Raw genomic sequence first — 57,671 nt, 5'->3', positions numbered from 1 at the left:
CGGCGCGGACCTCGGCGGCCGGACGCTGACGACGAAGCACGGCGTCCGGATCGAGGGGAAGCTGAACGCGCCGAAGAGCATCGCGTATCTCAAGGCCGGCGCCGAACGCGAGTCGTTCAGCCACCGCGAGGTGGCCTCGACGACCGAGCACGCCACCAGCACCAAGAAGGACACCAAGGGCCAGGTCTCGGTCTCCGGCGTCACCCCGACCGGCGTGACCGTCGGCGGCCGGTTCGGCGTCGGCCACGCCGGCGAGCAGCGGGAGAAGACCACCCACACGCAGAGCGCCGAGACCCGGCCGCGCTGGGACCGCCAGCCCGGGGCGCTGTACGCGGTGCACGTGCCGGTGGAGCTGACGCTGGACTTCGGCCGCGGGGCGCCGAAGCACACGACGGTCGACGTGCTGGTGCACGTGGACGAGGCCGGCGCCCGGGAGCTGGGGATCTCGGACGGGGCGCTGCGGACGGCACGCGGCGAGGCGCCCGAGCCGCAGCCACAGCCACAGCCACATGAGCAGCAGCATGAGCAGCAACAGAACGAGCGACCGCAAAATGGGCACGACCAGCACGACCAGCACGACCAGCACGAGCGGCCCGTCGACCAGCCCGAACCGCCTGTCGACCAACACCAACCGCCTGTCGACCAGCCCGAACCGCCTGTCGACCAACACGAGCAGCCTGTCGACCAGCCCGAACCACCACCGCTCGACGACGCGACCCGGCAGGCGCTGTCGTCGCTGACCCCTGACCAGCTCACCGAGCTCGAAAACCTGGCCCGCGCCCGCACGGCCGAAGAGTTCCAAGAGCTGTCCCTCCGCGCCGCCCTCTCGCCGGGCCACGCCGACACGGCGTTGCTCGAGCGTGTCCCCGGTCTGCTGTCGCGCGATCACGCGTTGCAGGCTGTCCACGCGTTCCGGACCGAGCATCCGCCGGTGCCGACCCACGACTCCGTCGCTTCGCTCATCGCGCCGTTCGCCGAGCACGGTGTCAGCGTCCGTGTCATCCCGGCCGGCACCACGATCTACCGCGCGGTCGACATCCGCACCGCGCTCGCGCACCTGAACGGTGCCGTCGAGGCGCGGAACCGGCCCGGCTGGATGCAGCTCGGCCGCGGCCTCTACACCAGCCCGACGCACGACAGCGCGGCGATCTACCGGGACCGCCCCGACAAGGTCATGCTCCGCATGACCCTCACGCGCGACATGGTCGGCATGGACGTCGCGCACGACGGCGGCAACGTCGACCAGATCGGCCGCCGGCTCGGAGAGCGGCACGAGGGCGTCGCCCAGGTCTCCGAGGCCGGAGCGCGGCTGATGGCCGGATCCGACTTCGTCTCAGTGCACCATCCGGACGCCGATCCTTACGAGATCAAGTTCCACGAGGGCGCCTTCGGCGACTTCGCCATCGAGCCCGAGCACGGCTTCCCAGGCTTCGGCGACGGTGTGCACGCCCTCTACGGCGACTGGTCCGCCAACCCGACGGACCTCCCTCTGCGCGCCACCGAGGTCCTGGCCCGCCTCGGCACCGAACTGGACCCGCAGCTGTTGTGGCATCAGGTGACCGCCGAGCACGTCCGCGCCGCTGCCGCCGCACGCGGTCTGCCGCCGGACCAGATCCGCCAGCTGCACGACCGCGTACTCGCCGAACCCGGCAGCCTCGTCCAGCCACATCTGGTGGAGTGGGGCGCGACCATCAAGCACGGCGCCGAGGGAAGCATCGTCACCGACGTCGACAACCGCTTCGTGGTGAAAGTGCCGACCCCGGCCGGCGTCCCCGCGCTGCGGAACGAGGCGCACGCCCTGCGCGAGCTGCACAACCCACCGCTACCGGGCGCGAAGATCGTGGAGCTGCTGCATACCGGACCGGCGGAGATCCCGGTCGAGCGCGGCGAGGCCGGCCGGTCCACGGTCGTCGGGCCCGTCGTCGTGCTGCGCAAGGCCGACGGCGCCCTCAACGACCCCGGCTTCCTCACCGGTCTCACCCCGCGGGAACGCACGAAACTCGCGGTGGACCTGATCGACACGGTCCACGCCCTGCACCAGGCGAACTGGACGCACGGCGACATCGGACTCAAGAACACGCTCCACGACCGGCGGCCCGGCACCGGCGTGCGCTCCGTCCTGGCCGACTTCGGCGCCGCGAGCCACGAACCCGACGCCGCGATGATCGGCCAGGACCGCCGGGATCTGTTCAAGACCGTCTACAACATCCTGACCGGCGACCACCGGGACAACTGGCTCACCGCGGCGGATCATCGGCATCTCGACGGCCCCGCCGAGGACTTCTTCCAAGGCCACGCCACGCCGGAGCACCTGACGCCGGCCGAGCTGAAGACCCACCTGCGGCGCCTGTTCCCGGACCACTTCCAGGACGAAGACGCCCGCGCCCGCGAAACCTCCGCCACGCCGTCCGGCGTGGTCAGCCGCGGCGAGTTCCCACCCCCGCATCGGCTGACCCCCGAGAGCATCGGCGACCTGCCGGTCAGCCAACGGTTCGCACGCGGCGCCATGGGCGAGGTGTTCCGCACCGAGCACGAGGGCCGTGGCTACGCCGTCAAGCAGCCCACCGCCGAGGGCCTCGCCGACTTCCGCAACGAGATCAGCAACCTGATCAAGATCGACGATCGCCACCCGGACGGCAACTTCGCCAAGTACCGTGGCCACGTCGACGACGACGCCACCGGTCGGCACCGCCTGGTCCTCGACCTCGCCGACACCTCGCTGGAGCGCCTGATGGCCGACGGCGGGCTCACCGCGCTCCCCCTGGCCGAACGTGCCCGGATGGCCCGCGACCTCATCAGCGCGGTCCGCGCCATGCACGCGATGGACCTCAGCCACAACGACATCAACCCGAAGAACGTCCTGGTGTCCGAGGTCGGCGGCCACCAGCGAGCCGTGCTGACGGACTTCGGCAGCACCGGGCCATCGCGGTTGTCCGCGGCGGACATCGACAAGGCGCTGGAGGACAAGGCGGCGGAGATCGGGATCCCCGTCGAATACCTCGGCGACATGAGGGACGACATCATCAGGGGTCTCGGTCAGGATCGGGCCGAGATCGACCGCGCCGCCGTGGCCGCGACCGTCGGCCAGATCCTCGGCCTGGACCACCTCGATCCCGCGCTCTCGCTGGACGAGCTGGAACAGCACCTGCGCGACCAGCTGCCCGGCGATTACCCGGACCCGGTCACGACCCCGTTCGCCCGGGGCGGCGGCGCCCACGGCGACCGCGAGCCGTTCCACGACGACGAGCTCACCGCACTCGCCGAGCACGTCGTCAAGACCTTCCCCAACAAGCCGAACCACCTCCTGCTCCGCGACCCGGAGCACCCGCGCGCCGGTGAGCTGGAATCCACCAGCCGCGCCCTGCCGGAGGAGCACGGATACTTCACCGTGGACGCGCACGGCGGCCCGGACGGCGTCCACCTCGGCGACCGCCGCCTGACCGTGGAACAGCTCGCCCGCATCATCGAGGCGGACCCGCACTGGCAGCGCACGCGCTCGCCGATCCGGCTGGCCTCCTGCGACACCGGACGCGACCCCCGGGGCTTCGCCCAGCAGCTGGCCCACCGCCTCGGCGTCGAGGTCAAGGCGCCGACCGACAAGCTGTGGGTCTCGCATCGCGGCGACACGTTCGTCACCGGCCACCACTACGCCGAGGACGGCACCGTCCGCCCGGTGAAGGCGATCACCGGCAGCTGGCACGTCTTCTCCCCGCACGAGGGCACCGGACCCCGCGTCGACACGGCCGACCTGCACGCCGGTGACGGCATCGACGAAGCGGCGCTGGACACCTTGCGGTCCTTCAGCGAAGACGACCTGGCCCGCCTCCAGCACCTCGCCGAGACCATGACGCCCGAGGAGATCCAGCGCCTCGGACGGCAGGCGGTCCTGTCCGGCGTCGACCATCCGGACGTCGAGCTGCTCAGCCGGATCCCGCCGGGCCTGAGCCCGGAGAAGGCGGTCCGGGCGGCGCGCGCGGCCCACGCGGCGTTCGACTCCGTCGCTCGAACAGCCGCCGAGATCGCCAAGGCGGAACAGGAGTACGCAGACAAGGTCGGCAAGAAGCTGGAGGAACTCGGCTGGAAGCTGAAGGGCGGCGGCCGCACCGACGTCTACTACCTGCCGAAGGGCGCCGACTACCGCGGAGACAACCTGCTCAGCGGGCAGATCGCGGCCTCCCAGGTCCACCCGGCCAGGAGCTACGCGACCCAGCGCGACCGCCAGGCCCTGCGGTGGCTCGCCTCAGCCGCCATGAACCGGCTGGAGCGCGAGGGCCTGGAGCCGCACGAGGTCCAGGCCGGGCTGACCGAGGACGGCCACCTCTATATCAGCGCCAACGTCGACAAGGCAGGGATCCGCTTGGAATCCCTGCTCAACGGCGACCCGACCGACCGCACGGTCGAACAGACCCGGAGGGCACTGCAGGATCTGTTCCCCGACTCGCTGAAGGAGTGGAACACCACCCGCAAGCAGATCGTGGAACTGCGGCGCCGGCACCGCGAGGCGACGACGTCCAAGCAGCGGACCGCGATCGAGAAGGACATCCGCGGCCTGGTGCGGAAGATCGGCGGCAAGAACCTCGGCGACCTGCAGTATCGCGAGCGCATGGTCCGCCACTCGGTCAAGCTGACGGAGACGGTCGCCGATCCGCACTCCGCGCGTGCACAGACCCAGAAGCGCTTCGTCGAGGCTTTGAAGAACGGCATCACCGTGGTACTCCACGACAAGAACGGAACCCACGCCGAGATCCGTATCGCGGGCCACGTCAAGGCCAAGGGCACGGACCCCGCCACGCTCCAGGTGGCCGGCGTCAAGCGCCCCTGCGCGGTCTGCGCCACGCGACTGGTGGACCTGAAGGTCCTGAACGCCGACGGTGAGTTCTCCATCGGTCCGGCCTGGGCCTCCGGCGGCGCCTTCCGGGGCTTGACCGACAGCGTCAAGGCGGAGGACTTCGCCGCGCTGGTCCACCAGCTCGCCACCAAGCACGACGGAACCACGTTCACCGACGGACTCCTGGAAACGGCGCCCAGCAAGGACGCCGACAGCGACTCGGACACCGATACGGAATACTCCGTCCAAAGCTCGGATGACGAGGACATGCTCAGCGACGACGAGCGATCGGCGATCGAGGACCTCGTCGAGGACATCGAGGACATCGAGGACGAGGACATGCCCATCGAGGACTGGTACGAGGCCCTCAACATGTACGGCGTCCCGGTCCCCGGCATCTTCAGTGGCGACTTCGAGGAAGACTCCGATGTCGAAATGGAAGGAGCCCCATGGTGATCCGCATCGCCAAGGTCTTTGACGGCGCCGTCGACGGCACGCCGTTCTACACCCCCGACCACCCGCGCCTGGAACCCACGGCGCGCACAGAAGTGCTGTCCTACCTGACAGCCGGTGCCCCCTTGCTCGCGACCACCGCCACGGAACCCGACTTCGTCGATCCGGCCCGCGGGGAAGTCGTGCCGATGAACTTCCGGACCGATGGCACGTGGGTTTGGAACGATGCCCTGACCTACTACGTGTCCGAGTACGGGTACGCCCCGGAACCCGACTTCCTCGCCGTGATGCGGGCTACTGATTTCCAATGCCCGGTGCCGACGACGGCAGCCGTGGAGCGGGCTTTGGACGAATTGTTCGCCTGAGCGCAGACGGGTCACTCCCCGTCGCGCCGCAGCGCCCTTCTCCGTCCCACGTTGCGCACCCAAGTCGGTATCAGCCAGGCCGATCCGCCGCCCAGCACCGCGACGCCCGCCAAGGCCCGGCTCTTGCGGACGGGGATCGGGACCGTCGACTGCGGCACGATGATCTTCGTCGTCACCCGGTCCGCCGGGTTCACGCCGGCCCGGTCCTGGAGGCTGACCAAGCTGTCCTGCATGGCCGCCGTCAGGATCTTCAGGGAGTTCATCGCGGCGGGTACGGTCGGGCCGTCCGCCGTGATGTCGAGGCGAGGAAGCCAGTAATACGGTTCCTGCACCGTTCCGCTGTTCCGGGGCGTCAGCTGGTATCCCGCCGCCATCCCGCGCGCGTGCAGCTCGGCGGCGCTCGAATCGCTGGACAGCCCCTGGGCCACCAGCGCCGCGGTCGCGGCCAACGAGCCCTTCACGTCGGCGTAGGGGTTCGGATTGTCCGCTTTGGCGAGCTCGGATTCAGGAGCCTGCACCGAGAGCACGATCTCGGACCGGTACCGGGGCGCGGGGTGGGAAGCCAGGTAGCCCGCCACCATCGTCACCGCGAGGATCGGCACCGCGAGGTGCCACGGCCGGAAGTGCCGTCGCACGGTCCGCCACAGTGATCGCATTCGCTCCCCCACCCGGTTTCACAACGGGCCGTCGGCTCCAACGACTCATCCTGCTCGCCCCCACGCCTCTTCGCCCCTTCCATCGGGAGATCCCTGAGTGCGCGGCTTTACTTTTTCTTTCCACAGCCCTGATGGGGTCATATCATGGACCTTCGTCGGACCTCTGTCTGGGGCCCGCCGCGGATAGCCGACGTGAAACGTGGGGGGACCATGGATCTCGGCACGATGCTCCGCGTCATGATCAAGCGCTGGTACGTGAGTGTGCCCGCGTTGCTCATGGCGATCGCATTGCCGGTGGTGGCGTGGTTCGCCGTGCCCGCGAAGTACTCGTCGACGTCGACGATCAGCCTGCTGAACTCGCAGGCGGCGTCCAGCGGGACCGGACGGACGGGCAACCCGTTCACCGCGTTCGACAACTCGCTGACGGGGCTCGCCGACTATCTGGCGCGGACCCTCAACTCCGACCAGTCGATGGCCGATCTGGCCACCAAGCACGGCGTCACCGATCTCGCCGCGGCCGAGCTCGCGCCGAACGCGTCAGGACCCTTCATCACGCTGACGATCACCGGCAAGGACCCGGTCAAGATCCTCGCGGAGATGCAGACCTTCGACCAGTTCGCGATCGACCAGCTGAGCGCGATCCAGACCACCACCACGGACGCGCTGAAGGCGCCGCTGCCGGCCAACGTCCTGGTCCGGGCGATCGTCATGGTGGCGCCGCAGAAGCCGATCACCTCGATGAAGTCCAAGCTCGAGGACGTCGCCGGGGCCGGGGTCGGCGGCATGGTCGTGCTGTTCGTGGCGGTGTTCGGGTCCGAGGCCCTGGCGATCCGGCGCGGCAAGCCCGCGACGGCGCCGTCCCGGAAGGGCGAGCCCGCGTCCAAGAGCTCTGCCACCTCGTCGACCACCCTCCGGCGGCGGAGCTCGAGCAGCGCCGAGGCGACGGCCGGTGGTAAGGCTGAAGCCGCCCCTGCGGAGGACTCCTCGTTCTTCGCCGAGTCGAGCGCGGCGAGCGCCTCCGGTGCTTCCGGCTCGTCCACGGCGAGCGCCGCCGGCCGTTCCGAGTCCAAAGGCTCGCTCGCCCGTCGCGCCTCCACGGCTCCCACCCCGACTCCGCTGGAAACCACCATCGCGCTCCCCCGCTATCGGGAACCCGACCTCGAAGCCGAGGACGAGCCCGAGGCCGAGCCCTGGATCGACATCGAGCCCGTTCCGCTCGGCTCCTTCGAGGACTTCGCGGTCGGCGACCGTGAGCCCGGCCCGCGCTGAGGGGCGCCGCACCGTGAGCGCTTCGGCGCCGTCGCGCGTCACCCCACGGCCGGTCCTCCGCGAGCAGATCCCTCCCGAGCGTCCGTCCGGACCGGCGCCGGATCCCGGCCCGCGGCTCCGTCGCCGGGAAAGGAACAAGACAGCACGCTGGGACGCCACGGCGGTCCTCAGCGTGTACGCCTTGCTGATCATGCTGATGCCGGCCACGGAGACGGTGGCCAACCTGGGTGCGCTGGGGTCGCCGGCCACCATCTACTCGGTGATGGCGCTGCTGTGGTTCCTCGCCGGACGGATGACCGGCCACCTTCGCCTGGACCCGGCGTCCAGCTCGGTCCGCAAGGCCATGTGCGTCCTGCTGACCGCCGTCACCCTCTCCTACATCGGCGTCTCGGGCCGTGTGGCCAGTGGAGCGGAGATCCAGGCCGCCGACCGCGCGCTGATCCTGTGCCTGGTCTCGTGCGGCCTGGTCGCGGTGGCGTCCGGGGGGATCACGGACCGGAACCGTCTCGACACCCTGCTGCGCCGGCTTGTGGTGTTCGGCACGATCGTGGCGCTGATGGGGATCACGGAGTTCTTCACCGGGTTCCGGGTCACCGAGCACATCGTGCTGCCGGGCCTGCAGACCAACATCATGCCCGGGGCGGGCGACCGCGGCGGTCACCTGCGGGCGCAGGGCACGACCACGCAGCCGCTGGAGTTCGGCGCGGTGATCGCCGTGCACCTGCCGTTCGCGTTGCAGCAGGCCGGCGATCCGGCGCGGCGGGGTCCCGGCTGGCGGAACACGGTCCGTCGGCTCGCCCCGGTGACGATCATGATCATCAGCCTGCCGATGACCGTGTCCCGGACCGCCATCATCGGCCTGGTGGTCACCATGGCCATCCTGATGCCCTCGTGGCCGAAGGAGCGGCGGCGCCCGGCGTACGTGATGGCGCTGTTCGGTGCGGTAGGAATCAGGGTTCTGGTTCCCGGCCTGATGGGCACCATCCTGGTGCTCTTCTCCTCGGCCTCCGGCAACAACGACAACAGCACCCAGGCCCGCACCAAGGACTACGCGGGCGTGGCCCCCTACATCAAGGAGCGCCCCTGGTTCGGCCGGGGTCCCGCGACGTTCATCCCGAGCCTGTACCGGTACACCGACAACTACTACCTCCTGGCCCTCGTCGAGATAGGAGTCGTCGGAGTGGCGGCGGTACTGATCGTCTACTTCACCGGCATCCGGGCCGGCCGCCTCGGCCGGCGCCTGAGCGTCGACCCGGCGCAGCGCGACCTCGGCCAGTGCTTCGCGGCGGCGTTCGCGGTGATGCTGGTCATCAGCGCCACGTTCGACACGCTGAGCTTCCCCATGCTCAGCGGCCTGTTCTTCCTGCTCCTGGGATGTTCGGGGGCGTATCTGGGCATCGCCCGGAACGAGGCCGCCCGCCGCCTGAGCGGTGGCTGATGAAGCACCGCCGCACCGCCTCCGAGTCGCTCGGCGACCGGGTCCGCTCCGCCACGAAGTGGAGCCTGGTCAACACGCTCGTCATCCGGATCGGGACGTTCGCCACCGGCGTCATCCTGGCCCGCGGCGCGCTGACGCCCCGGGACTGGGGCCTGTACGCGCTCGGCGGCGTCGTGCAGGCCGTGCTGCTCTCCTTCAACGAGCTGGGCGTCAGCCTGGCCGTGGTGCGCTGGACCCGCGACCCCCGCGAGTTCGCACCGACCGTGGTGACCCTGGCGACCGGCTCCAGCCTGCTGCTGTACGCGGTGCTGTGGTTCGCCGCGCCCGCCACGGCCCGCGCCCTCGGTTCCCCGGACGCGGTCGGGATCCTGCGCATCCTGTGCTTCGGCGTGGTCGTCGACGGCCTGGCCTGCGTCCCGAACGCGGTCCTGACCCGCGAGTTCCGGCAGCGGGCCCGCCTCACCATCGACCTGGTGACGTTCGTCGTCAGCTCGGGCCTGACGCTGGCCCTGGCCTTCGCCGGCTGGGGCGCCTCCAGCTTCGCCTGGGGCGGCGTGGCCGGCGTCGTCTGCGCTCTGATCGGGTGCGCCGTCGCCGCGCCCGGCTACCTGCGCCCGGGCTGGGACCCGACGACGGCCCGCGAGCTCGTCCACTTCGGCCTGCCGCTGGCCGGCGCCAGCCTGTTCGTGCTGGCGACGATGAACGCCGACTCCGTGGTGGTCGGCGCCACCCTCGGCCCGATCGCGCTGGGCCTGTACCGGGTGGCGTTCACGATGTCGAGCTGGCCGGTCCGGGCCATCTCCGAGACCGCGCGCCGGGTTTCCTTCGCCGGGTTCTCCCGCGCCGCGGAGTCCGAGGAGACGCTCACCGAGAGCTTCACCGGCGGCCTGTCCCCCCTGCTGCTGGCCTCGGTCCCGGCCTGCGCGCTGCTGTTCGCCCTGCCCGGCCCGATCGTCCGCGCGGTCTACGGGAACCAGTGGTCCGGCTCCGCCGGGGCGCTGCGCTTCCTCGCCCTGCTCGGCCTGCTCCGCATCATCTTCGAGCTCTGTTATGACTTCCTGGTCGCCGCCGGCCGCTCCCGGGCGCTGCTCGCCGTCCAGGCGCTGTGGCTCCTCGCTCTGGTCCCGGCACTGATCTACGGCGGCCATCGCAACGGCCTGATGGGTGTCGGCGTGGCGCACGTCGCGGTGGCATCGGTCCTGATCGCGCCGGCGTACCTGACCGTCCTGGGCGCCGTGGGCGTCGACCCGCACCGCATCGCCGCCGTGTGCTGGCGGCCGGTGCTCGGCGGCGCCACGGTCGCGGTGGCCGCCCTGGGGCTGGAGCAGATCCTGGGCGACTCCTTCGCGGCGCTGGCCGTCACCTGCCTGCTGGCGACGGCGGCGTATGTCCCGGTCGCCGTCCCGGCGCCGCTGCTGCTGAAGGTCCGGGGCAAGGTCCGGGGCCGCTTCGGCACCGCTGCCGAACCGGAGACACGACCGGGCCGGATCAAGCTCACGCCGCTGCCGCGCCGGGCCGACGCCCCGAGCGGGCGCCGTACTACGGGCCCCGGTCCCGAAGCCGAAAGCACTCCGGAGCGCGATCCGGCCCCGGTCCTCGACCACAATCTGAACCTCGGCCCGGTGCTCGGGCCGTTTCTCGACTACGACTTCGGCCAGGACTTGGTCGGCTCCAGCCCCGGCGCCGCCAAATCCGCCGCCCCGTCCACCCCCGACCCCGGTCCAACGCTGCGCCCAGCGCCCGAGGTCTGAGCCGTCACCAGCCCCGGCGTCGCCAGGACTGCCACCACATCCACTCCCGGCCCCGGTTCACCGCGGCGCTCAGCACCAGAGGTCGGAGATACGGCATCGTCCGGACGCCCACCGCCCGGCGCACCCGCAGCCCGGCGTACTCCGGCAGCCGCCGGTACTCCGGCCAGCAGTCGGCCGCGAAGGCGGTCAGCTCGTCCACCGGGACGGTGCCGGTCAGGCCCTTGTCGTAGGCCCGGACGGCGCGCCGCAGCGCCTGCCGCGCGATCTTCCGCCGCATCTCGGCCGCCCACGCCTCCCGGTCCGGCAGGTCGTCGCCGCACTTCACCAGCACCGACTCGAACGCCGCCCGGCGCTGCCGCAGGTCGTCCAGCTGCCCGCCGAAGTCGACGGCCGACATGTTCGCGCCGTGCCGCCGGTAGTACGCCTGGTCGGCGCCCCGGATGTGCCCGACGTCGGACACCGCCGCCGCCCGCATCCACATCTCGATGTCGCCGGAGTGCGGCAGCGCGGGATCGTAGCCGCCGATCCGCTTCTGCACCGAGGTCCGCATCACCACTTCCGGCGACGTGATGCAGCCCTGCGCGGCCCGGAACCGCCGCCGCAGCCACCACATCCCCGGCCGCACGGCCCACTGCCCGGTCCGCCAGTCGGCGCCGCGCGCCTCCGGCAGGTCCTCGCCGTCCTGGAACGTCAGCGGATGCCCGTAGACGAAGCCCACGTCGGGGTGCGCGTCCAGCAGCGCGACCGCCCGCACCAGCGCCCCCGGCGTGAGCCGGTCGTCGGCCGACAGGAGGACGCAGTAGTCACCGTCGGCCCACTCCAGCAGGCCCTCGTTGTAGGTCGCGATGTGCCGCATGTTCGTCGCGTGCACCCGCACCTCGATCCGCGGATCCGCGGCCGCGAGCGCGTGCGCCTTCTCCGCGGAGTCGTCGGGCGAGGCGTCGTCGATGATCAGGACCCGGACGTCGACCCCCGGCTGCTCGTCGAGCACGCTGCGCACGCAGTCGGCCAGGAAGTGGCCGTACCGGTAGCAGGGGATCACGACACTGACGCTGCCCATGACACTCCTCACCCATTCCCGCCATCGCCCGATCGGCCGGGCTCCGCCGTGTGAACCGCGGGGCCCGGCCGATCGATCTTTCTGTTCTACTCGCCGTACTGCTTTCGCTTACCGCTTACCGCTTGCCGCTCACCGGGTGCCCGGCTTGTTGTTCTTGCCACTGGAAGCCGGCCCGGGCACGTACCCCGGAGCCACGCCGACCGGCGTCCCGGGACCCGGGACGTTCGGCCCGTCGCCGCCCACCGGCGTCGGGGAGATGACCCACGTCAGCGGCGCGGTCGGATCGTCGTTGTCGACGTCCGCCTCCACCGTCACCCGGTATGACGCGTTGCGCGGCAGCAGCCCGTTCGGGTGGAACGCCACGGTGTGCGACTTGGGCTCGTAGGTCACGTACCCCGGCATCGACGTCCCCGGCTGCCATTCCTGGCCCGGGACCGCCCCGACGGTGACCACCGTCATCTTCACCGACGAGGGGTCGGTGGTGGCCGGCAGCACCGTGGTGATCGGGTGCGTCGGGTCCATCACCGGGTCCAGGCGCCGGGCGGTGCCGGCCTTCCCGGCCGTCGGCTTGGCGGTGGTGGCCCGCAGCTGCGGACCGTTGACGATCGCGGCCGTCATCGTCGTGGCGCCGGCGGCCGCCTCGGAGGTGGTCTGGAACACCGGGTCGACCCAGTAGTTCGACGCGTTGTACGTGTCCTGCGGGAACGTCGTCCCCGACCCGTACGAGTAGACGCCGTCGACGCTGGTGCTGTTGGCCGGAGCGCTCAGCGGGTAGTAGTTGTGCCCGTTGGTGAAGTACCCGGCGTCGACCGAGTAGTGGCCGGACGGCGCGTGGTACGAGACCACGTACTGCGTGCCGGCCGTGATCGCGACCGGAGTGGCGAACGTCAGAGTCTGCCAGCCGGAGGCGCTCTCACCGGTGAACGTGCCGGTGGCCAACTGCTGGCCGGTGGTGCTCCACAGCGTCCCGGTGTGCGTGCCGGTGTTCGCCGCGCTCTTGTAGAAGCGCACTCCGGTCACGTTCCCCGACAACGTCGAGGAGAACTTCACCCCGAGCTCCACCCCGTTGCCGTCCCCGGAGTCCACCGTCCCGGGCACCGTGGTGCTGGGCCACAGCGTGCACGGGCACGCCGGCGGCGGCATCGTCGCCGCGGTGGTGAAGTTCCAGGTGACCGGAGTGGTCATGGCGTTGCCGTTGATGTCCGACGCCTGGATCGACGCGGTGAAGGTGGTGCTCAGCGCGAGCGGGCTGTCCGGGGTGAACACCACGGTGTTGGTCGCCGAGGTGTAGCTCAGCGAGCCCGGCACCGTGGTCGTGCCGTTCTTCACGGTGAACGTCACGGCGGACATGTCGATCGCGTAGCTGAACGACGCCGAGACGGTCGTCGTCGGGTTCACCGACGTCGCCCCGGAGCCCGGGGTGGTGCCGGTCACCGTGGGCGGCGTGGTCGGCACCCCGGTGTTGTCGAACACCGGGTCCACCCAGTAGTTGGTGTCGTTGTAGGAGTTGTTCGGGAACGAGGTCGAGGACCCGTACGCGAACACGCCGTTCCCGCCGTCGGTGCCGGACTTCAGCGCCTGGATCGGCGGCTGCCCCGCGCCGTCGCCGGTGAAGTACCCGGCGTCGGCCGCGTAGTGCCCGACCGGCGCGTGGTACGACACGACGTACGTGGTGTTCGCCTTGATCATGACCGGGTTGGTGAAGGTCAGCGTCTGCCAGCCCGGCGAGGTCACCGTGGCGGTCGACGCCGGGGTGGTGCCCAGCAGCTGCCCGGTGGAGGTCCACAGGCTGGCCGTGTGCGAGCCGGTGTTGGCCACGCTCTGGAAGAAGCGGACGCCGGTGACCTTTCCGGCGGTCGACGTCCGGAACTTGGTGCCGAGCTCCACCGAGGCGCCGTCGCCGCTGTCGGCGTGGGACGGCGTGGCGGTGGACGGGAAGATGACGCACGGGCAGACCTGCGGCCCGACCGTCAGGTTCAGCGTCTGCGCGGTGCCGATGTCCGCGTTGTCGTCCTCGGACCGGACCTGGACCTGCACGGTGCCGGTCGAGGCCGGCGTCCAGGGGTAGCTCCAGGACACCGCGCCGCCGGCGGTCGGCGTGGTGCTCGCGGCGTTCCAGGTGGTGCCGCCGTCGGTCGAGACCTCCACGCGGGCCGTGACGGTCCCGGCGGCGGGCGTCGCGGTGCCGGTCATGGTGATCGGCTTGAGCACCTGGACCGTGGTGCCGTCGGCCGGGGCGGTGACCGTGGTGGCCGGGCCCGGGGTGCCGGCCGGCAGCGCCGTGCCGCGGACCAGGCCGGTGGTCGGCGTGGTGGGCTGCACGCCCATGTCCGCCAGCACGTTCATCGTGGCCTGCTTGACGTCCCGGTCCTCGGTGCTGCTCTGGCTCGGCGGGTTCGGCGGGTTGGCCACGCCGGTGTTGTCGGTGTGCAGGTTCGTCAGGCCCCAGGACCACTGCACGGTGGCGGTGCCGAAGACCAGCGAGTGCGAGGTCTGGTCGCGGAACTCCACCAGGCTGTGCGTGGCCTGCCCGTTGCCGTAGCTGTTGCCGTAGTCCAGCCGGAGCTGGTCCACGTTCAGCGTCGTCGAGGACATGTCGATCATGCCCGGCGGCCGGGTCGAGTCGGCGTAGTCGGAGTCCCACTCGTAGCCCAGCAGGCCGTACGGAGTGCTGGTGGACCCGGAGAGCAGGCTCGCCACCGAGGTGTTCCGCCACAGCCGCATCTTGGAATAGGCCGCCGAGAAGGTCATCGGCGAGTACTGGTTCGCGTTGACCGAGAACAGCGTCCCGGTCATCTGGTCCTCGGGCGCCGCACCGCTGCCCAGGCCGTGCGCGTCCATCCAGGTGCCGGTCCACTGACCCGAGGGGTCCGGGACGCCGTTCACCGGGTTGGAGTCGTACAGCTTGCTCATCTTGTACGTGGTCAGCGTCCGGTTCGGGGTGTTGGCCCCGTCGATGCTGTTCTCGAACCGGGTCCGCCAGAAGACCTCGTTGCCGGACATGAAGAACTGGTTCTGGCCGGCGTGCCGCGCGGCCATCACGTTGTTCCACTGTGCCTGGTTCCAGTACTCGTCGTGGCCCGACGAGATGAAGACCTTGTGGTTGCTGACCGAAGCCGGATCGGAACTGGCGTCGACACCGGAGATGTAGGAGACGTCGTAGCCGTTCTCCTCCAGCCAGTACAGCAGCGCGAACTCCGAGCCGAACACGCCGTTCTGGCCGATGTCCGGCAGCGGCCGGTTGTAGCTGACGCGGTAGGCGCGGCCGTCGGGGGCCGGGCCGTTGCCGACGTACAGGTCCTGGCCGCCGAAGGTGTTGTAGGCCTGCCAGGTCTGGTCCGAGGTCTGCACGACGATGTCGCTGTGGTGCGCGGCGTTGTCCGGCTCACGGACGATCAGCGGCACCGGCATGTAGCCGATCAGCGCGTCGGTGCTGTCCCACTGTTCCAGGGACACGATGTAGAGCCCGGACACCGCGGTCGAGGGCACCTGGATCTGCACGGTGGTCGCCCAGTTGCCGCAGTCCACCAGCCCGGTCGGCTTGTCGCTGACGCAGGCCGGCAGCGTGTTGCCGCCGTAGGTCGCCGGGTAGGTGCCGGTCGAGGTGTTCATCGACCACGACATCAGGCGCGAGCCCTTGCCGCCGTAATAGCCCAGGCGCGTCACCTCGACGGCGTACTTCGTCGGCGACTGCACCTTCATCGAGACCGTGCTGCCGGGGACGACGCTCTCCGAGGTGGCGAAGCCCTGGATGTCGCCGTAGGCGCTGGTGTACGTCGCGAGGTGGTTGGCCCCGTCGGTGAGGTCCTGGACGCCCGACGTCTGCTGGTTCTCGCACGCCACCGCGTTGCCGCAGGAGGCGAACGCCTCCTGCGCGTTGCCCCAGACGGTCACCGTCGCCGCGAGCACCATGGTCATGGTCGCGTAGAACGCCGTCCGGAGCGCTGTGTATCTCCTGCTCTGTCTCATCGGTTTCCGTTTTCTCGGTCAGGTTGCTCAGTGGTGCTTCACAGGGGGCGCCGGTGCGCGGACAGCGCCCGGGCCAGTGCGGCGGCGACCCGCTCCTGCTGGTCCCGCGTCAGATGCGGGTGCAGCGGAAGGGACAAGGTGTGCGCCGCGATGTGTTCGGCGACGGGGAACGACGCGGCGGTGGCGAACGCGCCGGTCCGGTGCAGCGGCACCGGGTAGTGGATCCCCGCGCCGACTCCCTCGGCTTCCAGATCCGCGAGGACGGCGTCACGCGCCGGGACCTGGACCGTGTACAGATGCCACACGTGCTCGTTGCCGGGGAGCACGGTCGGCGTGGTGACGTCCTCGACATCGGCCAGCAGCTTGTCGTAGTACGCCGCGGCGGCCCGGCGGGCCGCGTTCCACTCCGGCAGCCGGCGCAGCTTGGCGCGCAGGACCACGGCCTGCAGCGTGTCCAGCCGGCTGTTGACGCCCACGATGTCGTGCGCGTACTTGACCAGCCCGCCATGGCTGGCCAAGGTCCTGACGGTGCGGGCCAGTTCCTCGTCGTCGGTCAGCACCGCTCCGGCGTCCCCGTAGGCGCCGAGGTTCTTGCCGGGGTAGAAGCTGGTCGCGGCGATCGCGCCCGGCCCCGAGCCCGGGGTGCGGTCCTTGCGGGTCGCGCCCTGGCACTGTGCGGCGTCCTCGACGATCCGCACGGCGCTGCCGGCCAGTCCGGCCTGCAGCTCCTCGACCGGGGCCAGCTGCCCGTACAGGTGCACCGGGATGACCGCCTTGGTGGCGGGCCGGATCGCGGCCAGCGCGGCGGGCACGTCGATCAGGCAGGTGTCCCGATCGCAGTCCACGAAGACCGGCGCGGCACCGGTGCGCGCCACCGCCTCGGCGGTGGCGGCGAAGGTGTTCACCGGCACGATCACCTCGTCGCCCGGGCCGACGCCGACGGCGCGCAGCGCGAGCTCGACGGCGTCGGTGCCGTTGGCGACGCCGACGCAGTGCGCGACGCCACCGAACGCGGCGAACTCGCGCTCGAAGGCGCCGACCGCCGGGCCGCCGACGAAGGCGGTCGCGGCCAGCACCTCGGCGAAGCCGGCGGCCACCTCCTCGGCGATCTCGGCGTGCGCGGCGGCCAGGTCGACCAGGGGTATACGGGGGTTCATGTCCTCTTCCTCAGTTCTTCGACCCGGCCCGTGACTACTGTCAGTAGCCGCTCAGTAACAATGACGGCGAGGGCGCGCTGTGCCACCCTCGCCGCATCCTCACCCGAGAGCGCCCTCATCGGAGCGCCGCTTCGGGGACGATGACGTCCCGGAGTTTGCGGGCGGGGTTGCCGACCCACACCTCGCCGTCGGGCACGTCGCGCAGGATCACGGACCCCATGCCGATCTGGGACCAGGCGCCGATCCGGACGCCTTCGCGCACGAGCGCGCCGGAGCCGAGATAGGCGCCCTCGCCGATCTCCGTGCCGCCGCCGAGCCGCACGCCGGAGGCCAGGGTCGCGAAGTCCGCGACGACGGTGTCGTGGGTGACCACGACGTGCGGCATCACGGCGACATGCCGGCCCACGACGGCGTCGGCGGTCAGCACCGCCCCGGCCAGCAGCACGGAGCCGGCGCCGACCGTCGAGGTCCGCGACACGTGCGCACCGGGGTGCACGACGGTGGCGTACCGGTGCTCGGGCAGCGCCAGCCGCTCCACGATCCGGGCCCGGGCGAAGTAGTCGCGCGGGTTGCCCACGCAGACCACCAGGCGGAGCGCGTCCAGGTCGTGGATCGCCGCGATCGGGCCGAGGACCTGGCCGGCGAGCCGCGCGGCCGGGGTGCCGTCGTCGAGGTAGCCGGCGAACACGGCGGAGTCCGGATCCAGCGCGCGGACGGCGTCAGCCGTCTCGCGGCCGAACCCGCCGGCGCCGGCGACCGCGATCCGCACCGCCGTGCCGTCAGCCACCGGCCGCCGCCCGGAGGACGGCGAGGACGCGGTCCTGCTGCGCGCCGGTCATGCCGTGGAACACCGGCAAGATCAGGGAGTTCAGGCTCAGCGCCTCGGTCGCGGGCAGCGGCGGCACCAGGGCGTCGGCGTAGGCCGGCTCCAGGTGCGCGGCCATGATGCCGCGGCGCGCGGACACCCCGGCCTTCGCCAGGCGGGCCAGCAGCTCGTCCCGGGTCAGCGGGAAGGAGTCCACCAGGCGCACCCAGAACGACTGGTAGTTCGTCTCGCCGTACTCCGGGTCGGCGACCGGTGTGAGCCCGGGGACGTCGGCCAGCTCGCGCTGGTAGCGCGCGGCCAGCTGCCGGCGCTCGGCGATGGTGGCGGCGAGCTTCTTCAGCTGCACCAGTCCGACGGCGGCCTGGATGTCCGTCATCCGATAGTTGAAGCCGGTCTCCAGGTACGCCTCCAGCACCGGCTTGTCACTGGCGTGGCGGTCGGCGGCCGAGACGTTCATGCCGTGCTCGCGCAGCCGCCGCATCCGGGCCGCCCACTCGGCGTCGTCGGTGGTGACCATGCCGCCCTCACCGGTGGTGAGCAGTTTGCGCGGGTGGAAGGACCACGCGGCCACCTGGGCCCCGGCGCCGACCGACCGGCCCCGGTACAGGGTGCCGGCCGCGCACGCGGAGTCCTCCAGCAGCGCGACGTTCCGCCGCCGGCACAGCGCCCGGATCGGCTCCAGGTCGGCCGGCACGCCGCCCTGGTGGACCAGGATGACGGCGCGGGTGCGCGGAGTGAGCGCGGCCTCGATGGTGTCCGGCGTCAGGTTCCCGGTGGCCGGGTCGATGTCGGCGAACACCGGGGTCGCGCCGACGTAGCGGGCGACGTTCGCGGTGGCGATGAAGGACAGCGAGGGCACGACGACCTCGTCGCCCGGACCCACGCCCAGGACCACGAGGCCGAGGTGCAGGGCGGTGGTACCGGAGCTGACGGCGACGCCGTACGCGGCGCCGACCTCGGCGGCGAAGGCGCGCTCGAACTCCGCGACCCGCGGCCCCTGGGCGACCCAGCCGGACCGCACGGCCGCGGCCGCGGCCTCGGCCTCCTCCTCGCCGAGCCACGGCACCATCACCGGGATCCGGGGCAGGTCCGCGATCTCGGTGGCCACGGCGCTGTTGGCGACGACGCTCATGATCCGGCCCCGGCGGTCTGTCCGGCCCGCTGTTCCGCCTGCCACCAGGCGACCAGGTCGGCCAGGCCCTCGCGCAGGGTGATCTCGGCCCGGAAGCCGAGCCGCCGCTCGGCGGTGGAGGTGTCGGCCAGGCGCCGGGTGACGCCGTTCACCGCGCGCGGCGGGCCGTACTCCACCGGCAGGTCCGAGCCCATCACCTCGAGCAGCGTCTTGGCCAGGTCGTTGAGACTGGTCTCGACGCCGCAGGCGACGTTGAACACCTCGTCGGTGACGTCGGCCGCGGCGGCCAGCACGTTGGCCCGCGCGATGTCGGCGACGTGCACGAAGTCCATGGTCTGGGTGCCGTCGCCGAGGATCAGCGGCGGCGTGCCGGACGCGATGCGCTCCATCCAGCGGATCAGGACCTCGGTGTAGAGACCGTGGATGTCCATCCGCGGCCCGTAGACGTTGAAGTAGCGCAGGGCGACGTAGTCGAGCCCGTACATGGCCCGGAAGCTGCGCAGCATGGCCTCGTTGAAGGCCTTGGCCGCGCCGTAGAAGGTGTCGTTGTTGTACGGGTGGTGCCGCTCGCCGGTCGGGAACTGCTCGGCCAGCCCGTAGACCGAGGCCGACGACGAGGCCACCACCTTGCGCACGCCGGCCGCGGCCGCCGCCTCCAGGACGTTGAAGGTGCCGTCCACCAGCACCTCGTTGGCCAGCCGGGGCTCCTCGGCGCACTGCGTGATCCGGATCGCCGCGAGGTGGAACACCAGGTCCCGGTCCGCGGTCAGCTCGGCGAGCAGCCCGCGGTCGCGGATGTCGCCCTCGACGATCCGCAGGCGGCCGGGACCCGGGCCCCCGGCTCCGGACAGCGCGGCGGCCAGGTTCTCCTTCCGGCCGCGCACGAAGTTGTCCAGCACCACGACCGACTCCGCGCCGGCCGCCAGCAGCTGGTCGACCACGTGCGAGCCGATGGTCCCGGCGCCGCCGGTGACCAGCGCGCGGGTGCCCGCCAGCGGGACACCCGCGTTCTGTGCGTTGTTCACTCGCCCTCCCAGGCGTCGTTCCCTGCCCTGGTCACGAAATCCTCCACAGCCACCAGGGCTCCGTTCTCGGCGAGGCTGCGCGAGGCCGCCTCCAGAATCCGCAGGACCCGCAGTCCCGCACGGCCGTCGGTGGCGGCCGGCGTTCCGGTGCGGACGGCGCGGGCGAACTCCTCGACCGCCGCCGCCAGCGCCTCGCGCTCGCCCAGCGCGGGGGCCACCATGTCGCCCAGGCGGTAGGAGACCAGGGCGGCGCGCCGCTGGTCGTCGCCGAGCTCCTCGGGCCGGGCCAGGTCCACGCCGCGGTCGAAGACGCTGATCCGCTGCGCGGGGTTCAGGTCGTCCCAGACCAGCGTCCGCTTCGATCCGCCGACGATGGTGGTGCGCACCTTCGTCGGGGACAGCCAGTTCACGTGGCCGTGCGCGATCGCTCCGGAGGACAGGCGGAGCGTCAGGTAGGCCACGCAGCACCGGCCGGCGCCGATCGGGTCGGCGCCGGTCGCGGCCACCGCCTCGATGCGGACCCCGTCCGGCAGGATGAAGTCCAGGATCGAGAGGTCGTGCGGCGCGAGGTCCCAGAGCACGTCGACGTCCGGCTGGATCAGCCCCAGGTTGATCCGCACCGAGTCGACGAAGTGCACCTCGCCGAGCGACCCGGAGTGGATCAGGTCCCGGATGGCGGTCACGGCCGGCGTGTAACAGTAGGTGTGGTCGCACATCAGCGTCAGCCCGCGGGCCTCGGCCTCGCGGACCAGTTCCTCGCCCTCGGCCTCGGTGGCCGCCAACGGCTTCTCGACCAGCACGTGCCGGCCCGCGCGCAGGGCGCTCATGGCGACGTCCCGATGGGTGCGCGCGGGCGTGGCGACGGCCACCGCGGTCACCTTCGGATCGGACAGCACGTCGTCCAGGACGCCGGTGACCCGGACGCTGGGGTACGGCGCGGCCACTTTGGCGGCGCGCTCGACGTCCAGGTCGCACAGCCAGCGCAGGTCCCAGTCCGGTGACGCGAACAGGTTCCGCACGAGATTCGGCCCCCAGTACCCGGCGCCGACCACCGCGATACCCGGCCGCTGGTCGGCGGCCGGCATCCCCCCCGACATATCAGTAAGCTCCTTTACCCTTGACCACCGCGGAGCCGGTGCGGAGCAGGATCTCCGCGTCCAGGCCCAGCGACCAGTTCTCGACATAGCCCACGTCCAGCCGCACCGCGTCCGCCCAAGCCAGGTCGGACCGGCCGCTGACCTGCCACAGTCCGGTCAGGCCGGGCTTCACCAACAGCCGGCGCCGGACCTCCTCGCTGTACTGCGCGGCCTCCTCCGGCAGCGGCGGCCGGGGACCGACCAGCGCCATCTCGCCGCGCACCACGTTGAGCAGCTGCGGCAGCTCGTCCAGCGAGTAGCGCCGCAGCACCGCGCCGACCCGGGTGATCCGGGGGTCGCGGCGGGCCTTGAACAGCGGCCCGTCGGTGTTCACGTTCAGGTGCGCCAGTTCCGCCTTGGCCGCCGCGGCCCCGGAGGCCATGGTGCGGAACTTGAACAGGATGAACGGCTCGCCCCGCAGGCCGACCCGCTGCTGCCGGAAGTACACCGGCCGGCCGTCGCCGATCAGGATGGCCAGCGACACCGCGAGGAAGACCGGCGCCAGCAGGATGATCCCGACCGCCGCCATCGCCCGCTCGCCGAGCTCCTTGGGCACCCGGGCGCCGCGGGACAGGCGCGGGGCGCGGACGTGGAGCAGCGGCACGCCGCCGTCGCGGCGGACCGCGAGGCGGGCCGGGGCGATCTCGTTGAGGAACGGGGCGACGAGGATGTCCGTGCCCTGGTTCGCCAGCCGCCAGCCCAGCCGGCTCAGCGCCGCCGCGCCCAGGTGCGGGCCCGGCATCAGGATGACGGCCTCACAGCCGGTGGCCTCCAGCGCCAGCGCCACCTGTTCGGCGTCACCGGGTCCGCCGTCGGCGGTCAGGTCGCCGACGATCGGCAGCCCGTGCGGCAGCGACGACTCGGCGTCGAAGTCCGCGAAGTAGCCGCCGGACGGGCCGGCCACGTCCAGCGCGGCCACCGCCCGCAGCGCGGAACGTTCGCGGCGCAGGATCTCGGCCATCGCCGAGCACTGCGCCGCGGTGCCGACCAGGAGCGCCGGCCGGGCCGCCAGGCCCGCGCGGCGCGCGATCCAGGCTCTGATGATCTTGCGGGCCAGCAGCGAGCCCACCGCCGCGGTCGGGACCGCCAGCAGGACGCCGCGGACCAGACGGTCGTTGCGGGCCAGCAGCGCGCAGGCCGCCGCCAGCGCGGCCATCGCCGCCAGGCAGGAGCGCAGCAGCCGGTGGTACTCCTCCGTGCCCGGTCCCACGTGCCGGCGTTCGTAAAGCCGGTGCCAGCAGGTCACGGCGACCCACGCCGCCGGCACCACGACCAGGGCCGGCCAGTCGTCCTCGCCCGGCACGGCGGCCCACGTCGCCAGCATCGCGCAGGCCCAGTCCACAACGACCAGGACCGCCGTCCCGGTTCCGCGCCCATACCTCGCCATGGATCGTCGCGCGACCGGCGCGCGCACAACCCTTTTACCCACGTCCGAACCGACCGCCATGCCGAAATCCCCCCACGGAATCCCCACCGCACCGTCCGACGCAAAGCGCCCCGCACTCTAAGCATGACCGCGCGTGATTGCCCGAACACAGCCGAACGAAAAGCCATGGTAGTGGGCTGGCATACTTCGCGCGAGATGTGGTGACGAGATATCATGGCTAACACTTAGTGTCGGTCTGCCTATATTCGTACCGTGTCTACACTCGATCTGTTCTTGGACAACCACCGAAGGTCCCCCGACCCGGTGGAGTGGGGGGATGGGGATGGCGCGCAGTGTTTCGCGCATGGCCAAAGACGCTCTGAACCGCGGCATCGGCTGGCAGGTGATCTTCGAGTGGCGTAACAAAGTCCTGAAATGGCCCGGAACACTCCGGATGCGCCGTTTCGAGCACCGGGAAGTCCGGCGGCTACTTTCCGTAGGCGGTCCGCCGTCCTCGGCGACGGTCGCGGTGGTGATCCCGACCTACCGCCGGCCGGACGGATTGGCGGCCGCGATCCGCTCGGTCCTCGACCAGACCTGGACCGACCTGGTCGTCGTCGTCGTGGACGACGGCGGCGGACTGGACACCGCGGCCCTGCCGGAGGATCCGCGACTCCGCACGGCCTCGCTGTCGGAGAACTCGCACGTGCTGGGTTTGGTACGCAACGTCGGCATGCGACTGTCGGCGTCCCGTTATGTGGCGTTTCTGGACGACGACAACGTCTGGGAACCGAAGCACCTGGAACTGTCAATAGGTGCTCTTTCCGGAGACCGAAAGCTCTCCGGGGTTTATACCGCGCTGCGCCGGGTGCTGCCGGACGGGAGCGAGCTGGACGTGCTCTCGGTGCCGTTCGACCGCAAGCGGGCGTCCTGGGACTCGTTCCTGGACTGCAACGCCTTCGTCGCCCATCGTAGCAGGGCCCTGATGTTCAGCCGGATGCCGAGGCCGATCGGCCTGCTCCCGCGCGAGGACTGGGAGATGCTCTACCGCTACACCCGCCGGCACCGCGTCCGGCACATCCCCACTCCGACGGTCCGCTACCTGGTCAACCCGTCGAGCTTCTACACGCAGTGGGACAAGGACAAGGACAAGGACCAGGACAAGCAACTCGCCGGGGAGGGCACATGAGCGGGACCGAGCTGCGCAACATCTCGTTCCACGGGATCGGCACACCGGAGGGGTCCGAGCGCGAGCCCGGCGAGCACCGCTACTGGGTGACCGAGGCCGCGTTCCTGGACGTTCTGGACGAATGCGCGAAGCATCCCCACGTCCGCCTGAGCTTCGACGACGGCAACGCCTCCGACGTCGCCATCGGCCTCCCGGCCCTGGTCGAACGGGGCCTGAAGGCCGACTTCTTCCCCATCGCGGACCGCATCGGCACACCCGGCAACGTCGACGAGGCGGGCCTGCGGGCCCTGATCGACGCGGGCATGACGGTCGGCACCCACGGCGCCGGCCACCGGCCCTGGACCTCCGCGCTGGCCACCCACCACGAAGCCGAGCTGCGCGCCGCCCGCGAACGCATCGCCGCGGCGACCGGCAGGCCGGTGGACACGGCCGCCTGCCCGTTCGGCGCCTACGACCGCGGGGTGCTGAAAGCCCTGCGTGCGGCGGGCTATCGCACGGTCTTCACCAGCGACGCCCGCCCGGCCCGCGAGGGCAGCTGGCTCCAGCCGCGCTACAGCGTGGAGACGGACGACACCGCCGCGTCGGTGCGGACCCGGATGCTGGCGCCGCGGTCGGCGGCGGAGCGGGTGGTCGACCGCGGAGTGCTGATGGTGAAGGCGTGGAGATGAACAGCGGGTCGCTGATGGAACGGCGGCGACGGGGTGACCGGTTCAAAGGGATCGGCTCTGTTCTCGACTCCTATCGGGCAGGCGGCATCGGGAGACGCAGTGCCGACGACCGTGGGGGTTCCGTCGGCACTGCCGGTGTCGGTCCCAGCGCCTGCGGTGGGGATCGCATGAGCGCTGGCGATGAGGGGATGACGCTGTGCTCTGTCTTCTATAACCACTCCTCGACATCTCATTCACGCCCCTTTCGACTTTCTTTCGTGGGCGGCCGTTCATGACCGAGACCATCCTCATCGGCTTCGCCGAAGCCTTCGCCGCCATCGAGTCCGCGTGGTCCCTCGCCGACGCCGGCTACGACGTCGTCGCCTTCACCCGGCGCGGGACCAAGCCGGCGCTGGCCTCGTCGCGCCGCGTCCGCGTCCTCCCGGTCACGCCGCCCGAGGAGGACGCCGCGGCCTGCGTCGCAGAGGTCGCCGATGCGGCCGAGCGTCTCGGCGCCGCGGCCGTCCTCCCGCTCGACGACCTCGCCGTCTGGGTCTGTGACCGGACCGGCCGCCGCGTCGCCGGCGCCACCGGGGACGCCGCCGCTTTCGCGCTCGACAAGAGCCTCCAGGTCGCGGCCGCCACGAACGCGGGCCTCGCGGTCCCCGAGAGGTCGGCCGACGGGCCGTGGATCGTCAAGGCCGCGCTGGCCGTGGTCGAGCAGGAAAACAGGCTGATCCGCCCCGGCGGCCGGGTCGCCGCGACCCCGGCCGACGTCGAGCGGGCCACCGCCGACCTCGCCGGACCGGTCCTCGTGCAGCGCCTGCTCACCGGGGTCGGCGAGGGCGTCTTCGGCTTCGCGACCGAGGACGGCGTCCGCGCCTGGAGCGGCCACCGCCGCGTCCGGATGGCCGACCCGCGCGGTTCGGCCTCCAGCGCCTGCCGCTCGATCACGGTCGACGAGGACCTGCGCGCCCGGACCGAGAAGCTCCTGGCGGCGGTGGGATGGCGCGGCATGTTCATGCTCGAACTCCTCCGCGACGCCGACGGCACCCCCTGGTTCATGGAGGTCAACGGCCGCCCCTGGGGCAGCATGGCCCTGGCCCTGCGCCGCGGCCTCCCCTATCCGGTGTGGGCCGTCCGCCAGGCACTCGATCCGGCCTTCGTCCCGGAGCCGCCGGACCCCGAGCCGCCGCATGTCGTGTGCCGCCACCTCGGCCGCGAACTGGTCCACCTCGCCGCCGTCCTGCGCGGCCCGATCGCCGGCCACCCCGGCCCCTGGCCCCGGCGCGGCGCCACCCTCGCCGCACTCCGCCCCCGCCGCTCCGACCGCTGGTACAACCTGCGGGCCGGCGAACGTCGCGTCTTCTGGAAAGACACCTGGTCCACCCTCGCCGCCCAGGCGGCCCGTATGCGAAAGAAGACGCCGTGACCAAGGTCCGCGCGGTCGCCCACATCCACTCCGAGTGGTCCGACGACGCGTCCTGGCCGCTGGAACGCCTGGCCGCGGCGTTCCAGCGGCGTGGCCGCAGCGTCCTGCTGATGTGCGAGCACAGCCGCACCTTCACCGAGGCCAAGCTGGCCGAGTACGTCGAGGCCTGCGCCAGGGCCTCCACCGACGACGTCCTGGTGGTCCCCGGCCTGGAGTACAACGACGCCGACAACGTCGTCCACATCCCGGTCTGGGGCGAGGTGCCGTTCCTGGGCCGGACTCCGGACATCCCCGACGTCCTCGCCCACGCCCGCGAGGCGGACGGCATCGCGGTCTTCGCCCACCCGTGGCGGCGCCAGGCCTGGCGCCGCTTCGACACGACCTGGGCCAAGGACCTGACCGCGGTCGAGATCTGGAACCGCAAATACGACGGCTGGTCCCCGAACCGCGAAGCCGTCGCCTACGCCAGGCGCTTGGGCCTGCCCCCCTTCGTGGCCCTCGACTTCCACGGCCCCCGCCAGTTCTTCCCCCTGGCGATGGAGCTGACCCTCAGCGGGCCCCCGAGCCGGGCCACGGTCGAGGACGCGCTGCGCACCGGCCGGTTCGAGGCCCTGGCGTTCAGCCGCTCGGCGCTGCGCCTGGCCTCCGGGGTCGGCGGGGTGGCGCTGGCGGCGGCCGAGTCGGCGCGGGCGGTGGCGGCGCGGGCGGTGCGGGCGGCCATGCGCCGCTGACGGCGCGCCATGGGCGGTGAGACAGCCAGGAATCAGGGTCCTGGCTTCTCCCGCATCTTCGCGGGGCTCACCAGGGCCCGCACGGCCGCGCGGCTGGCGGACCGCCCGAGCAGCGCCCGCGACGACTCCCGCAGCAGCAGGGCGGCCCAGAACGCGGCCACCGCCGGCGGACGATGCGTGCGCCGGTACAGCCGCACGCGGTTCAGCGTCAGCAGCGTCCACAACTTCGGCGAGACCGTGGCCTCGCCCTCCAGGTGCACCGCGACGGCGTCGGGCGCGAGCCGTGTCGCGAAGCCGTGCGCACCGGCCCGGAGCGCGAACTCGGTCTCCTCCGAGTAGAGGAAGAACGACTCGTCCCACGGCCCGCAGGCCTCCAGGCACTCCCGTGAGATCGCCATCAGGGACCCGGCGGCCCAGTCGGCCCGCGTCGCCTTCCGGTACGCCTCCGGATCCGTCACCTGCTCGCCGAGCGCCGCGAACCGTCCCGACCGGCCCGCCCCGAGCACCATCTCCCCCAGCAGCCGCAGGGGATTCGGCTCACGTCGCAGGGTTCTGATCATGCGCCCCGTGCCGTCGTAGAGCACCGGTGCGGTGATCCCGGTCGCGTGCGCCTTCAGCCCCGCCACCAGCGCCGCGCCGCACCCCGGCCGCAACCGGATGTCGGGATTGCAGACGAAGACCGCGTCCGTCCGCTCGTCCAGCTTCCCGACCGCGTCCAGCGCCGCGTTGAACGCCGCCGCGTACCCGGCGTTCCGCCCGGTCTCCACCAGCAGCGCGTCCGGCATCTCCGCCCGGACCACGTCCGGCGTCCCGTCGGCCGAGGCGTTGTCGGCCACGACGAGGCGCCACCGCAGCCCGGCCATCCCGAGCTCCAGCGATGCGAACAGGCCCGGCAGGACCTCGGCGCTGTTCCACGTCACCACGACGAGAACCACACCGGGCCGACCGTCGTCTTCCGGATCCACCCCCACGGACGCCATGCTATGAGCCGCTGACGAATGGTGTCAGTACGCGAAGTGAAGTCCCCTAACCCACACCGCCGCCACCGCGAGCATGTCTCCCCGGCACAGCCGCGTCGATCACCTCGGTCAAAGCCGCGACCCACCGCGTCATCCCGAACTCGGTCTCGGCCAGCCGCCGCGCCTCGCGTCCCATCTTCTCGGCACGCTCCGGATCAGCGATCAAGTCCAGGATCTCGGTGCGCAACGCCGCGGCATCGTGCGCGGGCACGAACACGCCGTTGACGCCGGCCACCAGCGCGTCCCGCTGCCCTTCGACCCGCGTGCAGATCACGGTGCGGCCCATCGCGAACGCCTCGATCATGCAGCTGATGCCGTTGTCCGTGTCGCTGGGGTGCAGCGGCAGCACGACGAAGCGCGACCGCGCATAGAGGTCGCGCATCTCGACGGGTGTCAGCGGCCCGAAGGTGACCCCGTCGGGCAGGCCCACCCGCTCACCCCGGTCGCCCAGTTCGGCCCGCCACTTGTCGTCCATACCGGCCACCAGCGAGCCGGCGATGTGGCAGCGCAGGCCGGTCCCGTCGAGGGCGGCGATGAGCGTGGCGAAGTCACGCATCTCACGTCCGGCCGAGCAGATCATGGCGACGTCCTGGTCGCCGGTTCCATCCTCCGGCGGCGTCGCCGGCTCCGCGTTGAAGAAGTCGGTGTCCACGACCCACTTCGGCGAGACGATCCGCTCCGCCGGGACCTTCAGGCGCTTGGTCGCGAACTCGGCCTGCGCGGTCGGCGGCAGTATCAGGGTCTTGAATCCAGGCCAGGCCAGGCGCAGCAGTCTGGCCTTGTTGCCGGACGAGATCCAGCTGTAGAGGCCGACCAGCGGAGTCCGCTTGCTCCGCCTGGTGAACCGCAGGGCCAGGCCCAGCGGCAGGCTCGAAGCCTCGGCACCCCAGGCGAAGATCGCGTCATAGCGCCGCCGCACGCGGAACGCCTCGGCGGCGAAGGCCAAGGGGAGCGGAAGCCTGCCGTACACGGCACGCCGGAGCCGCGACGGCCCGGTCACGAAGCGCTGGTCCAGCACCGTCATGTCGTAGGGCAGGTCGTACAGCCACACCTTCGGCCGCTCTCCCGCCTTCGCCTGCTCGGCGACCTCTTCAAGGTAGGGCGGGAACCACCCCGCCGAGACCATGACCAGGATCCGCGGCCGCTTCGGGCTTTCCGTCACCCGGCCATGCTCCCAAGGCGGGCCGAGGGCCGACAAGAGGTGCAGAACCCTGAGGGCGCGCCACCCTCCACCGATGCGATACTCGCGATCGTGGTGTCCGTGGTCATTCCCGCGCACAATGAGGCCGGCGTCGTGGGACGCCTGCTCAGGGGCCTGTTGGCCGGCGCCCGGCCGGGCGAGTTCGAGATCTGGGTGGTGGCGAACGGCTGCACCGACGATACGGCGGGCGTCGCCGGCGGGTTCGGTCCGGACGTGAACGTCCTGGTCAGCCCACGCCCTGACAAGCACGCCGCGATGCGGCTCGCCGACGAGCACGCTAAGGGTTTCCCCCGACTCTATGTCGACGCGGACGTCGAGCTCGGCTCAGCCGACGTACGCGCACTCGCCGAAGCCCTCGACGCGCCGGGGGTGATGGCCGCGGGACCCGAGCGGGCCTGGCCGGCCGACGGCCGCCCGTGGACCGTGCGCTGGTTCTACGACGTCTGGCACGAGTTCCCCACGGTCCGCACCGGCTTGTGGGGCCGCGGCGTGGTCGGCGTGTCGCGGCAGGGATACGAGCGGCTGCGGGAGTTGCCCCCGCTGCTCGGCGACGACCTCGCGGCCTCGCTGGCGTTCTCCGCCGACCAGCGCCGGGTGGTGCCGGGAGCGGTCGCGGTGGTCCACCCGCCGCGCGGTCTGGCCGCGCTCCTGAAGATCCGCACGCGGGCCCTGGTCTCCACCGCGCAGGCGGCCGGCGATCCGCATCTCGCGGACGTGGCCGGCGACGATCGCACGTCCTGGTCGGATCTGCGCGACGTGGCGCTCGCCGCGCCGCTGCGCAACGGCCCGAAGGTCGCCTGGTTCCTCGCGATCACGGTCGTGACCAGGCTGCGCGCCCGCCGCGCGGTCCGGGCCGGGGACTTCACGACGTGGCAGCGAGACGACACCAGCCGGCGACCATGATCCACGTGTCAGCCGCCTGATACCGGCTGGGCTCGAACTTCACAGGGGGTGGGGAAGTCATGACGGATCACGCACGGCCGCATGCCGTGTTGGTGATACTCAATCTGCCGGTGCCGGACGACCAGCGGGCCTGGTCGCAGGCGCTCGCACTGCGCGACGACGGCGCGCGGGTGACGGTGGTGTGCCCGGCGATCCGCGGCAGGCGGCCCGGCGGTGAGCGGGTGGACGGGATCGAGATCGTCCGCTTCGCGTCGTTCGAGGGCCAGGGTGCGCTCGCGACCGCGGCCGAGGGCGTGTGGACGGCCACCGCGGCCGCGCGCGCCGTCCGCGCCGCCCTGCGCACGTCGCGCGGCGTCCCGTGCATGCTGCAGATCGGCAACCCGCCCGATCTGCTGTTCCCCTTGGCGCGCTGGGCCCGCCGGCGCGGCGTACGGACCGTGTACGACCAGCGGGACGTGGTGCCGGTGCTCGCGGCGTCGCGGGCCGGATTCAACAAGCTGACACCGGTCTTCAAGGGCGCCGAGCGGCAACTGGTCGCGGCCTCGGACGTGGTGATCACGCCGAGCGAGGAACAGCGCGCTCGCATCGCGCGGTTGTATCGGCGGAACGCTGTGATCATCCGCACCGCGGAGGTTTCGGCAGCGACCGAGTCCGTGGCGACTGAGTCCGCCGCGCCCCGGAACGACCGCGACACGGTCCTCGGCTATCTGGGCGTCATCGGCGAACAGGACGGCCTCACGGATCTGCTCGACGCCGTGGCCCTGCTCCGCGCCGACGGCGCCGGCGGATTCCGCCTCGAAGTCGCCGGCGACGGCCCCGCCCTCCCCGCGGCCCGCGACCACGCCACCCGGCTCGGCTTGGACGGCCTGGTGACCTTCCACGGCTGGCTCGGCCCCGGCGAGGTCGACACCTTCCTGAGCCGCATCGACGCCATGACGGTGCCCGATCCGGACAACCCGTTCAACCACTTCTGCGCGATGAACAAGGTCACGCACGCGATGGCCCGCGCCATCCCCATCGCGCTGCGCCCCCTGCGCGAGAACAGCCGCCTCGTTGGCCCGCACGCCTACCTCGCCTCCGACATGAGCACCCGCGCGTTCGCCGACGCGATCGCCAAGCTCCTGGCGGACTCCCCCGAATCCCGCGCCGCCATCGCCTCCGCCTCGCGCGACCTCTTCGAGGCCGAGCACTCGTGGGCGCGGTACGCACAGCGGTACGTGGACGCGGTGGCCCCGGGCCGGAAGCGTTAGCCCTGGCCGCGCCAGAGTTTGTACAACCCCGCCGCGACGGCGTCGGTCACGACGAGCGCCATCTTCCCGGAGGTGTCGTAGACGAGGGCCGACGCCGCGAGGATGGCGAGCAGTCCGGCGAGGTCGATGAGGCGGGGGTTCGTGCGCATGCTCCCATCCCACCGTCCTCGACGGAGATCAAACAGGAAATTCTTCAATTGTGAAGGACCTTGAACCCGATCCGGCTATTGCGCCCATCTTCAGGAGCCTTCACCCCTTCAGGGTCGCCGCCCACGATCGCTAGCCTGACCGCATGGCATGGGGATCAGAACGTTCGCCGGTGATCGACTTCGCGCGGGAGCTCAGCGCCTACCGCGCCGAACACGGCGCGCCGACGGGCGAGGACATCAGCACCGCGACCGGCCTCCTCAGCCCGGCCGGAGGGACCGGCGAATATCTCTCCACCGGCCGCGTCAGCGGCGTCATGGCGGGCACGAGCACCAACCCGCCCACCAACTCCGTGATCTTCTCCTTCGTCCGCGCGATCCTCCACCTCCAGAACCCCTCCGCGGACCCGATCACCGAGTCCCATCCCGACGTCGTCGAACTCCAGGCGCTCCGGACCAGGGCCTACGCCCGCCAGTCCCTGGGCACCTTCCGAGAACGGCACCTCCGCGTCGCCCTCGACGCCGTCGCCGACGTCCATCACGGCTGCTTCGCGCTCTACGCACTGAACGGCGCCACGTTGCACATAGGCCGCTCGACATCGGAATCCCTGGCTCTCCGCATCAACGCGGCGCTGGACCCGAACAGTCAGGTCATCGACCGCGAGTCGGTCGCAGAGATCGAACTCTGGCTCCTGCCCGACCTCCTCGACGACCCGACCGCCGAGGCGACGGTCGCCCATCTCGAGGAAACGCTCATCCGCAGAACGCTCCACGCGTCCGCCCCCGAGACCCTCCGCCTCCCCGACCTCGCCGTCTCGGACGAATCCGCGGTTCCCGCCTCGCGGATCTTCCCGCTGATCGACTCCGGAACGCTCCTGGCCATCCGTGAAGCGCTCCGCGACCAGGCCGCAGAGCTCGCGGAACGGGCCAACGGCATCCACGCCCGGACCGAGTCCCTCTTCAAGCACTCGCCCGGCGGCGGTCAGCCGGAGTGCGGTTCCTAGCCGGAGTGCGGTTCCTAGCCGGAGTGCGATCCCGAGCCGGAGTGCGATCCCCGCGCCCGCTGAGCGTAATAGCGCATGACGTAGTAGGAACGGACGACGATCGTCGCGACCGCCGCCACGAACGCACCGTCGACGACGCCCGCCCAGCCCAGCGCCGCGCCCGCCACCGGCAGCACGAGCGCGGCCCCCATCGCGACGCAGGCCGGCGCGCTCGAGCCCCGTGCCGAAAGCCGGAGCAGAAGCCTGACCTGCCCGCGCGGAACCAGGCGCAGCCCGGCCGCGAGAACCGCCCACCACAGTCCGTACGCGGCGACGGCGACGAACCGGCGGCGCACGGCGTTCGCGTCGAGGTCGGTGGAGGAACCGGCGGCGGTCCAGGAGGACAGGAACAGGATGCTCACCGCCACGACCCACCGCAGGCGGCTCTGGACCACGTTCCGCCCGATGGCCTCGAAGTTGGTCGCGGCCGTCTTGTTGCGGGGATCGGTGCTGACGGCGCCGCGGAAGCCGGCCAGGGCGCCGCGGAAGTTCTTGCGGCGGATCTCGAGCACCGCGAGATTGTTGATCGCCATCGAGTGGTTCGGGTCGACGGCCAGCGTGGCCCGGAAGGCCCGCTCGGCCTCCATCGGCTTGCCGGCCCGCAGCGCGGCGTAGCCGAGCACGAAGTGGCCGTCCGCCTGGCCCGGGGCCAGCTCCACGGCCCGCCGCGCCGCGTCCAGGGCCGCGACCGGATTGCGGTCGGCCAGCGCCCAGGCGCGCCGGGCGTGTCCGGCCGGCCAGTGCGGGGCCAGCTCGATGGCCCGGTCCGCGGCCGCGGCGGCCGCGTCCGCGTCGCCGTTCGCCCGCTCGATGGTCGACAGCACCGCGTACATCACCGGCGCGTCCGGAGCCAGGGCCACGGCGCTCTTGATCACCGGCAGCGCCTCGGCCGGGCGCCCGGAGTCGTTGAGCGCGGCGGCGAGCAGGCGCATCGCGACCGCGTCGTCGGGAGCGGACGCCAGGACCTGGCGGAGCACCGTCTCGGCCTCGCCGAACCGGCGCAGCCCGAGCAGGGTCTGGGCCCTTTCCAGCAGCCTGACGTGCTCCGCCTGCCCGGTCACACGTGCTTCCGCTTCTTCAGATAGGCCAGCAGATCGTCGTAGGCGCCGTTCTCGTTGGCGTACAACGCGACGTTGCGCGCGGTCTCCAGCCACGGACCGATCGACGGTCCGACCTCCTCGCAGGCCGCGTCCAGGTCCCGCTGGCCGATCATCCGCACCTCGCCGGCCGCCGCCGACGCCATCAAAGCGTTCTCCGCGGCCGTGTCGCAGACGTGCGCGATGTCGGCGCCGGAATAGCCCTCCAACCGCTTCGCCAGCTTCTTCACGTCCACCCCCGACACCGGCCGGTCCCGCAGGTGGAAGCGCAGGATCGCCTGCCGGGCCGCCTCGTCGGGCGGGAGGACCAGCAGCGTGCGGTCCAGGCGGCCGGGGCGCTTCAGCGCGCTGTCGACGTCCCACGGGTGGTTGGTCGCGGCCAGCACGAAGACCCCCTCGTTGCGGCCGTCGGCGCCGTCGAGCTCGGCGAGCAGCTGGTTCACGGTCCCCCGCATGCCGGTGCCGCGGATCTGGGTGCGCTTCTGCCCGATCGCGTCGACCTCGTCGAGGAACAGGACGCACGGGGCGTTGCGGCGGGCGACCTCGAACACCTCGTGCAGGTTGCGCTCGCTCTGGCCGATGTACATGTCCAGCACGTCGGCCAGCGTCACCGCGTAGAACCTCGCGCCCAGCTCGCCCGCGACCGCCCGCGCGATGAAGGTCTTGCCGCATCCGGGCGGGCCGTAAAGGAGCAGTCCGCCCTTGAGCGACTTGCCGTACAGCTTCGAGAGCTCGGGGTTGCGCATCGGAGCGAGGAACGCGACTTCGAGGCGCTTCTTCACGTCGGCCATGCCGCCGACGTCCGCCAGCCGCACGGTACTGGGCTCCAGGTCGAACGCGGGCTCGGGATCGTCCCCGCCGACACCGTCGACACCGTCGACGAACATCGGTGCGACGACGCCGTCGAACTCGGCGTCGGCGGCGTCCCAGTCGAACGCGTCGCGGGAGTCGGTAGCGGGAGTCGACGGCTCCGTCGGCGGCAACGGCTCCGGAGCGGCGGCCGGAACGCCCATCGCCCGCATCATCAACGCTCGCGCCTCGCCCGATCCGGGATCCTGTTGCAGTACGACCGCCAGCTCCGCGATCGCGGAATCCCCCGCCCCGGCGTCCACGAGCAACTGCGCCAGATGCAGCCGCAACGGAAGATCGCCTGGAGCAGCGGCGACGGCGGCACGCATGCTGCGTATCAGTGGCGACTCTTCCACCCTGGGCTCCTCCCCATACGCCGAGGAGCCGATCCTACCCCCGGTCATCAACCTGTTGTCTCGGAGCGCCTTCCGTCGCCCGAACGGGCCCCGTTCCGCGCCATCCTCCGCCACACCACGCACTATGCGGGCATGACGCGCTACGTTTACGAACTCGCCCGCGACCACCGGCCCGACGTGGACACGACGGCCGACTACGACTGGCACATCGTCCGCCTGGACGACGCCCGCGACCCGGACCACATCCACGCCCTCTGCGAGCGTGACCTGGAACCGCCGCTCGAGCACTGGAACGTCGAGTCCCTGAAGGACCTCGAGACCCTGGTCTGCGAGCAGTGCCAGGTCCGGCACCTCGCCGAGACCGGGCGAGAGGCGGTGTGAAGGTGCGGGGTCCGGCCGTGCCCCCCCGGCGGCCTCAGCGACCGGCGAGCGCCGTGTGAGCCGTGGGCCGGTTGGCCGCGGCCAGCCGGGTGGGCGTCTCGTCGGCGTATCTGATGACGTCGCGCGTCAGGTGGCTCTGGTCGGAGTAGCCGTGCACGGCCGCGATCTCCGCGAGCGGGCGCCGCCCCAGTTCCAGGGCCGCCCGCTCGAAGCGGATCACTCCCGCCAGCTGCTTCGGCGTCAGACCGATGCGCCCACCGAACATCCGGGCGACGTAGCGGTGACTCCATCCCGACTCCGAAACGAGGTCGCCGATGCGGACGGTACCGCCGCTCGCCGTGATGTCCCGGCACATCCCCGCCATCCATTCGGGCACCGGGTCCGTCCGCCGCGCGGACTCCAGCAACAACGACTCGACCGCGGCGAACCGCTCGGCCCACGACCGCGCGGAGGCGAGCCGGTCCGCGACACCCCGCCACGACGGCACGAGGTCGCCGACGGCCACCGCGCGCCCCGCGACCTCGCGTCCCGGTACGCCGAGCAGCCGGCTGATCCCGACCGGTGTGAGGTACACCTGCACGCAGTCCTGTCCGCGCTCGAAGCACGTCGCGGTACAGCCGGTGGACAGGCCGGCGACGAACGAATCGTGCGCGACTCCTTCGATCTCCAGCGGGTCGCCGAAGGACAGGACGAGCGGTACCAGACTCCCGGCGGGCTGGCGCCGGTGCACCGGAACGGGTGACAGCTCGGACATCCCGACCACGCCGGCGACCAGCCCCCGCAGCGCGGGGTGCGCCCGATGCCGGACGACCTCGATGCGACGGACGGGTTCCACCCCGGCATTGTCACCGGTCAATTTCGTTCAAGCCAACACCCCGGCCCGCTCGGCACACTCAAGATGACCCGATCAAGGAGACCAAGATGCGCAACCTCGTCATCGTCGAGTTCCTGACCGTCGACGGCGTCATGCAGGGCCTCGGCTCGCCCGATGAGGACACCGAAGGCGGATTCACCCACGGAGGCTGGGGCCTCCCCTATACCCCCGCCATCCATGAAGCCATGCCCCAGAAGCCGAGCAACACGACGGCGTTCCTGTTCGGCCGGAAGACGTACGAGAAGCTGGCCGGGTTCTGGCCCACCCGACCGGACACGGACCCCATGGCGGCGCAGCTGAACAGGAGCCCGAAGTACGTCGCGACACGGACGCTGAGGACCTTCGACTGGCAGCGGACCCAAGCCCTTGAGGGCGAACTCGCCGAAGCGGTGAGCAAGCTGAAGGCCGAGGGAGAGGGCGACATCGTCATCCTGGGCAGCGGCGTGCTGGTCCAACAACTGCTGCGCCTCGACCTCGTCGACGAACTCCGGCTGTTCCTCCATCCCCTCCTGCTGGGCACCGGCAAGCGCTTGTTCAGCGATCTCCCCGACCCCCGCCGGCTCAAGCTCACCAGCTCGACCGCCACCAGCCTCGGAACCGCCCTGCTCACCTACGAGGTTATGCACGACTGAGCCGTGCCGTCAGCCCGACAGCGGCATCGTCATCTGCGGTGACACAGGCGCCATGTCCTGATGCATCCTGCTCACCGCCGTCCCCATCGCGTAGAACTCGACGGCGTGCTCACCCCAGACCCAGTCGTCCTCCCGCACCGTGACCCCGACGATGCCGTCCGCCCCGACCTGGTTCCCCTCGTACTGCATGCGCGCCATGGCGATCTCCCGCGCGTCGTAGACCGCCTGCGTGTAGGTCCCCAACTCCATGTTCTGCCCCGAGGCCTGAAGCATCTGCCGGAAGGTGAGGTGCGCGACGTGGTAGACACAGGTCCCCAGCACCAACGCCCGCGGAACCCACCCGTGCTGCCACAACGTCCAGAAATCCTGCCCGGACAGATGCGACGTGAACGGCCGCCCGGCCGGCGTCCGCAGCGACCTCCCATCCTCGGCCTTCACAGCCGTCCCCACCGCGACGAACTCCATGACCTCAGCCGAGAACGCATACCGCCGCGCCCGCACGTCCACCCCGATGATCCCGTCGGCCCCCAGCACATCGGCCTCGGCCTCCATCCGCGCCATCGCCAACTCCCGCGCGGTGTACATCGCCTGTGTCAGCACCGTCAGCTCCTGACTGACGCTCCACCGCGAAGGCTGGATCCCGATGTGATAGATGCTCGTCCCCATCACCAGCCCCAGTGGCGCGAACCCAGCCTGCGTCGCCAGCACGAACTCATTGACCGACAGATCAGACGTGAAGCAGGGACGCCCCTGCCGCGACTGAACAAGCCGCCCCCTGGCCGCATCCGGCAGCGGCTGCGGTTGCTGCGACATCGGTCCGGTCGGTTGCCCCATAGCTCTCTCCTCTGGACTCGTTGCACGTCTACACCGCCAGTCGAGCGGGACGTTGATCGTAGAGTCTGCTCCTGAGGATCCCTCCGCGCGATCACAGGAAATCCCGCAGGGGCGTGGCACCAGCGGAGCACACGCGCTGAACACCGCGACGTGCGCGGGCTACATCACGCCGGGAGCTCGCTGCGTAAGCCCGAGCTCCCCGGCCCGCACTCCGGCTTGGAACCGCGACTCCGCCTCCAGCAGCCGCATCATCTCCGCGACCCGACGTCGATACGTCCGCAGAGACAGCCCCATCCGCCGCGCCGCCGCTTCGTCCGTGAGGCCCGTCGTCAGCATGCGAAGCAACGCTTTGCCCTCGGCGTCGATACTGGGCAGATCCTGACTCAGATACTGCTCCAGCACGACCGCGCCTTCCCAGGCCGCGTCGAACATCGAGTACACCGCCGCGATGAGAGCGGGTGACGTCGTCGCCGTGAATTCCCGTTCCCCACGGACCTTCGCACCAGCCAGGATCATCGCCTTACGGTCGCTGATGATCGTCTCGTGAGGGAGCCCCGTGGCGCAGATGCGCACCTGAGCACCGACGGTGCGCAGTTCAAGGAGATGCAAACGCTGGTCCTCATCGGCCAGAGCCGCGGCACTGTAGAGCTTTCGAACGGTCAACCCACTGCGGACCCGCGCCTCCATCCGCCCGACCGCCGTGTCGCGGGCAGCGCGATGGGACCAGGTGTTCAGATCGGAGGCGGCACAGACGAACTCGGACACCGGAAACCGGAACAGGTGACCGGCTCGGGCCGCCAACTCCAGCTCGCCGTGGACGGTGATCGTCGTTTCAGCGGCGGACACGCGCTCCAGTCTCACCATCGGACCAGCGATCGGCAACCATGGCCACTTGCTGCCACACGCTGGTCCGGACCAAAGGCCGCGGCCAGGCTTGAACCATGATCGAGCCCACGACCCCCGCAGCATTCGACGACTTCCAGCTAGGTGGCGACCTCCCGGTCCACCGCATCGGCTTCGGCGCGATGCGCCTGGCCCAAGGCACATTCCAAGGCCCGGTCCGCGACCCCGACACGGGCATGGCGGTACTGCGCCGCGCCGTCGAGCTCGGCGTGAACCACATCGACACCGCCGGCTTCTACGGCGCTCACGGCGTCCACGCCAACGACCTGATCCGCAAGGCCCTGGCCCCCTACCAAGAGGACCTGGTCATCGCCACCAAGGTCGGACCCCTGCGAGACGACAACGGCATGCCCAGCCTGGAGGCCACACCCGACCAACTGCGCGCCCTGGTCGAAGCCGACCTCCGCACCCTCGGCCTACAACACCTCGACCTGGTCTACCTCCGTGTCGGCGGCATGACAGGCCCCGGCGGCGCACCCCTGACCGAACGACTCGGCGCCCTCGCCGACCTACGAACGGAGGGACTGATCCGCCACCTCGGCATCAGCAACGTCGACACCGCGCAGTTCGAGGAAGCCTCCACAGTGGCCCCACTCGCCGCCGTCCAGAACCACTTCCACGTCCAGCACCAAACCGACACGGCACTGCTCGCCCGATGCACCGAGCAGCACATCGCGTTCGTGCCATTCTTCCCGATCGGCGGCGGCTTCCAACCACTCGACGCCCCGAGCCTGCTGAAGGTCGCATCACGCCTGGAGGCAACGCCGGCGCAAGTAGCCCAGGCATGGCTGCTGAGCGTGTCCCCGAACATACTGCTGATCCCGGGCACCGGATCGTTGGAGCACTTGGAGGAGAACGTGGCCGCTGGCGCCCTGCGGCTGTCGCCCGAGGACCTCGCCGATCTCACCGCGCCCGCCGACTCTGCAAGCCCGGGTCACTGATCGGATCCGTGGTCTGAGACCGGCCCGGGAATCCAGCGACCGACCTCATTCGGCACTCGACTCGCTCGAACACGCCCCGCCCTGGCGCTACGCCGAACGGTGACGTGCGTCGCGCAGAAGTGGTCGGTTGTCCACAGGCTTCCAGAGCACGATTGCGGCCGACCGAACGAGGCCCCGACAGTTGATCCATGAACGAGGTCCGACGATGCCCGCCCGCCGGCGCGGGTGGAACGGCTCACAACCCGACGGACGACGACGGCGACCTTGCCACGACAGCCGACTCGGGTACGCGCCGAACCAGCGTGCACCCACCCGCGACCGGCACGGGGATCCACGGCGGGCCCAGAACACGTGCACGCCTCGCTCGGCGTATGGCGTGGGAGATCTTGAAGACGGCCGGCCGCTCGCCGATCGCCATGGACCGCGGTCCGCACGCCACGCCGGAGGCGACCCCTTCCGCGGTCGCACCATGCCCGATTCACCCGTTTGAGCCGGAACCCCTCGGGCCGGCTGCCACAATGGACGCCGTGACGGATGCATCGACGCCGCAGCCCTTCGCCTACCTCGGCGCTCCGAACATCCACCTCTATGCGACGGTCCTCGCCGTGTTCGCACGGGCCAAGCAACGTTTCACCGTTCATCTGCGGCCCGAAGACGTCCTGATCGACTGGCCCCGGGAGCCCGATCGAACCGGCGGCACCGGCGGCACCGACGGCACCGACGGCGCCGCGCACCTGCCGGATCCCGAAGCGCTCGTCCAGGCCCTGGACAAGCTCGTCGAATGGGGCAACCTCCGCTCGGACGCCGACACCGGGCGGGTGAGCACAGTTGAGGATTTCAACCGCGCCCGCAAGATCTACCAGCTGACCCGGCACGGCCAGGCCGCGCTGGCCGCGATCGATCACTACGAGCAGGCCCTCGGCCAGCGGGGGCGCCTGCAGACCGTGGCGCTCGCCGACATCGCCGAACAACTGACCGCGCTCCTGGTCGCCGCCGAAGCCCTGGAACCGCCGGACCAGACCGGCGTCGGTCTGTTGTTGTTCACTCTCACCGAGCGGTTCACCGGCCTGGCCGACAACGCCGAAGCCTTCATGTCCTCACTGCGCCGCGCGGTCGACTTCACCGACGGCGCCGAGGACGCCTTCCTGGCCTACAAGGACCGGCTGATCGAGTACATCGACAAGTTCATCGCCGACCTGGCCAACCGCGGAGCGCAGATCGCGGGCCTGATCGAGCGGATCGAGACGGCGGACATAGGACGGATCCTGGACGCCGCGGCCCGCCGCGACGCGGTCGACGCCGTCCCTGACAACGGAGCGGATTCCGGCGCCCACGACGCCTACGCCGCGGCCGTCCAGCTCGCGACCCGCGACTGGGAGAACCGCTGGCGGGGCTTGCGGGAGTGGTTCGTCAGCACCGGGAACAGACGTCCCTCGCAGGCCCGGCTGCTGCGCAACGCCGCGGTCAGCGGCATCACGAACCTGGTGAACACCGTCGCCGCGCTCAACGAACGCCGCGGCGGGCGCTCGGACCGTTCGGCCGACCTGCGTGCGCTGGCCCGGTTCTTCGCTCAGGCTCCGGACGACGCCGCCGCGCACCGCCTGTGGCGAGCGGCGTTCGCGCTCGCGCCGGCCCGGCACCTGACCATCGACGCCCAGACCGAAGAAGCCTGGGAAGCGGCCGACTACCCACCGGGGACCCCGTGGGCGGACGCCGAGCCCTGCGCATCAGCCCCAGACTGCGCGAGACCGGTTCCTACGAGCGTCGCGGCGCGCCGAATCGCGCGATCGACCGGGACGACGGCCGCCGCCTGCTGGCCGCCAGGGCCGAGCGCGAGGCGGCTGAGATCGCCGAGGCCCGCCGCCTGCTGGCCACCGACGGTCCGGTGCTCCTGTCGGAATTGGCCGGTCCGGACGGTCTGGATCCCAGAGCGTTCCGCCTGTTCCTGTCGGTTCTCGGCGACGCGTTGGCGGCACGCCGTCCCGGCACGACCACCACTACGGCGGCCAGCGGCGACGGCTCGATGGAGATCCGCCTCAAGCTCGTGGACGCCGGCCGGGTCGTCACCGTCCCCACCGCTGACGGCGTCCTGTCCGGCCCCGAACACGTCGTGGAGATCTTCGACCTCACCGCACCCGCGCACCAGGGCGCAGCACGATGACCGTCTCGACCTGGACCTCGACCCCGTCTGCGGCCTCAGGCGACCATGACGTCGAACGCCGCCGCGCGGCCCGGGCCCTGCTGGCCCACCCGCTGCTGACCGCCCGCGACGATGACTTCCGCCTGGTCCGCAAGCATGCGGCCGAGTTGGCGACCTGGTTCGCCGACCAGGCCGGCTGGCGGCTGACCGTGGACGCCCAGACCGCTCGGCTGGTCAAGAAGCCGGCCGACCTGGCCGACCCGACCCGACCGGCCCGCGCCCCGAAGACCAAGGTCCCGTTCACCCGGCGGCGCTACGTCCTCCTGTGCCTGGCCCTGGCCGTGTTGGAGCGTTCGGAATCGCAGACCACACTCGGCCGGCTCGCCGAGGGCGTGCTGACCGGGTCGACCGACCCGGCGTTGACGGAGGCCGGGATCACCTTCGGCATGGGGCGCCGTGAGGAGCGCGCCGACCTGGTCGCCGTCGTCAGGCTTCTGCTGTCCTGGGACGTGCTGACCCGGGTGCAGGGCGACGAGGACGCCTTCGTCGCCGACGGCGGCAACGACGTGCTCTACGACGTCGACCGCCGGGTGAGCAGCGGTCTGCTCGCCACCTCGCGCGGCGCGTCCACGGTGACCGCGGTGTCGTTCGAAGAACGCCTCGCGGCGCTGACCGCCGAACCATGGCCGGAGACCGACGATCTGCGTCTGCGCTCCCTGCGGCACGCCATGACCCGCCGCCTGCTGGATGACCCGGTCGTGTACTACGCGGACCTGACCGAGGGCGAACGCGCTTACCTCGTCAACCAGCGTGTCTCCATCACCCGCCGCATCACCGAGCTGACCGGCCTGATCCCGGAGATGCGCGCCGAGGGCATCGCCATGCTCGACCCCGACGACGCACTCACCGACGTCCGGATGCCGGAGGCGGGCACCGACGGCCACGTCACGCTGCTGATCGCCACCAAGATCGCCACCGACGGCGTGGCGCCGACCCTGCCGGAGTTGGTCGACTTCGTCCGGGAGCAGGCCAAGAAGCACTCCTCGTATTGGCGGAAGACCGCGACCGAACCGGCCGCCGCGGCGGACCTGGCCGAGCAGGCCGTCGCGAAGCTGGAGGCCCTGAACCTCGTCCTGCGCGTCTGCGACGACCACGGCCGGACCCGGATCCACCCGCGCTCGGCACTGATGCGCTTCGCCATGACCGAACCAACGATCAAGAAGGCTGCGCCCCGCCCGTGACCATTCCGACCGCGCTTCCGGCGCCCGCTTCCCCCCTGCCCACCCGTGACCGGTGGCAGCCGCTGCGCGCCGGCCTGATCGACGTGTTCTACTACGACGCCGAGGAGTTCCGGTTCCACGACGGCCGTCTCCTGCTGCGTGGTAACAACGGCACCGGCAAGTCCAAAGTCCTGGCGCTCACACTGCCGTTCCTGCTGGACGGCGAACTGGTCCCGTCCCGGATCGAACCCGACGGCGACCGCGCCAAGCGCATGGAGTGGAATCTGCTGCTCGGCGACAAGCACCCCCACGACGAGCGACTGGGCTACACGTGGCTGGAGTTCGGCCGCATCGGCGACGACGGCCTGCCGCACTACCGCACCATCGGCTGTGGACTCAAAGCCGTCCGCGGCCGAGGCATCGCCGATCACTGGTTCTTCGTCACCGACCAGCGGATCGGGCCGGATCTGCCTTTGCGCAACGAACACCGGGTCTCCTACTCCCGCAGGACCCTTGAGGAGAAAATCGGCACGCACGCCGTCTTCACCACCGCGAAGGCCTACCGGCGCGCGGTCGACGAAGCGCTGTTCGGGCTCGGGAGCGCCCGTTACGAGGCCCTGGTCAACCTGTTGATCCAGCTCCGGCAGCCGCAACTGTCGAAGAAACCGGACGAGAAGCTGCTGTCGAAGGCGCTCACGGAAGCGTTGCCACCGCTGGCCGACAGTCTGATCGGCGAGATCGCCGAAGCCTTCCGCGGCCTGCAGGACGAACGCGACGCCCTGGCCGCGCTGACCGAAGCCCGAGGCGCGGCCGCGGCGTTCCTCGTCCATTACCGCCGTTACGCCCAGGTCGCGACCAAACGAACTGCTGCCGCGGTACGGCAGGCACACAGCAAATACGAGCAGCTGGGTCGCGACCTCGGAGCCGCGACGACCGCGAGGGACCAGGCGCACGTCACCGTCACCGCCGCCGAGGAGGAACTGGCCGGGCTCGACGAGCAGAAGACCCTGCTGACCGCGCAGAAGGACGCTCTGAACCGCGACCCCGCGATGAACACCGCCCGGGAGATCGAGCGGCTGGCGAAGTCTGCCGGGGCTTTGGCCGATGTGGCTCGGAGCCGTGCCGGGGACCGGCAGCAGGCTGTGCTCGACACCGAGAAGTGGTCGGCGCACGCCGAGCGTGCCCAGGCCGACGCCGACACCGACGGCGTCGCGGTCCAGCGTCTGCACCACGCCGCGGCCGGACACGCCGAGGCCGCCGGCGTCGATCACGCCGCGGTCCGCGCGGCGCTCACAGCCGCCGGCAGCGATACGGAAGGCTTCGCCGCGCCGGCCCGGCAGTCTGCGGATTCCCAGATCCGCAATCGGCAGCAGGCGGTCAGCGGCCTTCGCGACCTCCACGCCAGGGCCGAGGTCGCCGCCCGCGCCCTGGGTGCCGCGCGGGCGGCCGCCGAGTCGGCCGCGAGCGAGGCGACCGCGGCGGCCGAACGTGCCTCGCTCGCGGCCGACATCGTCATCGCGAACGGTCGCTCCCTGCTCGGCGCGTGGGAATCGTGGAGCGCCGGCAATGCCGAGATCGTTCTGCCCGACCGTGAGGCGGCGCTGTCCGAGCTCGGGCTGTGGGTCACCACACTCGACGGGCCGAATCCGATGGCCCGCCGGGCCGAGCAGGCCGCCAGGCAGCACGAAGCGCTGCTGAACCGCCGCGTCGCGGACATCGACAACCTCCGCGGGCAGGCCGAACAGGAGCGGTCCGCACTCGGCGAGGAGATCACGCGCCTGGAACAGGGGCACCACGATGCTCCGCCGATCCCGCACACCCGCGACGCGGACGCCCGCACCGGCCGGCCCGGCGCGCCGCTGTGGAAGGTCGTGGACTTCCACGAGCACGTCACCGAGGCCGACCGGGCCGGGCTGGAGGCCGCGCTGGAGGCGTCGGGGCTGCTGGACGCCTGGATCGCCCCGGACGGGAGGCTGTCCGACGTCGGCGGCGACGTCCTCGTGACGCCGATCGGGTCCGCGCCGGACGCCGGCCTCACCGCGTCCTTGCGTCCGGCGATCGACGCGGCCGATCCGCAGGCAGGCGCGCTGTCCGAGTCGGTGGTGGCATCGGTCCTGGCCGGGATCGGCCGTATCCCGGCCGGAGCGTCCGAACCCGGCCACCACACGTGGATCAGCGCGGACGGGCGGTTCGGTATCGGTGCGTTGCGAGGCGCCTGGCACAAGGAATCGGCCTTCCACATCGGCGAGGGCGCCCGCGAGTCCGCCCGCCGTGCCCGCCTGGCCGAACTCGGGTCCCGGATCGCCGTGCTCGACACCCGGATCAACGCTTTGCGCGAGGAGTCCGACGCCGTCGCGCGGCGGCTGGCCACCGTCGCGGACGAACTGCGTGCCCAGCCATCCGACGCCGGCCTGCGCGAGGCCCACAGCGGCGCCGCGTTCCACGCCGAGGCGGCGCGGGACGCCACCTCGCGGCGGGACGAGGCGGCGGCGGCCGTCGGACCCGCCGGCCAGGCGGCCGACGAGGCGGCCTCAGCTGTCCTCCGTTTCGCCGAGGACACCCGCCTTCCGCACGAAGCGGCCGCCCTGGACGCCGTCACCGAGGCACTGAACGACTACCGCACGACCCTGTCCGAGCTCTGGCCCGCGCTGACCCAGGCGTCGCGCTCCGCGACGAACGCCGCCACCGCCGAGAACGAGCGCCGGCTGGCCACCGCCCGCCTGGTCCAGGCCGACAAGGCGGCGGCCAAGGCCCGGCACGACGCCGAGGCGGCGGCCGAGGAACACCGCACGCTCCTGGAGACGTCCGGTGCGGCGGTGGAAGAGCTCTACCGGAGGCTCGACGAAGTGCGCACCGCACTCGCCGCCGTCGAGTCCTCCACGTCATCGGTCGGTGCCCGCCGCGAGAAAGCCGTCGAGGAGCGCGGGCGCGCCGAGGGCCGCCTGGAACAGCTGCGAGACACCATCACCGAGGCGACTGCCGTTCGGGACGAAGCCATCGCCGCCATGCGGCGTTTCACCGCCAGCGGCCTGCTCGCCACGGCCCTGCCGGACCTCGAACATCCGGACCCGGCCGAGTCCTGGGTTCCGGCCCCGGCCGTGGCTCTGGCGCGCTCCGCCGACGCCGCCCTGTCCGGCGTCGACGACGCCGACGGCGCTTGGGAGCGCGTCCAGCAACGGGTCTCGCGCGAGCAACAGGAACTGTCGGGAGCCCTGGCCCGCCACGGCCACCAGGTCTCCATGACCCTGTCCCAGGACGGACTGATGATCGTGGAGGTGGTGTTCGCCGGCCGCGTCCAGGACGTGCCGTCGCTGGCCGCCGTCTTGGACAGGGAGGTGACCCAGCGGGACCGGCTGCTGTCGGCCAAGGAGCGGGAACTGCTGGAGAACCATCTGGTCGGCGAGGTCGCCGGCGCCCTGCAGGAGCTGATCACCGAGGCCGAGGGCCGGGTGGCGGCGATGAATCAGGACCTGGAGTCCCGTCCCACCTCCACGGGCATGGCTCTGCGACTGGTCTGGCGCACCTCCAAGGGCGCGCCCGAGGGGCTGGAAGCCGTCCGGACCCGTCTGCTGCGCAAGGCTGTGGACGCCTGGAGTCCGGCCGACCGGGCCGCGGTCGGTGAGTTCCTCCAGCGTCGCATCGCCGACGACCGCGCGGCCAACCCGGCCGACACCTGGCATGACCAGCTGGCCCGCGCCTTCGACTACCGCGCCTGGCACGCATTCGCCATCCAGCGCCGCACCGACGGCGTCTGGGCCTCAGCCGCCGGCCCCGCCTCCGGCGGCGAGCGCGTCCTGGCCGCCTCGGTGCCGCTGTTCGCCGCGGCATCCTCGCACTACTCCTCCGGGCACCCGCACGCTCCGCGCCTGATCGCCCTCGACGAGGCGTTCGCGGGAGTCGACGACGACTCCCGTGCCAAGTGCCTCGGCCTGCTTGCGGCCTTCGATCTGGACGTCGTCATGACCTCTGAACGCGAATGGGCCTGCTACCCCACCGTGCCCGGGATCGGCATCGCCCAGCTGGCCCGGCACGAGGGCGTCGACGCGGTCCTGGTCACCCCGTGGCGCTGGGACGGACGCGAGCGCGTCCGCGTGCCGCGCCCCGAGCCATACCTGCCGCCGCAACGCGCACGCGAGACCACCGCGCCGTCCGGTGAGCCCGCCCCGAGCTTGTTCGACGCCTGACTCCCATGGCCGACGACGACACGGGGGCGGCCGTCGACCTCGCGCGCCTGCACCGGCTGCTCGGCGTCCCGGAGCTGAAATGGCTGGTGGACCGGGTGGCCGACCGGATCATCGGCGGAATCCCGGCCGCTGAGGGGACCGCGACGCTGGGCACCCCCACGCCGGAACAGCGCCGCGCGGTGGAACGGCTGCTCGGAAGGCCTCCCGGCCGCGGCAGGTCATTGACAGTGCGGCTGTCGGATGTCGACACCGTCCTGAAGGATTCCGGAATCTGCCCCGCCGGACTGGCCGTCGCCACTCAGGTGCTCCGCGGCCCGATCGCCGTACGCCGAGAAGTCGAGTCCGCCACGCAGATCGCCTGGGAATCCGCCTACGAACCGCTGGACCGCCTGGCGGCCGAGCGCCCCGAACTCGCCCCCTGGCTGCACCGCGTCCGCACCACCGGCCTGCTCAAACGCCGGGCGGCCGACCCCGTGACCGGCGCCGAACTCGCTCGGCGAACGGCCCGTGTCCTGTCCGTGCTGCCGCACCCCGGCATCGTCCGGCCGGTCCTGGCCGCCCATACCGTCGGCGACGCGCACGCCCTGGACGACGGCCGCCCGCTCACCGCACTCGTGATGAGCGCACTCCGATCACTGGCCGGCATGGCAGCCTCGGACACGGCAGACGCAGAAGGCCGCCGCCACGCCTGGGCCACCGCCGGCGTCGCCACTGACGACCTCTCCTCACGCGTCCTCGTACTCAACATCCCACCCCAGGACGACGAGGGCTTCATCGCCCGGCTCCTCACCCTCGGCACCACCGCCGGCGAGCCGCTCGTACTGACCCTGCGACACCTCGAATCCCTCCCGGCCACCACGCAGACCGAAGCCGCGATCGCCCGCGACTTGTCCGGCACCACCATCAGCGTCTGCGAGAACCCCGCCGTGGTGTCGGCGGCAGCCGCCGAACTGGGCCCCGCCTGCCCACCACTGATCTGCCTGGAGGGCAGCCCGTCCGTGGCCGCGACCCGCATCCTGCGCTGGCTCATCGCGCGAGGCGCGACACTCCGCTATCACGGCGACTTCGACTGGGGAGGCACCCGCATCGCCGCAGGCGTCTTCGCTCTGGCCGCCGGCACCGGAACCCCCGCCACCCCCTGGCGCTACGACCATGCGGCCTATCTCGACGCCGTCGCCCGCGGACTGGGAACACCCCTCCAGCCGGCTGAGCCCCGTGCCACCCCATGGGATCCAGAGCTGCGACACCACATCGCAGCCCACGCTCTCCGGGTCGAGGAGGAACACGTCATCGAAACGCTGCTGTCTGACCTTGCGGACTCCTCGGCCGCACAAGTGTCCAGTACCCCGCACTGAGGCGAGAGTCAGCAAGCGTGACGCGGCAAAGCACCCGGCCTCATAGGCCTCGCTGGCTTTCCTCAGTGCGTTCGGGGAGGAGCAGCACGGCGCCGACGAGGAAGCAGATCGCGCCGATCAGAGTCGTGGTATCGGCTCCGCCGAGGTTGTGTACCTCGCCGGTGACCGGGTTGATGTAACCGGCCACGGCGGAGACGCCGAAGGCGACGGATCCGACCAGGTTGGCCAGTGTGATCCACCAGGACCAGGTGCGCGGCCGCCACGCCGCCCACCCGTGGCAGGCCTCGTACCAGCACAGGAAGCTGGAAACCAGGAAGCACACCGAGCCGATCGCGTCCGGCCGCCACACGTGCTTGTGGGCGGTGTCCGCGGACAGGTTGTGAGCCATCGCGAATCCGGTGCTGACGTTGAAGTACAAGGTCCCCGCGAGTTGGACGGCGGTGGCCCACCAATCGATGCGCCGCGGCTGGAAGACGAAGAACCGCCGGTGCGAGGGGTTCTGCGCTTTCGGGGCGGCGTCGACCGCCTCCCGGTATGACAGGAACGACGCCGTGGTGAAGAACAGCGATCCGACGAAGTAAGTGATGGTGTCCCACTGGGCCCCGACCGCATCGCTGTAGCCGGGCACCGATCCGATGGCGAACAGCAGTGACCCGACCGCGAACAGCACGGCGATCCACCAGCCGCGGGCGGAGGGAGCCCACCAGGTCGATCCGCCGGCGGGGCGTTGGTGTTTGCGGTGGCGCCGCGAACCCCACCGGACCACGGCGCCGTCGGGCCGGACGTGGTCGACGAATGTGAAACCGTTGCTCATCATCAGTCACGCTCGCTTCGGAGTCCGCCGGGCTCGGCCTTGCGTCGCTGGGCGCGTCGGACCGCGCGCACGAAGACCTTGATGGCCACGCCGTAAATAATCGGATTGGTGATCATCTGACCAGTGACCACCAGCCGCGCCATCTCGGTTTTGGCGGTGATGTCGCCGAACCCGACAGTGGAGAACACGGTGACGGTGAAGTAGAGCCCATCGGAATGCGTGAGGTGCTCACCGAAGCTGGTGGGCGACAAGTCGGCCAGTGCGACGTAGGCGGCGGCGAACAGCAGCAGGAAGAACGGGACGCTGGTAGCCAGTCCCTCGACGGCCCGTAACGCCGGGTATGGGGATGTGACGATCGTGCGGACCTGGAAGGCCACCAGCGCAACGAACCCCGCCAGCCCGATCACGAGCATCGTGACGGTGAGCGTGGTGCTGGAGCGGTCCAAAGGCAGCACGTAATACAGGGTGACCAGCAGGATAACCGAACCCACCACTCGCAGGAACGTCCAGGCGACCCTGCGATTGGAGGGCCATGCATCGTCCTGCGTGGCGGTGCTGGTGCGGGCGTTCATGATGTCCGTGCCCGCGCAGCGCGCTTGTTTTGCGACACGCCAGGAGTCTCGTCAGCCGCCTGCATCATGCACCTTCCAGCAAGCCGCATGCATGTTCGCCGGTAGCGGTCTGCCATCAACCGTCGCACAGGCACCACAGGTCGCAATATACCTGAAAGTCGCTTATGCCAGAGTTACAAAACATCCGTGCCGCTGCAGCCTCGATCAGGCTGACCAAGCTCCTACGCCTGGCAGCCATCGACGGCACCACCGGCGGGCCGATCACCGAACCCGCAGCCCTGAGATCGCCTCACCTGAACACGGATCACCCGCGGGCCGTCTCATACACCACCAGCCTCCCTCGATGCAGTCGGAGAGGTTGGCTTCACCTTCTGGCCTCGGGCGATGCATCCGGTACCAGGGTCCTGAGGCACGGCAGGCGATGGGCTACGATCACGCCACTGTCTCGCGGTGGGGAGCCGCGGTCTCGGGAGGGCTGGGAAGTCATGAGGCGCAGCATCACATCCATCGCGTTGTCCACGCTTGCCGTCGGATCAGGCCTCACGATGGTCCACCCGACCGTCGCGGCAGCCGACGATACGCCGAGCGCGTCGCAGCTCTCATATCGTGCGGCGCCGGGTAACCGGTTGGTGCCGCATCAGGCAGGAGTGATGCCCACTGTCGGGGTCACCGGTACCGCCACTTTCCTGAACGTCTACGCGCGCGACGGAGAAGACCGGTGGGACATCACCCTGTCGGCGCCGACCGGATCGCAACTGACCGCTGGGACCACCTATAAGAACATGGGGCGCACGTCCACTGCGTCGTCGGCCGGGCTGGACATGGCGTACAACTCCTCCGGCTGTACGACGTCGTTCGCGGATCTCACGGTCTACCAGATCGAGACGGACGCCACAGGCGCGGTCACCAAGCTGGAGGCCGGGTTCGACCAGCACTGCGACACCGCCTCGTCTCCCGCCGTCGAAGCCTTGATCCGGTTCAACGCGACCGGGGCCCTGCCCGGGGGCGCACCGACCGGCCTGCCCCCGACGGCGCCACAGGGGACGACGGGCCCGCTGGCTTTCGTCCGCGACGGCCACATGATCATGGACACTGACGGTGGTACCGGCGGCGCCGACCTGGGGCCTTCGACTGCGACCCCGACGCCCGGGTACACGGTACCGGTCGGTGGTGCCGCGTGGTCTCCGTCGGTCAACCGGATCGTCTACACGCGCGACTCCCGGCTGCACTCCTACCTGCCGGACGGGAGCGGCGACATCGCGATCACCGCCTCCGGCCCGACCGTCTACAGCCCGGACACGGACCCGGCGGTGGCACCGGATGGCACCGTGGCCTTCTCGCGCGGCGTGACGATCATGCTCGCCTCCCTCGACGGCAGCTTCGCGGGCCGCGAGTACACGCTGTACTCGTCCAACGAGTTCTATGCGACGCATCCGACGTGGGCCGCCGACGGCTCCCTGCTGTTCCAGCGCCAGGCCATCCCGAACGCCAGTGTCCCGGGACCCACGCCGCAGCCCGACGTCTACCGCATCGCCGGCGGCAAGACCACGCTGTTCATGGCAAATGCCGGGCAGCCCTCCGTCTCACCGGACGGGAGCCGGATCGCGTTCATTCGAGCTGACTCCCGCGGCGTCAAGCAGGTCTTCACGGTCGCCGCCGACGGCGTCAGCGGCCTGAGCCAGATCACCCATGACGACAGCGACTCCACCGAGCCCGCCTGGTCCCCGGACGGGCGCACCCTCGCCTACGTCATGCCGAACTGGCACGAGGTCGTCGAGGTCCCGGCGGTCGGCGGGGCCCCGGTCGGCAGCATCCCGAACGCCGACGCACCGGCCTGGCGGCCCGCTCCGCGTCCGTCGCACGTCACCCGGATCGCCGGCGCCGACCGGATCCACACCGCCATCGCCGCCTCCCAGCACGACTTCGCCGACCACGGCGCCGCTGATCCGGCTCGCGACCACGCCGACGCCGTCGTCCTGGCCCGCTCCGACACCTACGCCGACGCGCTCGGCGGCTCCTCCCTCGCGGTTCGCAAGAACGCCCCCCTGCTGATCACCGATCCGACTGCCCTGGCTCCTGACGTGGCCCGCGAGCTGCAGCGTGTCCTGGCGCCCGGCGGCACGGTCTATCTGCTCGGCGGCACCAGCGCCCTGTCTCCGGCTGTCGCGTCCGCGGTGCAGAAGCTGCACTACACGGTGCTGCGGTTGGCCGGGCCCGACCGCTACGCCACCTCGGTGGCCATTGCCAAGACGGTGGACCCGAACCCCAAGGTCATGCTGATCGCCAGCGGCGACAACTTCCCCGACGCACTGGCCGCCGGCGCCACCGGCCAGCCACTCGTCCTCACCGCCGGATCGTCGATGCCCTCGGCGACTGCCGCCTACCTGAACACCGTGTTCCCGATCGACCAGCGCATGGGCATCGGCAACACCCAGATCGTCACCGTCGGCGGTCCCGGCGACAAGGCGGTGATCGACGCGTACATGGCCGGGAAGCTCCACTGGGGCGAGGAATTCACCCGCATCAAGCTGGTCGGCAACACCCGCCAGGACACCGCCCTGCTCGTCGCCCGCTCCTTCTTCGGCGGCATGTCCCAAGCGGCCTTCGCAACCTCCGCCAGCTGGCCCGACGCCTTGTCCGGCGGCGCGATGATCGGCCACGTCGGCGGACCGCTGCTACTGACTGACCCGAGTGGCCTCTACGGCCCGGACGCCGACTACGCGCACGAGCTGGCAGCAACCGGTGGCCTCACCACGGTGGACGTGCTCGGCGGGCCGGCAGCTTTGCCGCCGATGATCTCGCAGCAGATCGCGGCCCAGCTCGAAGTCGCCGGCCGGGTCATCGTCAACCAAGCGCACCACGACCCAATCCCGCTGGGGACACACGCAGCGTCGGATGCCGTCACAACGACGCGGTAGCGCGTGAACGGCAGCGCAGCGAGGTAGGCACGTGTGACTTCGGGAGCAAGCTCATGCTCCCGAAGTCGCCGACCTCGCCGGCGGCAACGCCGTTTCCGCCACACGATCCAACGCTGGACCAACGAGGTCATCGACCTGCTGGCGGCCAGGACTTTGCGCGGGTGCCGATCAGCCTCGCCTCGCGGACGGCTCACCTGGTGGGCTTCGGCACTTCCTCGCGCATGTCCGCGAGGAAGGAGGCGCTGGTGACGTTCAGTCTGGGAGCGGAGGACTGGACGGTGGCCACTTCCCGTGACGCTGCCCCCACCGTTCAAATAAATGGGATGCGCCTCTGGGCCTTGCCGAGTAGCTTCTGCTGTCACACCTCCCGTTGCGCGGTGCCCCGGCTACTTCTGCCAAACACCCCGGTGCCCATTCGGATCTCGGGAGGTGCCGTCTCCTCAGGCCTTGTTACCGGTCCCTGTCTTCCCGTGTCCGCTGTCGTGTCCATGGAGATGTCTGATGACCCGGTTCAACCGTCAACAGCTGAAGGCTGCGACGCGGGATGAGATCCAGATCGATGCGGCGGACCTCGTTGCGGCCCGCCGCCTCGCGCCGCGATCTGCGGTGAACCGCTCGATGTGGCAGACCGACACATTCAGTCAGGCCCTGCAGGCCGGCAACTACGAGCGTGGCGTGGGCTGGGTCCGCGACCCGAAGTCGGAACTGTTTCTGCTCGCGGCGGCGAACATGGTCGGCCAGCACACGTTCTACGAGCGGGCCGGGTCTCGTGACCGCCGCTACGTCGAGTTGATTTGGGAGCACGCGCTCAGCGACCCGGAGTGGACCCTGGGCCTGCTGCGGTGGCTCCGATCAGAGGCCAACATGCGAACCGCCTCCTTGGTCGGTGCCGCGGAGTTCGCGCGAGCTCGGCAGCAAGCGCGGCGGCATGGCTACTCGCGCCAGGCGATCGCGGCGGTGTTGCAGCGTCCTGACGAGCCGGGCGAGCTGCTGGCCTATTGGACCTCGCGCTACGGCCGGCAACTGCCGATGCCCGTGAAACGGGGCGTCGCCGACGCCGTGCAGCGGCTCTACACCGGCCGGGCGCTTCTGAAGTACGACACCGACTCGCAGGCCTTCCGCTTCGGCGACGTCCTGGAACTGACTCATCCCGCGCCGGCGCCCGACCGGCCCTGGCAGGCAGCGGTGTTCCGTTACGCCCTGGACCGGCGGCACCGCTCAGCCTCGGCGGCACCGCCGGCGGGCGAGGAACTCCTGCAGTCGCACCACGCCCTGATGGCCGTTCCGGCAGAAGCTCGTTACGCCCTGGTCACCGACCCCGGCGGCGCTCAGCGCCTGGCGGCAGCGGGGATGACGTGGGAGACACTGGCCGGCTGGCTCCAGCGCCCGCTCGACGCCGCGGTGTGGGAGGCCGTCATACCGTCGATGGGCACCATGGCGCTGGTCCGCAACCTGCGGAACTTCGACCAGGCCGGGATCGGGGAGCCGGCTGCCGCCGAGGTGGCCAGACGGATCTGCGACCGGGACGAGGTGATCCGCTCCCGGCAGTTCCCGTTCCGGTATCTGGCCGCGTACCGGCACGCAGACAGTGAGCGGTGGGGCGCGGCCCTGGAGACCGCCCTCGCACACTCTCTGGCCAACGTGCCCAGACTGCTGGGCAGGACTCTGGTCTTGGTCGATCGCTCCGGCTCGATGTTCTTCACCCCAGAGGCCCGGACCGAGCTGACCCGCGCCGACTCCGCAGCCATCTTCGGCACCGCCCTCGCGCTGCGCGGCGAGCACGTCGACCTCGTCGAGTTCGGCACCGGCAGCCGCCGGATCGAGGTGGGCCCGCAGGACACCGTCCTGGCGGCCCTCGACCGGTTCCACGACCTCGGCGGCACCGAGACCGCGAACGCGGTGCGCACCCACTATCAGGGTCACGACCGCGTCATCATCATCACCGACGAGCAGGCCTTCCGCTCCGATACCTCCGTCCTCGCCCCGGTGCCCAACGAGGTTCCCGTCTACACGTGGAACTTGGCCGGGTACGCCGTCGGGCATGCCGAACCTGGTCCGCGCCGCTATACCTTCGGCGGGCTCAGCGACGCCGCGTTCCGGTTGATCCCGCTGATCGAGGAGGGCCTCGAAACCGGGTGGCCCTGGGAGTAGGGATGGTCGTCGCGTCTGGACGACTCAGTCGCGAAGGGTTCTGCGTCCTCGGTAGAAAGCCATTCCAGCCTTGGCGTCGGACGCGGTCAGGAGCCCTCTTGCCGTCCAGTTAGATCCGTCTGCACTCCCTCTGTGCTGGGGGCAGCTCCTCACGCTCCTTTGGCGATCTGGGTCGCGGACTCTTCATCCCTCTTCGGCCGGTAGGCCCAGACCGCGTGCTCATCCGCGGTGATGGGGAACTGTCCATCTAACGGTGTAATGGGCTTGATGTAGGGGTCTACTTCCGTCCGGCGGACAGGCGTCCGTCGAAGGTGATGTCGAAGGCGTTCAGGGCTGGTTTCCAGCGCATGGTCCGGGTCTGTTCGCCTTCTCGGCTCAGTCCAGGACTTCGGCGACTGCGGAGCGGACCGCGTTCTCGTCGACCAGGGACTTGTCGCCGGCGAACGTGGCGACCAGCGACTGGAGCGCGAGGTTGTTCACCGCGCGGGGGAACCCGCGGGCCGTGGTGTGAATCAAGGCGAAGGCGTCGTCGGTGAACAGGTTGTCGGCGCGGCCGGCCAGGCCGAGGTGATGCTTGATGTAGCTGGCGGTCTCTGCTGCGGTCGTGCCAGGCATGGTGTAGCGCAGCGAGGTGCGCTGCTCCAGCGCCGCAAGGACGACGAGCTTCATGGTGCGGCGCAGCGTGGGCCGGCCGGACGGCTCCGGCAAGAGACCCCGGGAGGGCCGTCGCATGCCCTTCATCGGCAAGATGTCGTCGTCGGCGAACACCTCTATCTCAAGGGCATGCCACCGAATCTTGTCGGCAGGCATCATGCCGAAAACCGCCGCTCACGTCTGCATCTTGGGTGTCGTTCAACCGCAGCTTCGGGCCATGAGCTGGACGGTGGACCGGGAGTACTTGCGCTGTCAGACACAACAGGCAAACTCACGCCATGGACCGAAGATGGATCGATCGCATCATCGCGACTACTGGCTGGACACGGACCGAACGTCACCCGTTCGACTGGGCTGCGACCGAGCAGCAGTTAGGAACTCGGCTGCCCGCTGACTACAAGGAACTGGCCGAAATCTTCGGCCCGGGCATGTTCGGGGAATGGTTGGGACTGTTTCTCCCCGTTGACTACGAGTTCTACGCACTCGACATCGTTACCGAGTGGTCGTGCAGCCTTCGCATCGCCGGCGAAGTGTATCCATTCGGCTTGGAACCGTACGGACTACATCCCAAGCCCGGCGGCTTACTGGAGTGGGGCTTCACTCCCGACGGCCACTTGTCCTACTACTGGGCTGTCGAGAGCGACGACCCAGACCTTTGGCCCGTCATCGTGAGCCACGCGGACGACACCTTGCTCGACCGCTACGAGCATTCAACGACAGAGCATGTCTACCGCGAACTGGCCGACGTCCTTGACCGGCACAGTGAGCACAACCTTCAGGGATTCATCACCCTGAACGAGCTGACAGCCCGCGACGGACTACCCAGACCCTGACCGGGATGTCAGTCATAGCCAATCGTTGACGGCTGCGATGGTGACGGTGGCCGGTAGCTGCACGCGAGGTCGTACCAGCTCGGGTTCAGGACGCCGGAGGATCTTCTCGCTCTCTCATCGCACGCTCCATGGCTTCGACCGCCCGCGCCGCCTCCTCGTCCGTGGTCGGGCGTAGGAACTCGATGTCCTCGTCGGGACGGCAAGCCCAGACCGTACGATCGTCACCTTTCGCGATGCCGGTGAGAACACGGAGGCTGCGATTGAGTGCTTCCTTCCTGATGAGCTCGCGAAGTATCGCGGGGTCCTCCACGTCATGCTTTACGGCGTAGCCGTTGAACTGCACCTGATCGACGAGGCGGATGATGAGTGCCTCGAGGTCTACTCGGTCCATGACGAGAGCCTAGGGCGGGCCGTAAGGCCGCACCGGGCCTTTCGCCGACACGGACTCGAATGCGTCAATCGCGGTCCCCTACCGCTGGGGCCGACAAGCGCGTTGGTGTCTGCGGCGCCTGCCAGGCTGTGGTGGTAAGGCTCTCTGATTTTGCTGGTCGGTGCTCTGGTTGATGGCATGCCATGAAGGCGAGCGTGCATCGTCCAGAGCGGTCAGCGAGGTTCGACGTCCGGTGGGAAGCCGTAGATTCCCGGGTCTGTGACGGACTCTTCCGGGATCTCTAGCGGGCAGATGCTCCAGCGCTGCGCGATGCGCATCACGTGCTGTTCGCGCGGGACGGTCTCGAAGAAGGCGTCCCACTCTGGTTCGTCCCAGGTCTGCCAGCCCTCGTCAAGCCAGCGGTGGCCCACGCCGAGCTCGTTTTCGATGTCCGTGGGATCGCCGATGTGCAGCGGGACGGCGGCGTCGCCGTAGTAGTAGGCGCGGATGATCTCGCCGCCGGCGGCCCGGGCCCAGCCGTGGTTTTCGCCGATCGATCCGGTCGGTCGCGAAGAACTGAACCTCGCCAAGCTGCGCGCTCAGCTCGCGGATCCAGTCGGGGAAGCGCGGATCCGAGGCTTCGAAGGCCCCGGGCATGTGGATGCGGCCGTGGGCCAGCGTCCAGGACGACACCGGGCGAGCAACGAACACGCCTTGCCGGTATGCGGCATCTGTGCCGCTGGTCCAGGCCATGGCCTGGCGGTGCCGCAGACTCAGCACGTCGGCGACGGCCTCGGGCGAGGCGTCTGGCACTGCGAGCCATGCTGTCTTGTAGCCGATGCCCATGATCCTCCAGTCGAGTCGACGGGAGGATCATCGCAGGCGGGGCCGACATGCTCACCCGCCGGCGAGGGTTCAGGCGCGGCGGATCGGGATGACGCCGCTGCCAGCCGAGTTGCCCATCGGCAGGGCTGGCCTGGCGGCTTCGGGCGTGGTGAGCAGGGCGAAGATGGTGATGGCCTCGCCGCAGTGCGGACAGGAGCGGGGGGCTGCCGGTTCCAGGGCCTGGCCGGTGGCGGCACCGCTGAGCGTTGGCGGGTTCGGGTTCTGTTTCACGGAGGTGCGTTTGCCGATGACGATGTCCGGGTTGGCGCCGGCGGCCAGGCGGGCTTGGGCGGCGGCGTCCTTGGCGTGGTCGCGCTGCAACCGGGCTAGCTCGCGGCAGCGGCGGGAGCAGTAGACGTGCCGGTCGGAGCAGTAGACGTGCCGGTCGGAGCCGTAGGGCGAGACGTCGAACTCGCCTTTGCAGATCGGGCAGGTGGCGGTTTCAGGAGACACGGGCGTTGACTCCTTCGCGCAGGACGGTGATGTGTTTTTGGTGGTTGCGCAGCCGGTATGAGGGTCCGTCGATGCCGACGACGGCGGCGCGGTGCAGCAGACGGTCGAGCATCGCGGCCGCGACGGTGGCGTCGCCGAAGACGTTGGCCCAGTCGGCGATGCCGACGTTGGTGGTCAGGATCGTGTCGGGTCGTCGATCATGCTGGGACTGGTAGAACGCTGATGTGACGCGGCGTGAGCTCAACGATGACGAGTGGGGCCTG

The 57,671-nt window shown here is 70.7% G+C and carries 44 protein-coding genes and 2 pseudogenes (1 of these 46 running past the window's edge); 22 read left to right on the top strand and 24 right to left on the bottom strand.

The genetic code is table 11. The features are described 5' to 3' along the window. A protein-coding gene (locus ABD466_RS34425) for a WXG100-like domain-containing protein (RefSeq protein WP_344661425.1) crosses the window boundary here: on the top strand, positions 1–5,284 show its final stretch. Its footprint begins 10,859 nt before the window's first position; only the last 5,284 of its 16,143 coding nucleotides appear in the window; the start codon falls outside the window, past its left edge; its stop codon occupies positions 5,282–5,284. Continuing rightward, positions 5,278–5,646, top strand: coding sequence for a hypothetical protein (locus ABD466_RS34420; RefSeq protein ID WP_344661424.1), 369 nt, complete (start codon positions 5,278–5,280; stop codon positions 5,644–5,646). The genes ABD466_RS34425 and ABD466_RS34420 overlap by 7 nt, the downstream gene beginning before the upstream one ends. Before the next feature lie 11 nt (positions 5,647–5,657). Here ABD466_RS34420 and ABD466_RS34415 read toward each other — a convergent pair whose 3' ends face one another. After that, the gene (locus tag ABD466_RS34415; RefSeq protein ID WP_344661423.1) at positions 5,658–6,302 is read right to left on the bottom strand and encodes a hypothetical protein; all 645 of its coding nucleotides are present in this window, start codon (positions 6,300–6,302) and stop codon (positions 5,658–5,660) included. A 210-nt stretch (positions 6,303–6,512) separates the two neighbouring features. Between ABD466_RS34415 and ABD466_RS34410 the strand changes: the two genes are divergently transcribed. The 3 genes from ABD466_RS34410 to ABD466_RS34400 all read left to right on the top strand — a co-directional run bounded on the left by ABD466_RS34410 (position 6,513) and on the right by ABD466_RS34400 (position 10,760). Further along, complete coding sequence (locus tag ABD466_RS34410; protein ID WP_344661422.1) at positions 6,513–7,571, top strand: YveK family protein; 1,059 nt, start codon at positions 6,513–6,515, stop codon at positions 7,569–7,571. Between the two features lie 190 nt (positions 7,572–7,761). Continuing rightward, the gene (locus ABD466_RS34405) at positions 7,762–9,009 is read left to right on the top strand and encodes an O-antigen ligase family protein (protein ID WP_344661438.1); all 1,248 of its coding nucleotides are present in this window, start codon (positions 7,762–7,764) and stop codon (positions 9,007–9,009) included. Next, complete coding sequence (locus ABD466_RS34400) at positions 9,009–10,760, top strand: oligosaccharide flippase family protein (RefSeq protein WP_344661421.1); 1,752 nt, start codon at positions 9,009–9,011, stop codon at positions 10,758–10,760. The genes ABD466_RS34405 and ABD466_RS34400 overlap by 1 nt, the downstream gene beginning before the upstream one ends. 4 nt (positions 10,761–10,764) lie before the next feature. Here ABD466_RS34400 and ABD466_RS34395 read toward each other — a convergent pair whose 3' ends face one another. The 8 genes from ABD466_RS34395 to ABD466_RS34360 all read right to left on the bottom strand — a co-directional run bounded on the left by ABD466_RS34395 (position 10,765) and on the right by ABD466_RS34360 (position 22,452). After that, positions 10,765–11,820 carry a glycosyltransferase gene (locus tag ABD466_RS34395; RefSeq protein WP_344661420.1) on the bottom strand — a complete coding sequence of 352 codons (1,056 nt, stop codon included), beginning with the start codon at positions 11,818–11,820 and terminating at the stop codon, positions 10,765–10,767. Positions 11,821–11,949: 129 nt separating this feature from the next. Next, positions 11,950–15,789, bottom strand: coding sequence for a DUF4082 domain-containing protein (locus tag ABD466_RS34390; RefSeq protein ID WP_344661419.1), 3,840 nt, complete (start codon positions 15,787–15,789; stop codon positions 11,950–11,952). Positions 15,790–15,827: 38 nt separating this feature from the next. Beyond that, entirely contained in the window at positions 15,828–16,946 is a 1,119-nt protein-coding gene (locus ABD466_RS34385) for a DegT/DnrJ/EryC1/StrS family aminotransferase (RefSeq protein ID WP_344661418.1), read from the bottom strand. Positions 16,947–17,061: 115 nt separating this feature from the next. Beyond that, the gene (locus tag ABD466_RS34380) at positions 17,062–17,733 is read right to left on the bottom strand and encodes a NeuD/PglB/VioB family sugar acetyltransferase (protein WP_344661417.1); all 672 of its coding nucleotides are present in this window, start codon (positions 17,731–17,733) and stop codon (positions 17,062–17,064) included. After that, on the bottom strand, positions 17,726–18,904 hold the full coding sequence (locus ABD466_RS34375) for a DegT/DnrJ/EryC1/StrS family aminotransferase (protein WP_344661416.1): 1,179 nt from the start codon (positions 18,902–18,904) through the stop codon (positions 17,726–17,728). Before ABD466_RS34375 ends, ABD466_RS34380 begins: the two co-directional genes overlap by 8 nt. Continuing rightward, positions 18,901–19,929 carry an NAD-dependent epimerase/dehydratase family protein gene (locus ABD466_RS34370; protein WP_344661415.1) on the bottom strand — a complete coding sequence of 343 codons (1,029 nt, stop codon included), beginning with the start codon at positions 19,927–19,929 and terminating at the stop codon, positions 18,901–18,903. Before ABD466_RS34370 ends, ABD466_RS34375 begins: the two co-directional genes overlap by 4 nt. Continuing rightward, positions 19,926–21,026: a Gfo/Idh/MocA family protein gene (locus ABD466_RS34365; RefSeq protein WP_344661414.1), complete on the bottom strand. Its 1,101-nt coding sequence runs from the start codon at positions 21,024–21,026 to the stop codon at positions 19,926–19,928. The genes ABD466_RS34370 and ABD466_RS34365 overlap by 4 nt, the downstream gene beginning before the upstream one ends. 1 nt (position 21,027) lies before the next feature. After that, on the bottom strand, positions 21,028–22,452 hold the full coding sequence (locus ABD466_RS34360) for a sugar transferase (protein ID WP_344661413.1): 1,425 nt from the start codon (positions 22,450–22,452) through the stop codon (positions 21,028–21,030). 343 nt (positions 22,453–22,795) lie between these two features. On the opposite strand from ABD466_RS34360, the gene ABD466_RS34355 reads away from it, so the two are divergent. From ABD466_RS34355 to ABD466_RS34340, 4 genes are all read left to right on the top strand, one after another. Then, positions 22,796–23,620 (top strand): glycosyltransferase family 2 protein, encoded by an 825-nt coding sequence (locus ABD466_RS34355; protein WP_344661412.1) that lies wholly within the window; start codon positions 22,796–22,798, stop codon positions 23,618–23,620. Then, entirely contained in the window at positions 23,617–24,288 is a 672-nt protein-coding gene (locus tag ABD466_RS34350) for a polysaccharide deacetylase family protein (protein ID WP_344661411.1), read from the top strand. Before ABD466_RS34355 ends, ABD466_RS34350 begins: the two co-directional genes overlap by 4 nt. Positions 24,289–24,559: 271 nt before the next feature. After that, positions 24,560–25,699 (top strand): ATP-grasp domain-containing protein, encoded by a 1,140-nt coding sequence (locus ABD466_RS34345; protein WP_344661410.1) that lies wholly within the window; start codon positions 24,560–24,562, stop codon positions 25,697–25,699. Beyond that, the gene (locus ABD466_RS34340) at positions 25,696–26,430 is read left to right on the top strand and encodes a PHP domain-containing protein (RefSeq protein ID WP_344661409.1); all 735 of its coding nucleotides are present in this window, start codon (positions 25,696–25,698) and stop codon (positions 26,428–26,430) included. Before ABD466_RS34345 ends, ABD466_RS34340 begins: the two co-directional genes overlap by 4 nt. 32 nt (positions 26,431–26,462) lie before the next feature. On the opposite strand, the gene ABD466_RS34335 is transcribed toward ABD466_RS34340, so the two are convergent. Together ABD466_RS34335 and ABD466_RS34330 are read right to left on the bottom strand one after the other, a co-directional pair. Beyond that, a complete protein-coding gene (locus ABD466_RS34335; RefSeq protein ID WP_344661408.1) occupies positions 26,463–27,401 on the bottom strand; it encodes a glycosyltransferase family 2 protein in 939 nt (312 codons plus the stop codon). Between the two features lie 55 nt (positions 27,402–27,456). Then, entirely contained in the window at positions 27,457–28,611 is a 1,155-nt protein-coding gene (locus tag ABD466_RS34330; protein ID WP_344661407.1) for a glycosyltransferase family 4 protein, read from the bottom strand. A 90-nt stretch (positions 28,612–28,701) separates the two neighbouring features. On the opposite strand from ABD466_RS34330, the gene ABD466_RS34325 reads away from it, so the two are divergent. Together ABD466_RS34325 and ABD466_RS34320 are read left to right on the top strand one after the other, a co-directional pair. Further along, the gene (locus ABD466_RS34325; protein ID WP_344661406.1) at positions 28,702–29,553 is read left to right on the top strand and encodes a glycosyltransferase family 2 protein; all 852 of its coding nucleotides are present in this window, start codon (positions 28,702–28,704) and stop codon (positions 29,551–29,553) included. 59 nt (positions 29,554–29,612) lie between these two features. Continuing rightward, entirely contained in the window at positions 29,613–30,803 is a 1,191-nt protein-coding gene (locus tag ABD466_RS34320; RefSeq protein ID WP_344661405.1) for a glycosyltransferase, read from the top strand. On the opposite strand, the gene ABD466_RS34315 is transcribed toward ABD466_RS34320, so the two are convergent. After that, the gene (locus ABD466_RS34315) at positions 30,800–30,952 is read right to left on the bottom strand and encodes a hypothetical protein (RefSeq protein ID WP_344661404.1); all 153 of its coding nucleotides are present in this window, start codon (positions 30,950–30,952) and stop codon (positions 30,800–30,802) included. The genes ABD466_RS34320 and ABD466_RS34315 overlap by 4 nt on opposite strands. A 143-nt stretch (positions 30,953–31,095) precedes the next feature. Between ABD466_RS34315 and ABD466_RS34310 the strand changes: the two genes are divergently transcribed. Then, positions 31,096–31,953 (top strand): hypothetical protein, encoded by an 858-nt coding sequence (locus tag ABD466_RS34310; RefSeq protein WP_344661403.1) that lies wholly within the window; start codon positions 31,096–31,098, stop codon positions 31,951–31,953. 14 nt (positions 31,954–31,967) lie between these two features. Here ABD466_RS34310 and ABD466_RS34305 read toward each other — a convergent pair whose 3' ends face one another. Further along, complete coding sequence (locus tag ABD466_RS34305; RefSeq protein WP_344661402.1) at positions 31,968–33,053, bottom strand: tetratricopeptide repeat protein; 1,086 nt, start codon at positions 33,051–33,053, stop codon at positions 31,968–31,970. Continuing rightward, complete coding sequence (locus ABD466_RS34300; RefSeq protein WP_425558819.1) at positions 33,050–34,342, bottom strand: tetratricopeptide repeat protein; 1,293 nt, start codon at positions 34,340–34,342, stop codon at positions 33,050–33,052. Before ABD466_RS34300 ends, ABD466_RS34305 begins: the two co-directional genes overlap by 4 nt. A gap of 84 nt (positions 34,343–34,426) precedes the next feature. On the opposite strand from ABD466_RS34300, the gene ABD466_RS34295 reads away from it, so the two are divergent. Next, positions 34,427–34,675 (top strand): hypothetical protein, encoded by a 249-nt coding sequence (locus ABD466_RS34295; RefSeq protein ID WP_344661400.1) that lies wholly within the window; start codon positions 34,427–34,429, stop codon positions 34,673–34,675. A 34-nt stretch (positions 34,676–34,709) separates the two neighbouring features. Here the strand turns inward: ABD466_RS34295 and ABD466_RS34290 are convergent, their stop codons facing one another. Then, entirely contained in the window at positions 34,710–35,510 is an 801-nt protein-coding gene (locus tag ABD466_RS34290) for a helix-turn-helix domain-containing protein (protein ID WP_344661399.1), read from the bottom strand. Between the two features lie 86 nt (positions 35,511–35,596). Here ABD466_RS34290 and ABD466_RS34285 point away from each other — a divergent pair, with 86 nt between their 5' ends. Beyond that, complete coding sequence (locus tag ABD466_RS34285; protein ID WP_344661398.1) at positions 35,597–36,181, top strand: dihydrofolate reductase family protein; 585 nt, start codon at positions 35,597–35,599, stop codon at positions 36,179–36,181. Positions 36,182–36,190: 9 nt separating this feature from the next. On the opposite strand, the gene ABD466_RS34280 is transcribed toward ABD466_RS34285, so the two are convergent. Next, complete coding sequence (locus tag ABD466_RS34280; RefSeq protein ID WP_344661397.1) at positions 36,191–36,847, bottom strand: heavy metal-binding domain-containing protein; 657 nt, start codon at positions 36,845–36,847, stop codon at positions 36,191–36,193. A 327-nt stretch (positions 36,848–37,174) separates the two neighbouring features. Beyond that, on the bottom strand, positions 37,175–37,861 hold the full coding sequence (locus ABD466_RS34275) for a DNA-binding response regulator (protein WP_344661396.1): 687 nt from the start codon (positions 37,859–37,861) through the stop codon (positions 37,175–37,177). A 95-nt stretch (positions 37,862–37,956) separates the two neighbouring features. On the opposite strand from ABD466_RS34275, the gene ABD466_RS34270 reads away from it, so the two are divergent. From ABD466_RS34270 to ABD466_RS34245, 5 genes and pseudogenes are all read left to right on the top strand, one after another. After that, complete coding sequence (locus ABD466_RS34270; RefSeq protein WP_344661395.1) at positions 37,957–38,859, top strand: oxidoreductase; 903 nt, start codon at positions 37,957–37,959, stop codon at positions 38,857–38,859. Positions 38,860–39,047: 188 nt separating this feature from the next. Then, positions 39,048–41,020: pseudogene (locus ABD466_RS34265) on the top strand (TIGR02677 family protein). After that, positions 41,017–42,240 carry a TIGR02678 family protein gene (locus ABD466_RS34255; RefSeq protein ID WP_344661394.1) on the top strand — a complete coding sequence of 408 codons (1,224 nt, stop codon included), beginning with the start codon at positions 41,017–41,019 and terminating at the stop codon, positions 42,238–42,240. Before ABD466_RS34265 ends, ABD466_RS34255 begins: the two are co-directional and overlap by 4 nt. Then, on the top strand, positions 42,237–46,403 hold the full coding sequence (locus ABD466_RS34250) for a TIGR02680 family protein (RefSeq protein ID WP_344661393.1): 4,167 nt from the start codon (positions 42,237–42,239) through the stop codon (positions 46,401–46,403). The genes ABD466_RS34255 and ABD466_RS34250 overlap by 4 nt, the downstream gene beginning before the upstream one ends. Before the next feature lie 5 nt (positions 46,404–46,408). Continuing rightward, complete coding sequence (locus tag ABD466_RS34245) at positions 46,409–47,758, top strand: TIGR02679 family protein (protein WP_344661392.1); 1,350 nt, start codon at positions 46,409–46,411, stop codon at positions 47,756–47,758. 40 nt (positions 47,759–47,798) lie between these two features. On the opposite strand, the gene ABD466_RS34240 is transcribed toward ABD466_RS34245, so the two are convergent. Continuing rightward, the gene (locus ABD466_RS34240; protein ID WP_344661391.1) at positions 47,799–48,572 is read right to left on the bottom strand and encodes a hypothetical protein; all 774 of its coding nucleotides are present in this window, start codon (positions 48,570–48,572) and stop codon (positions 47,799–47,801) included. A gap of 2 nt (positions 48,573–48,574) precedes the next feature. Next, positions 48,575–49,144: a potassium channel family protein gene (locus tag ABD466_RS34235; protein WP_344661390.1), complete on the bottom strand. Its 570-nt coding sequence runs from the start codon at positions 49,142–49,144 to the stop codon at positions 48,575–48,577. A gap of 650 nt (positions 49,145–49,794) precedes the next feature. Between ABD466_RS34235 and ABD466_RS34230 the strand changes: the two genes are divergently transcribed. Both ABD466_RS34230 and ABD466_RS34225 read left to right on the top strand, forming a co-directional pair. Then, complete coding sequence (locus ABD466_RS34230) at positions 49,795–52,062, top strand: cell wall-binding repeat-containing protein (RefSeq protein ID WP_344661389.1); 2,268 nt, start codon at positions 49,795–49,797, stop codon at positions 52,060–52,062. A 618-nt stretch (positions 52,063–52,680) separates the two neighbouring features. Then, complete coding sequence (locus ABD466_RS34225; protein WP_344661436.1) at positions 52,681–54,213, top strand: TROVE domain-containing protein; 1,533 nt, start codon at positions 52,681–52,683, stop codon at positions 54,211–54,213. Between the two features lie 375 nt (positions 54,214–54,588). Here ABD466_RS34225 and ABD466_RS34220 read toward each other — a convergent pair. Next, positions 54,589–54,906: pseudogene (locus tag ABD466_RS34220) on the bottom strand (ExeA family protein); the annotation flags it as partial. 239 nt (positions 54,907–55,145) lie between these two features. On the opposite strand from ABD466_RS34220, the gene ABD466_RS34215 reads away from it, so the two are divergent. Next, complete coding sequence (locus ABD466_RS34215; protein ID WP_344661388.1) at positions 55,146–55,700, top strand: SMI1/KNR4 family protein; 555 nt, start codon at positions 55,146–55,148, stop codon at positions 55,698–55,700. Positions 55,701–55,785: 85 nt separating this feature from the next. Here ABD466_RS34215 and ABD466_RS34210 read toward each other — a convergent pair whose 3' ends face one another. The 4 genes from ABD466_RS34210 to ABD466_RS34195 form a co-directional block, all read right to left on the bottom strand. Then, positions 55,786–56,091, bottom strand: a complete 306-nt coding sequence (locus ABD466_RS34210; RefSeq protein WP_344661387.1) for a hypothetical protein — start codon at positions 56,089–56,091, stop codon at positions 55,786–55,788. A 212-nt stretch (positions 56,092–56,303) separates the two neighbouring features. Further along, positions 56,304–56,660, bottom strand: a complete 357-nt coding sequence (locus tag ABD466_RS34205; RefSeq protein WP_344661386.1) for a hypothetical protein — start codon at positions 56,658–56,660, stop codon at positions 56,304–56,306. 325 nt (positions 56,661–56,985) lie between these two features. Then, positions 56,986–57,408 carry a hypothetical protein gene (locus tag ABD466_RS34200; protein WP_344661385.1) on the bottom strand — a complete coding sequence of 141 codons (423 nt, stop codon included), beginning with the start codon at positions 57,406–57,408 and terminating at the stop codon, positions 56,986–56,988. Then, positions 57,398–57,671 (bottom strand): ATP-binding protein (locus ABD466_RS34195; RefSeq protein ID WP_344661384.1); only part of this gene is annotated, 274 nt, incomplete at its 5' end. The genes ABD466_RS34195 and ABD466_RS34200, both read right to left, overlap by 11 nt.

This window comes from Catenulispora subtropica, assembly GCF_039531675.1.
GTDB classification, from domain to species: Bacteria; Actinomycetota; Actinomycetes; order Streptomycetales; family Catenulisporaceae; genus Catenulispora; species Catenulispora subtropica.
This window is presented reverse-complemented; position numbering and strand designations above follow the sequence as displayed.

Excerpts from the sequence above, each read along its gene's own strand:
- ABD466_RS34315 (WP_344661404.1), bottom strand. The coding sequence starts at position 30,952 with ATGCGCACGAACCCCCGCCTCATCGACCTCGCCGGACTGCTCGCCATC.
- ABD466_RS34405 (WP_344661438.1), top strand. The coding sequence starts at position 7,762 with ATGCTGATGCCGGCCACGGAGACGGTGGCCAACCTGGGTGCGCTGGGG.
- ABD466_RS34400 (WP_344661421.1), top strand. The coding sequence starts at position 9,009 with ATGAAGCACCGCCGCACCGCCTCCGAGTCGCTCGGCGACCGGGTCCGC.
- ABD466_RS34235 (WP_344661390.1), bottom strand. The coding sequence starts at position 49,144 with ATGAACGCCCGCACCAGCACCGCCACGCAGGACGATGCATGGCCCTCC.
- ABD466_RS34245 (WP_344661392.1), top strand. The coding sequence starts at position 46,409 with ATGGCCGACGACGACACGGGGGCGGCCGTCGACCTCGCGCGCCTGCAC.
- ABD466_RS34295 (WP_344661400.1), top strand. The coding sequence starts at position 34,427 with ATGACGCGCTACGTTTACGAACTCGCCCGCGACCACCGGCCCGACGTG.
- ABD466_RS34390 (WP_344661419.1), bottom strand. The coding sequence starts at position 15,789 with ATGAGACAGAGCAGGAGATACACAGCGCTCCGGACGGCGTTCTACGCG.
- ABD466_RS34345 (WP_344661410.1), top strand. The coding sequence starts at position 24,560 with ATGACCGAGACCATCCTCATCGGCTTCGCCGAAGCCTTCGCCGCCATC.
- ABD466_RS34350 (WP_344661411.1), top strand. The coding sequence starts at position 23,617 with ATGAGCGGGACCGAGCTGCGCAACATCTCGTTCCACGGGATCGGCACA.
- ABD466_RS34300 (WP_425558819.1), bottom strand. The coding sequence starts at position 34,342 with ATGACCGGGGGTAGGATCGGCTCCTCGGCGTATGGGGAGGAGCCCAGG.
- ABD466_RS34215 (WP_344661388.1), top strand. The coding sequence starts at position 55,146 with ATGGACCGAAGATGGATCGATCGCATCATCGCGACTACTGGCTGGACA.
- ABD466_RS34395 (WP_344661420.1), bottom strand. The coding sequence starts at position 11,820 with ATGGGCAGCGTCAGTGTCGTGATCCCCTGCTACCGGTACGGCCACTTC.
- ABD466_RS34285 (WP_344661398.1), top strand. The coding sequence starts at position 35,597 with ATGCGCAACCTCGTCATCGTCGAGTTCCTGACCGTCGACGGCGTCATG.
- ABD466_RS34255 (WP_344661394.1), top strand. The coding sequence starts at position 41,017 with ATGACCGTCTCGACCTGGACCTCGACCCCGTCTGCGGCCTCAGGCGAC.
- ABD466_RS34280 (WP_344661397.1), bottom strand. The coding sequence starts at position 36,847 with ATGGGGACGAGCATCTATCACATCGGGATCCAGCCTTCGCGGTGGAGC.
- ABD466_RS34210 (WP_344661387.1), bottom strand. The coding sequence starts at position 56,091 with ATGGACCGAGTAGACCTCGAGGCACTCATCATCCGCCTCGTCGATCAG.
- ABD466_RS34365 (WP_344661414.1), bottom strand. The coding sequence starts at position 21,026 with ATGTCGGGGGGGATGCCGGCCGCCGACCAGCGGCCGGGTATCGCGGTG.
- ABD466_RS34375 (WP_344661416.1), bottom strand. The coding sequence starts at position 18,904 with ATGAGCGTCGTCGCCAACAGCGCCGTGGCCACCGAGATCGCGGACCTG.
- ABD466_RS34225 (WP_344661436.1), top strand. The coding sequence starts at position 52,681 with ATGTGGCAGACCGACACATTCAGTCAGGCCCTGCAGGCCGGCAACTAC.
- ABD466_RS34270 (WP_344661395.1), top strand. The coding sequence starts at position 37,957 with ATGATCGAGCCCACGACCCCCGCAGCATTCGACGACTTCCAGCTAGGT.
- ABD466_RS34355 (WP_344661412.1), top strand. The coding sequence starts at position 22,796 with ATGGCCAAAGACGCTCTGAACCGCGGCATCGGCTGGCAGGTGATCTTC.
- ABD466_RS34360 (WP_344661413.1), bottom strand. The coding sequence starts at position 22,452 with ATGGCGAGGTATGGGCGCGGAACCGGGACGGCGGTCCTGGTCGTTGTG.
- ABD466_RS34415 (WP_344661423.1), bottom strand. The coding sequence starts at position 6,302 with ATGCGATCACTGTGGCGGACCGTGCGACGGCACTTCCGGCCGTGGCAC.
- ABD466_RS34410 (WP_344661422.1), top strand. The coding sequence starts at position 6,513 with ATGGATCTCGGCACGATGCTCCGCGTCATGATCAAGCGCTGGTACGTG.
- ABD466_RS34385 (WP_344661418.1), bottom strand. The coding sequence starts at position 16,946 with ATGAACCCCCGTATACCCCTGGTCGACCTGGCCGCCGCGCACGCCGAG.
- ABD466_RS34320 (WP_344661405.1), top strand. The coding sequence starts at position 29,613 with ATGACGGATCACGCACGGCCGCATGCCGTGTTGGTGATACTCAATCTG.
- ABD466_RS34240 (WP_344661391.1), bottom strand. The coding sequence starts at position 48,572 with ATGAGCAACGGTTTCACATTCGTCGACCACGTCCGGCCCGACGGCGCC.
- ABD466_RS34310 (WP_344661403.1), top strand. The coding sequence starts at position 31,096 with ATGGCATGGGGATCAGAACGTTCGCCGGTGATCGACTTCGCGCGGGAG.
- ABD466_RS34420 (WP_344661424.1), top strand. The coding sequence starts at position 5,278 with ATGGTGATCCGCATCGCCAAGGTCTTTGACGGCGCCGTCGACGGCACG.
- ABD466_RS34230 (WP_344661389.1), top strand. The coding sequence starts at position 49,795 with ATGCCCACTGTCGGGGTCACCGGTACCGCCACTTTCCTGAACGTCTAC.